We start from the raw sequence: 56,675 nt of genomic DNA, 5'->3' as shown, positions 1-56,675 counted from the left end.
TCGGTCGAAGCGGAGCAGGTCGTCGGCGCCGCCCGCCGTCCGTTCCTCGCGGTGCCTGCGCCGGAGCGTCAGCCACACGCCCGCGGCCGAGCTGCCCCCGACCCGGACCAGGGTGCCGAGCACCGAGTGGCCGGGGTAGAGGGTGAGCACCATCGCCGCTGCCACCAGCCATCCGGTCGCGAACTGCAGCCACAGGTGGCGCGAATAGAATTCTCCGAACCGTTCCATGACGTCGACTCCCGTTCGGCGAGGCGTAGTTGGTACCCGCCTGCCCCGCAGGTGGCGGCCCGCACGCCGCAAGAGGGCCGGATCACCCCAGCTACTCGGCGGACCACGGGGTAGACGGCCCCCGGGGCCGCGACAGGTGGCCGGCTGAGGGGGGCACCGACATGCAGAAGTGGACTGGTCGCGCGTATCCGCTGGGGGCGACCTATGACGGCGCGGGCACGAACTTCGCGCTGTTCTCCGAGGCGGCCGACAGGGTCGAGCTGTGCCTGATCGACCACGGGCGGCGCGAGCGGCGGGTGCCGCTGACGGAGGTCGACGGCTTCATCTGGCACGCCTACCTGCCCGGGGTCGGCCCGGGCCAGCGGTACGGCTTCCGGGTGTACGGCCCTTACGAACCGTGGCACGGGCACCGCTGCAACCCCGCCAAGCTGCTGCTCGACCCCTACGCGAAGGCCATCGACGGCCAGGCCGACGGCCATGAGTCGCTGTTCGGCTACCCCTTCGGCGACCCGCAGGGCCTGAACACCGCGGACAGCCTGCACCACACGATGCTGTCCGTGGTCACCGACCCTGCCTTCGACTGGGGCGACGACCGGCCGCCGGGGCACTCGTACCACGACTCGGTGATCTACGAGGCCCACGTCCGGGGTCTGACGCGGCTGCACCCGCAGCTGCCGCGGGAGTTGCGCGGCAGCTACGCGGGCCTGGCGCACCCGGCGGTGCTCGACCACCTGACCGGGCTGGGCGTGACCACGGTGGAACTGATGCCGGTGCACCAGTTCGTGCAGGACGGCCACCTGCTGGACCGCGGGCTGCGCAACTACTGGGGCTACAACACCATCGGTTTCTTCGCCCCGCACAACGGCTACGCCTCGGCCGGCGGCCGGGGCGGGCAGGTCACCGAGTTCAAGTCGATGGTCAAGGCCCTGCACGCGGCCGGCGTGGAGGTGATACTCGACGTGGTCTACAACCACACCGCGGAGGGCAACCACTTCGGGCCGACGCTGTCGATGCGCGGCATCGACAACGCCTCCTACTACCGGCTGGTGGACGACGACCCGGCGCACTACTTCGACACCACCGGCACCGGCAACTCGCTGCTGATGCGCAGCCCGCACGTGCTGCAGCTGATCATGGACTCGCTGCGCTACTGGGTCACCGAGATGCACGTGGACGGCTTCCGCTTCGACCTGGCCGCGACGCTGGCGCGGCAGTTCCACGAGGTGGACCGGCTGTCGGCCTTCTTCGACCTGGTCCAGCAGGACCCGGTGGTCAGCCGGGTCAAGCTGATCGCGGAGCCGTGGGACGTCGGCGAGGGCGGTTACCAGGTGGGCAACTTCCCGCCGCTGTGGAGCGAGTGGAACGGCCGCTACCGGGACACCGTGCGCGACTTCTGGCGCGGTGAGAACTCCACGCTGCCCGACCTCGCCTCCCGGCTGACCGGTTCCTCCGACCTCTACCAGGACGACAGCCGCCGGCCGCGGGCCGGCGTCAACTTCGTCACCTGTCACGACGGTTTCACGCTGCGCGACCTGGTGTCGTACAACGACAAGCACAACGAGGCCAACGGCGAGGACAACCGCGACGGCGAGAACCACAACCGCTCGTGGAACTGCGGCGCCGAGGGCGACACCGACGACCAGGACGTGCTGGACCTGCGGGCCCGCCAGCAGCGCAACCTGCTGACCACCCTGCTGATCTCGCAGGGCGTCCCCATGATCAGCCACGGCGACGAGTTCGGCCGCACCCAGCAGGGCAACAACAACGCCTACTGCCAGGACGGCGAACTGTCGTGGATCCACTGGGACCTGGACGGCGGCCAGCGCGACCTGCTCGACTTCACCCGGCGGTTGATCACGCTGCGCGCCGAGCACCCGGTCTTCCGGCGGCGCCGCTTCCTGCGTGGTGACACCCCGGGCCCGGGTCTGGGGGACGCGGTGTGGCTCACACCGGGCGGCCGCACCATGGCGGAGAACGACTGGCACCGCGACGACGCCCACGCGGTCGCGCTGTTCCTCAACGGCGACGCCATCACAGAACCCGACCCGCGCGGCGGGCGGATCGTGGACGACTCCTTCCTGATCCTGCTCAACAGTCACCACGAGCCGGTCGAGTTCGTCCTGCCGGGGCGCGCCTACGGGGAGGCGTGGCAGGTCGCCGTGGACACCGCCGCCGGCGCGGAGACCGCCGACGAGACGGAGGTCAAGGCGGGCGGCACGCTGTCCGTCGCGCCGCGCGCCACCCTGATCCTCATCCGCCCGCGCCGCCAGACGCGCGGCCGGGTGCGCCGCGCCCTGGAGGCGGCCCGCCGCCCGCGGACGGCCCGCTGACCGGCCGCCGCCCGCGCCCGCGGGCGCGGGCGGCCCAGTCGTGGTCGGCCGGCCGTGGTCAGCCCAGCCACCAGATGGCACCGCCGCCGAGGAAGAAGAGCAGGCAGAAGGCGAGGTTGGTGCGCCGGTACGCCAGGAAGATCGCGGCGAACTCGCGGATCATCGCGCTGGGCCAGAAGTAGGCGGCGGTGGGGGAACCGACGACGTGTCCCCTGATGCCCACCCGGCGGGCGGTCAACGCGGCCCGGAAGGCGTGGTAGTTGTTCGTCACGACCACGCAGCGGTACTCCGGGTTGGCCTTCTCCATGATCGACTTGCTGAACCGCAGGTTCTCCTCGGTGGTCGTCGAGCGGTCCTCGCACTCGATGAGTTCGGCCGGGAAGCCGCGGGCGACCAGGTAGCCGGCCATCGCGTGCGACTCCGGCAGTTTCTCGTCGGGACCCTGGCCGCCGGAGGCGAGCAGCACCGGATTCCTGCCGCGCCGCGACAGCCTGCGGTGGACGGCGCGGGCCCGCTCCAGCCGGCTGGCCAGCAGCGGGGACACGGTCGATCCGCCGACCAGGCCGGAGCCGAGCACGACGACGTAGTCCGCCTTGCGTCGGCGGAGGTTCAGCCGCCCGTAGAGGAACGCGTAGACGACGAAGCAGAGGAAGAGGAAGGCCACGTAGCCGGCCAGCGCGACGGCGGTCCCCGTCACCGCCGCCAGGGTGCGGTTGTGCAGCACCAGGGTGGTGATCAGCAGGACGAGCAGGGACACCAGCGCGATCCCCGCCAGCAGGGACAGCAGGTTGGCGGGCCGGGTGCCTTCCTTGCGCACCATGATCACGCCGTTGGAGATCAGGAACCACGACAGGGTGACGATGCCCAGTCCCGCGAGGACGACCAGCGCTATGCCGAGGTCCCTGCCCAACGTCGGGTGGTCCTCGTGGAGTTCGAAGAGCCAGGCACCCAGGGTGAAGACTGCGGTGAGTCCCAGCAGGACGGCGTTGCCGAACCGGCGGCGTTCACGCGCCACACCGGCACTGAACAGGAGGAAGCACAGGAGTGCCGGAGCATAGGCCAACATGCGCACATGGTAGGCAGAACCGCGGGCCGCACTTTCCGCCCGCGGCCGCGGACCGCTCCGCGGGGCTCTCTCACCGGTCGCCCGGCGCCTGCCGGGTGTCGACCAGGACGCCGATCTTGTCGATGCGGTGCTCGGGGTTGCCCTCGGCGTCGCGCCAGTGGTTCCCGGCCGCGTCGTCCTCCGGTGTGGCGCAGGTGGACACCGTGATCATCGCCTGGGTGGGGCGCTTGCCCGGGAAACCGGGGACCGCCGCCCGCTGTTCGGCCAGCGAGTGCTCGGACCGGAACGAGGTCACCCGGGTCCCGGTGATCTTGTACGTGTAGACGGTCCCGGCGGCCGTGACGGTGACGCGGTCGCCGACCTTGAGTTCGGGGACCCGGTTCAGCGGTCCGCCGGCCGCGATCCGGTGCCCGGTGACGAGGTAGTTGCCCACCTGGCCGGGGCCGACGCCGCCGTGCGGTCCGTACGGCGTCGCGGCGATACCGCGGTCCTGGATGCGGGTGCCGGGCGCGTCGTCGGTGGTGCCCTTGTACGGCACGATGCGCAGGGACGTGATCCCGATCGAGGGAATGGTCATCGAGGCGGTGACGATCCGGGTCGCCGCCGGCCGGACCGCCGGCTCGGCCACCGCGGCCGCCGGTGCTCCGCCGGCGGGACTGTCGGCGGCCGCCGCCGCGGAACCGGCGAGCACGGCGGCGACGGTGGCGGCGACTGCGGTGGCGGCGGTTCGGGACCGGTGCATGGGGACTCCTGGCGGGTGGGGGAGGGGCGCGCGGTGACTGCACGGCAGTCGCGGTACGCGGGCGGTCCGGCCAGACGGTCTGCGGTGTATCTGCCGCTTCAGTGTATTTGCGCGCCCCCCGAACGGGCCAGTCCACCGGGCGGGCGGTCGTCGTCCGCCCGCCGGCGGGGCTGCCCGCCCGCCCCGGCCGCCGGGTTCGCGGTGGCGTACGCCGGGGCGGCGTTTTAGCGTGGGAGACGGGGCTTTGCCAGGTTTTCCTGCGCCGTTCGGTCGACACCGGGATGTGAGCCCCCGGGCCGGCAGCTGGCCGGCACAGAGAGGGGTGCCTCCATGGCAGAACCGTCCGCAGAGCCGGTTCCCCAGTCGGTGCTGTCCCCGCTGACGACCGCGGCGATCTTCCTGGTGGTCACGGTCGACGAGGGCGGCGAGCCGGCGGTGCGGGAATCGCTGGACGAGCTGGCCGGCCTGCAGCGGTCGGTCGGCTTCCGCGCGCCGAACGGGCGGCTGTCCTGCGTGGTCGGCATCGGGTCGCAGGTCTGGGGGCGGCTCTTCGCCGGGCCGCGCCCGCCGGAGCTGCACCCCTTCCGGGAGCTGGCCGGCCCCCGCCACCGCGCGGTGTCGACGCCGGGCGACCTCCTCTTCCACATCAGGGCCGCGCGCCTCGACCTGTGCTTCGCGCTGGCCGGCCTGATCATGGACCGGCTGCGCGGCTTCGTCACGGTCCGCGACGAGGTGCACGGGTTCAAGTACTTCGACGTACGCGACCTGCTCGGTTTCGTGGACGGCACGGAGAACCCGGTGGGCCCGCTGGCGGACACGTCGGTGCTGATCGCCGACGGTGACCTGCGGTTCGCCGGCGGCAGCTACGTGATCGTGCAGAAGTACCTGCACGATCTGCAGATGTGGAACAGCCTCCCGGTGGAGGCGCAGGAAATGGTCATCGGGCGCCGCAAGCTGTCCGACGTCGAACTGGACGACGAGGTGAAGCCGGCCGACTCGCACGTCGCGATGACCACGATCACCGATCCTGACGGGACGGAGCGGAAGATCCTGCGCGACAACATGCCCTTCGGCAGCGCCGGGCAGGGCGAGTTCGGGACGTACTTCATCGGATACGCGCGGTCGCCGTCGGTCACCGAGCGCATGCTGGAGCGGATGTTCCTCGGCGCTCCCGGGGCGGCCCACGACCGGATCCTGGACTTCTCCACCGCCGTCACCGGATCGCTGTTCTACGTGCCCTCCAGCGATTTCCTCGCGGACCTGCCCGACCCGCCGAGCGCGGAGACACAGGAAGAGCCCGGCAGTTCCGGACCCGGGTCGGCATCCGGCGCGTCCGATGACTCCGACGCCGCCGACGACCCGGATCCCGACACCTCGGCGCCTGCCACGCCGGCGCCCGACACGCCCAGCCGCACCCCCGACGTCTCGCTGGGGATCGGCGCAATGAAGCGGAGCACCGCTGATGAACAACCTGAGCCGTGATCTCGCGCCCATCTCCGCCGCCGCCTGGCAGGACCTGGAGGAGGAGGCGCGGCGCACCTTCCGGCGCCATATCGCCTCCCGCCGCACCGTCGACGTCCCCGAGCCCGGCGGCCTCGACCTGTCGGGTATCGGCACCGGGCACGTGGCGCCGGTGCAGGCGCCGGCCGACGGGGTCATCGCCCGCGCCAGGAGCTACCAGCCGGTCGTGGAGCTGCGGGTACCGTTCACCGTCGACCGCGAGCAGGTCGACGATGTGGCCCGGGGGGCCAAGGACGCCGACTGGCAGCCGGTCAAGGACGCCGCCCGGCAGACCGCGTTCGCCGAGGACCGCGCCGTCTTCGAGGGATACCGGGCCGCGGGCATCGACGGCCTGCGGCAGAGCTCGTCCAACCCGGTGCTGAGGCTGCCGGCCGACGTCCGCGAGTATCCGAACACCGTCAGCCAGGCCGTCAGCGTGCTGCGGCTGGCGGGCGTCGGCGGCGCGTACACGCTGGTGCTGGGCGCCGAGGCGTACACCGCGGTCAGCGAGACCTCCGACCACGGCTACCCGATCATCAAGCACATCGCCCGGCTGCTGGACGGCGACATCGTCTGGGCGCCGGCCATCGAAGGCGCCTTCCTGCTGTCGGCCCGCGGCGGCGACTACGAACTGCGGCTCGGCGAGGACGTCTCCATCGGCTACCTGTCGCACGACGCGACCAGCGTTCGGCTGTACTTCGAGGAGACCTTGACCTTCCTCGTCTACACCTCGGAGGCCGTGGTCGCCTTCGAGCCCGCGGCAGCCGCGTCCACCGGGGAGGCCTGAGCCCGCCGCACCGGCCGCCGGCTCACCGCCGCGACGCGGGGAGGCGGAGCTCGAAGGACGCGCCGCCTTCGGGGGCGGCGCCGGCGGTTAGCTGCCCGCCGTGGCGTTCCGCCAGGTCGCGGGCGATCGCGAGGCCCAGTCCGGCTCCGCCGTCGTCGCTGCTGCGGGCCTCGTCGAGCCGGATGAACCGCTCGAAGATCCGCTGCCGGTCGGCCTCCGGCACGCCCGGGCCGTCGTCCCGTACGGCCAGTACCACCTCGCCGCGCGCCGCGTCGCGGGCCGCCCGTACGGTGACCCGGGTCCGTGCGTGGCGCTGCGCGTTGTCCACCAGATTCCCCAGCACCCGGGTCAGCTGGCGGCGGGAGCCGAGCACCTCGGTGGCGCCGCCCGCCGTCTCGAACGCCACCGGCAGCCGGTCGCCCACCCGTTGGGCCAGTTCCTCGCGGGCCAGTGCCTCCAGCGCGACCGGTACGGCCTCCGGCTGCTCGCCGGCGTCCAGCCGGGCGAGCAGCAGCAGATCCGCGGCGAGCCGCTGGAGGCGCACCGCGTCCTCGACCACGCCGGGGACGTCCAGCAGGTGCGGGTGGGCGGAGGCGACTTCGAGCTGGGTCCGCAGCGAGGCGATGGGGTTGCGCAGCTCGTGGGAGGCGTCGGCGACGAATCGCCGCTGCCGGTCCACGGCCGCCTCCAGCGCGGTGAGCGTCTCGTTGGTGGTCCGCGCGAGCCGGGCGACCTCGTCGCTGCTGACCGGCTGCGGGACCCGCCGGGACAGGTCGCCGGAGGTGGTGATCGCGGCCATCTCCCGCCGGATGTCCTCCACCGGGGTGAGCGCCCGCCGCGTCACCAGCCAGGTGACGCCGCCGACGACCAGCAGCAGCAGCGGAAGTCCGGCCAGCATGACGTCGGTTGCCGTGCCCACCGCGCTCTGCCGGGCGGCCAGCGACGCGCCGGCGACGATCACCACCTTCTGCTGCGCGGTGTCGGTGACCTCGATGGCCACCACGCGGTAGTCGCCGGTCCTGCCGTGCGAGGTGACCTCGGCGTTGGTGTGCAGCAGGACGTCGCCGACGCTGCCGAGCGGGGGAGAGGCGTCGTCGCGGCCGTGGCCGCCGCCGCTGTCATCGCTGTCGTCGGTGCCCGGGGTGGCGGCCGTGCTGTCGTCGGACCCACGCCCCTTGCCGCCGCTGCCGCCGTTTTCGCTCCGGCCCTTCCCGCTGCCGCTGCTGCCGCCGTCGTCCTCGGCGAAGGCGGCCGGGGACGCCTGCGGCCGGGCGGCCGGCGCGGGTGTGCCGGGGGTGGCGGGGGCGGGTGCGGCGACCCGGCGGACGGCGGGCAGCCCGTCGCCGGACACCCGGGTGATCCCCTCCCCGGCGGCCAGCAGCGTGCCGTCGGAGGCGATCACCTGCACCGGGTGGTCGTCGGCCGCCGGCAGCCGCAGCCGGGCGTACGGCGTCGTGCCGGGTACACCGGAGAGGACCCGCAGAGCCACGTCGCGGGCTGTCGAGTCCGCTTCGCGGTCCGCCTGCCCCGTGAGGTCGGACCGCAGCGACAGCAGCACCGCGACCGCCGCCGCGGCCAGCGCCACTGCGACCACCGCGGTCGCCGCGAGGGTGGTCCGGGCACGGACAGAACCGATAAGCCCGCGGACCCGGCGGCTCATGACGTGGCCAGCCGGTAACCGGCGCCGCGGACGGTGTGGATCGAGGCCGCGCCCATTTTCCGGCGCAGCGAGCTGATGTAGACCTCGATGATGTTCGGGTCGCCGTCGAAGGCGAAGTCCCAGACATGCTCCAGGATATGGGCCTTCGAGACGATCTCGCCCGGGCGGACCGCGAGTTGTTCCAGGACCGCGAACTCCTTGGCGGTCAGGGCTATCTCGTCCTCACCGCGGAACACCCGCCGCGAGCCGGTGTCGATCGTCAGGCCGCCCGCCCGGATCACCGCGGACGCACCCGCCGTGCTGCGCCGCCGTAGCAGGGCCTTGATCCGTGCGACGAGGACGACATAGGAGAAGGGCTTGGTCAGATAGTCGTCCGCCCCCGTGTCCAGACCCTCCGCCTCGTCGTACTCGCCGTCCTTCGCGGTCAGCATCAAGATGGGCACGTCGTTTCCCGCCGCCCGCACCGCGGCGCACACCCGGTAGCCGTTCATGCCCGGCAGCATGATGTCGAGCACGACCAGGTCGTAGCCGAACTCCGTTGCCATGTGCAGCCCTTCGGCGCCGTCGTGGACCACGTCCACCGCGAAGCCCTCCGCAGCCAGCCCCTTGGCGAGGGAGACGGCGAGACGTTTCTCGTCCTCCACGATCAGCAAGCGCATCCGGCCAGCATTACAGAACCGACCTGAAGCTTTCTTCAGGTCGCTTCAGCCGGCGTTCAGCCGGCCCGGGCGACGGTGGGGGCACGTGATTGACCGCTGGAGGGAGAACGACATGAAACACACGATCGCCGTCGCCGCAGCCGCAGGTGTGCTGGTGCTCGGCGCCGGTACGTACGGCGCCATGGCGGCGGGCACCGACGACCGGCCGGCCCCGGCCGCCACCTCGACCGCGACGCCGCACCGCAGCACCCCGGCCCCCGCCTCCCCGACCGCGTCCCACGCACCCACCCCGGCCCCTTCCACCAGTCGCCCGGACCGGCACGGGAACGCCGCCGCCCCGGACGACCACCCGGGCGCCCATGACCGGCGCGGCGCGACGGACGACCACCCCGGGGCCGGCGACCAGGCCGGCCGGGCACCCGGCACGGACGACCACCCCGGGGCGCACGACCAGCGCGGGCGTGGCGGCTCCGGCGGCCGGGGCGCGGACGACCGGGGAGCCGACGACCACGGCCGCGGCGGCGCGGAGGACGGGCCTCATCACGGCGGCCGTGACAGCTGAGCACCCGGCCTCCCGTCCGCCCACCCGGGCGGCCGGGAGCCGGCCCCGGCCTGTCGGTGCCGTCCCCGGGGCGGAGCCGGCGCCCGGGCAGCACAATGGCGGGGCGGCCCCGATCCGGACCGGGACATCGGGAAGGGGACAGGGTGGCCACATTCGTGCTGATCCACGGCGCCGGCGATGTCGGCTGGTACTGGCATCTGGTGGAGGCGGAACTGCGCGCGCGCGGCCATGAGTCCCTCGCGCCCGACCTGCCGTGCGAGGACGACGCCGCCGGCCTGCCCGAATACGCCGCCACCGTGGCCGAGGCGATCGGCGACCGGCCACGTCCGGTCCTCGTCGCGCAGTCCTTCGGCGGCTTCACCGCCCCGCTGGTCTGCGAACGGGTGCCGGCGGCCCTGATCGTCCTGGTCGCCCCGATGATCCCCGCACCCGCCGAGGCCCCCGCCGACTACTGGGCCCACACCGGATACGCGGCGGAGCCGCGGGAGCACTACGACGGCACCGTCGAGGTGTTCTACCCCGACGTGCCCCCTGAGCTGGCCGCCGAGGCGGTGAAGCGGGGACGCTCCCAGTCGGAGGCCCGGATGGGGGAGCCCTCGCCGCTGCGGGCCTGGCCCGATGTCCCGACGCGGGTCCTGCTCTGCCGCGACGACCGGCTGTTCCCGGCCGGCTACCTCCGCCGGGTCGCCCGGGAGCGCCTCGGACTCACCCCCGACGAGATCCCGGGCGGGCACACCCCGGCGCTCAGCCGCCCGTCCGAGCTGGCGGACCGTCTGGCGGCCTACGCCGCCGAGCAGCGGCTGCCCGGCGACCGGTGACCTCGCGGGCGACGGCACCCGCCCGCCGGGTGCGGCGGCGGGCGGCTAACCGTGGCTCTGGTCGGCCGCGGTGCCGAGGTGACCGCGTCCGGCGAGCCGGAAGAGGATGACCAGCGAGGGCAGGATCAGCACCCCCGCCGCGATGGCCACGCCCACCTGCACCCACAACGTCGCGTTCGGCGCCGCCGCGTCGTCGATGGAGAGGTGGGTGCCCAGCAGGAAGGGGTATTGGGCGATGCCCCAGCCCAGGATCACCAGGGCGACCGCCGCCCCCGCGCTCTCCCGCAGGCCGATCCTGACGCCCCTGCGCAGCGCCAGCAGGACGATGCCGGCCACGCCGCAGAGGCCCGCGAGGATCACGAGGGGCAGCGCCCGGTGGCTGAGATGGTTGAACAGGCGGCGGGCGTCGGCGTGGAGGACGAAGATGCCGGCGATGCTGACGGCGCCGGTCACCAGGGCCGCGGCCATCGCCCGGTCCCGGAAGTACCGTTCGAGGCCGGTGTCCGCCAGCCGGCCGGCCGCGGTGCACAGGTAGGCGGCCGCGAGGTAGGCGCAGGCCAGTACGGCGAGCGCGCCGCCGAGGGCGGAGGTGGGGTTGAGCCAGCTGGTCACCGCGTTCCCGCTGCCGGCCGACGGCACCCGGCCGGACGCGATGCCGCCGGCGATCGAACCGAAGCAGTACGGCGTCAGCAGCGACGACGCGGCGAACGCCGCCCCGAAGACCCGCTGTTCCGGCGTGCGCATCGAGGCGTGGCGGAAGGCGAAGCCCGCCCCGCGCAGCACGATGCCCAGAGCCGCGATCCCCAGCGGGACGTAGAGGGTGGTGGTGATCGCGGCGAAGGCGCTGGGGAAGCCGGTCCACAGCATCACCAGGCAGTAGATGAGCCAGGTGTGGTTGGCCTCCCACACCGGGCTGAGCGAGGCGTCGATGAGACCGCGCGGCGCCCGGCCCCTGGCCGCGCCGCCCGCGGTCAGGTCCCAGAAGCCCGCTCCGAAGTCGGCCCCACCGAGCAGGCTGTAGGCGACGATCCCGACGAAGAGCAGTACGGCGACCAGAGCGGGCATCAGATCCCCACCTTCCGCTGCCGGTCCGGCCGGTCGCCCTCGGGCCCGTAGGGGACGTCCACGCTGTCGTCGCCCTCGTCCTTCCAGCGCCGCTTCATGGAGGTCAGCACCGCTCCCGCGGTCAGGCCCACCGCCAGGTAGATCGCCAGGACGGCGGCGAAGAAGGCCCAGAGGTTGCCGTGCATGGCCACCGCGTCCCGGGTGAGGAGGTGTCCCACCACGATCCACGGCTGCCGGCCGACCTCGGTGACGACCCAGCCGGCCTCCAGGCAGGCGATCGCGGCCAGCCCGCCGAAGGCGCTCGCGCGCAGGAACCAGCGCTGCCGCTCGATCGCCTTGCGGCGCCACAGCAGCCAGGCGTACCACAGCCCCAGCGCCAGCAGCGCGAAGGACAGGCCCACCATGACGTCGAAGCACAGGTGGACGATGCTGACCTCGCGCTCGCTGGGCCGCACCTGCGCGGGGATCTCCTCCAGACCCTTGATCCGGGTGTTGATGCTGAAGCCGGCCAGCAGCGACGCCGCGTCCGGGATCTGCAGGCCGTAACGGGCCCTCCCGTCGATGAACACGCCGAGCAGCGTTTCCGGCGCGTGCGTGCGGGTGGTGGGCAGCATCTCGATCGCGGCGAACTTGCGCGGCTCGGAGTCGTAGACGTACCGCGCGATCGTGTCGCCCACCACGATCTGGCAGGGCACGGCGACAGCGGCGGGGACGAACCCGATGAGGAAGCCGGTGCGGTGGTAGCGGGAGGTCCGCCCGCGCAGCATCCCGACGGCGTAGACGCTGGCCACGGTGAAGCCGGCCACGATGTAGGCGGCCAGCAGCATGTGGAGGAACTCGTACCAGAACGCCCCGTTGAAGAAGACGTCCGCCGGCTGCACGGAGGCGACCCGGCCGCCGCGCAGCGTGAAGCCGCCTGGCTGGTTCATCCAGCTGTTCGCGGCGATCACCGCGGCGGCGCCGCCGATGCTCGACAGCGAGACCACGATGCCGACCGCGAAGTGCGTCCACGGGCGGAGGCGGGACCACCCGTAGATGTAGATCGACACGAAGATCGCTTCGAGGAAGAAGAACAGACCCTCGATGGCGAAGGGGAAGCCGAACGCGGCTCCGTAGCGGCCCATCAGGCCGGGCCACAGGATGCCGAGCTCGAAGGACAGCACGGTGCCGGTGATCGCCCCCACGGCGAAGAGCACGGCCGCGACCTTGGACCAGCGCCGGGCGAGCAGCATCGCCTCGGCGTCCCCGTGCCGCAGGCCGCGGTAGTTCGCCACCAGCATCAGCGTGGTCAGCGCGACGCCGAACGGCACCAGGATGATGTGGAAGCCGAGGGTGAAGGCCATCTGCTCCCGGGCCGGCAGCAGCTGGGAGGGGTCGCCGGCGGCTGCGAGCGGCAACGGGAACGCGGCCAGGACCGATGTCACCGCCGGCAGCGCCGCTCGGCCGCGGCGCGCGCCGGAGGGGGCCCGGCCGGGCCTCGCCTGGACAGGAACATCTGCGGTACCACCCTTGCGTGAATGCACTGTGTCATCGGACGCAGACTCTAGGTCATCGGCGCGGGTGTCCTCGGCATTGCGCGGGCGCGGATTCGGCTCGACGCGCCGCGGGGGTGGTTCGTGGGTACCGTGGAAAACGATCGGCCGCGCGGGTGCATGCCTGCGGACTGTCCGGCTGAATCCTCCGGCGTCTTGGATGTTCCGGACCGTCGCGGTCGGCTCAGGACCAGAGACAGGAGCACGCCCATGCCTTTCACCACCGCGAAAGACGGCACGAAGATCTTCTACAAGGACTGGGGCTCGGGCCAGCCGGTCGTGTTCAGCCACGGCTGGCCGCTGACCGCCGACGCATGGGACCCGCAGCTGCAGCTCATGGCGGACAACGGGTTCCGTGCCATCGCCCATGACCGGCGTGGCGGCGGGCGGTCGGGGCAGACCTGGGAGGGCAACGACCTCGACACCTACGCGGACGATCTGGCGGCCCTCTTCGAGGCACTTGACCTGCACGACGCGATCCTGGTCGGGCACTCGACCGGCGGCGGCGAGGTGGCCCGCTACATCGGCCGCCACGGCACCGGCCGGGTGGCGAAGGCGTTGCTGCTCAGCGCGATCCCGCCGCTGATGCTCAAGACCGAGGCGAATCCGGAAGGTACGCCGATAGAGGTCTTCGACCAGATCCGGCAGGGCGTCGCGACGGACCGCTCGCAGTTCTACCGGGATCTCAGCGCGAGCTTCTACGGTGCGAACCGTGACGGGTCGACCGTGAGCCAGGGGACGCTCGACGAGTTCTGGCTGTGGTCGATGCAGGTCGGCATCAAGGGCGCCTACGACTGCGTCAAGGCCTTCTCGGAGTCCGACACGACCGAGGACCTGAAGCGCTTCGACGTCCCGACGCTGATCATCCACGGTGACGACGACCAGATCGTGCCGATCGTGTCGGCGGGCGCGAAGTCGTCGAAGATCGTCAAGGACGCCACGTACAAGGTCTATCCCGGGGCGCCGCACGGCATGGCGATGGTCCCCAAATACGCCGAGAAGTTCAACGCGGACCTGCTGGAGTTCGCCCGCTCCTAGCCCTGTGCCGGACCAACGGCCCGCCGCGGCATCCGCCCCCGTCCCCGCTCGCCCGGCACCGCCGGATCGGCGCGGGCACGCTCCGCCGGCGCCTGCCACCTGCGGCGGGCGGGGGGCGCGGCCCGCGGCGAAGTCCGGCGCCGCGGAGGGCAGTTTGCCGGGTGGCCGCAGGGGCACACGGCAGCCATGACGAACGAGACTTCAGACGCAGCGGCCGAAGACCACCTGCTCCTCAGCGCCGACACCAACGGTGACGGCAAACCCGACATCTGGATGACCGACACCACCGGTGACGGCACCGCGGACCTCTACCAGTTCGACACCACCGGCGACGGCACGGTGGACGTCACCATCGTCGAGGAGGTCAGCGGCGGCGAAGCCGAGCGCACGGTGGTGGAGGGCGACGGCGGCCACCCGCTGCCCGCCTAGGGCCGGCCCGGCGCGTCCCCCCCCGACGGCAGTTGACCGCGAATCCTGCTTGTGTGCCGGATGATCACGGGCTACGTTCCCCTGTCACATACTGCGGGATGACTGCAAGTGGGGGACATGGCAGACGAGGTTCCGGCGCCCGCCGAGGCGCCGGAGAAGGAAACGGGCGCGTGGGGGCAGGCCATCACCGCCCTGGTGCTGGTGGGGGCGCTCGCCGGCGGCCTGTGGGTCGTCGGCAGGACGCAGTCCTCGGCCGGCGCGCCGGCGGCGGCCACCTGTCCTGACGGGGACTCGGACGCGGCGTCAGGCCACGCCTCCGGGGCGCAGCTCTGCGAGGCGCTGAACCGTGCGGACCTCGCCGAACTGCTGGGCACGCCGGGGGAGATCGCGAAGTCCGCCAGTGCCACCGGCAGCGACGACTCTCTCAGGCTCGCGGGCGGAGCCACGATCGCCACCCCCTCGACCCAGGTCGAGTTCGCGACCTACACGGTGAATCTGGCGGCCAGTTACGATCGCCTCCCGGTGGCCGGGTCCGCGGGGGTACTCGGGGACGACGCCCGTCAGCGTACGGTGCTTGGCCGCCCGGCGGTCATCTACTCCGACCGCACCATCCGCCTCAGCGTCCAGCTGGGCGGTGGCGGTTCGCACAGCGATCCCGGCGTCCTGGCCCGCGCGCTGTCGGTGGCCAGGGACGCGAAGGACAGCGGCGGCTCCTTCGAGGTGACCCTGTGGCGCGCGGACGGCGGGGTGCCCGACGACACGGTGCTGCTCCGTGTCGCCCAGCGGGTGCTCCCCACGATCCCGGGGTGGTATCCGGACGTGTGACCGCGGGCGGCCGGCGGCTCCGCGGCCGGCCGCCCGCGGCTCAGGAGGCGGGCAGTTCCGCGCGCACGGTGCGGGCGGCGGCCACCAGGTTCCGCAGCGACGCCTCGGTCTCGGGCCAGGCCCGGGTCTTCAGGCCGCAGTCGGGGTTGACCCACAGCCGCTCGGCGGGAATGGCCTTCAGCCCTTCGCGGAGCAGCGCCGCGGCCTCCTCCGCACCGGGTACCCGCGGCGAGTGGATGTCGTAGACGCCGGGGCCGGCCCCGCGCGGGTAGCCGTGGCCGGCGAGTTCGCGGGCGACCTGCATGTGCGAGCGGGCGGCCTCCAGGCTGATGACGTCGGCGTCCAGGTCGTCGATGGCCTCGACGATGTCGCCGAACTCGGCGTAGCACATGTGCGTGTGGATCTGGGTGCCCGCCGCCACACCGGCGGTGGTGAGCCGGAAGGCCTCGGTGGCCCAGGCCAGATACGCGGGCCGGTCGGCGGCCCGCAGCGGCAGGGTCTCGCGCAGCGCCGGCTCGTCGACCTGGATGACCGGGGTGCCGGCGGCCTCCAGGTCGCGCACCTCGTCGCGCAGGGCGAGGGCGACCTGCCGGGCGGTGTCGCCCGGCGGCTGGTCGTCGCGGACGAAGGACCAGGCCAGCATGGTGACCGGCCCGGTGAGCATGCCCTTGACCGGGCGGTCGGTCAGGGACTGCGCGTAGGAGGTCCAGCGCACGCTCATCGGGTGCGGGCGGGAGATGTCGCCGGCCAGGATCGGCGGGCGCACGTACCGGGTGCCGTAGGACTGCACCCAGCCGTCCTGAGTGGCCAGGTAGCCGGTCAGCTGCTCGGCGAAGAACTGCACCATGTCGTTGCGTTCCGGCTCGCCGTGGACGAGGACGTCGAGGCCGGCCCGCTCCTGGAAGGCGATCACCTCGGCGATCTCGGTCGCGATCCGCTCCTCGTACGCGCCGGTGTCGATGCGGCCGGCGCGCAGGTCGGCTCGGGCGGTGCGCAGCTCGCCGGTCTGCGGGAAGGAGCCGATGGTGGTGGTCGGCAGCATCGGCAGTCGCAGCCGGCCGCGCTGGGCGGCGGCGCGCTCGGTGTACGGCTGCGGGCGGTGGCCGTCGGCGTCGGTGACGGCGCCGGCCCTGGCGCGTACGGCGGGGTCCCGGGTCAGCGGCGAGTCCGCGCGGGACGCGAGGTCGGCGCGGTTCGCGGCGATCTCGGCGGCGATGGCGCCGGTGCCGCGGGTGAGTCCGGCGGCCAGGGTGGCGATCTCGGCGGTCTTCTGCCGGGCGAAGGCCAGCCAGCGCAGCACCTGCGGGTCGATGCCGCGTTCCGCGGCCGCGTCGAGGGGGACGTGCAGCAGCGAGCAGGAGGCGGCGACGTCGACGTGGTCGGCCAGGCCGAGCAGGATGGCCAGGGTCGCCAGCGACGTCTCGTAGTCGTTGATCCAGATGTTGCGGCCGTCGACGACGCCGGCCACCAGCCGCTTGCCTGGCAGGCCGCCGACGGCCGCCAGGTCGTCCAGGTTGGCGGCGGCGGAGCCGGTGAAGTCCATGGCCAGGCCCTCGACGGGGGTCCTGGCAAGGGCGGGCAGGGCGTCGCCGAGCCGGTCGAAGTAGGAGGCGACCAGCAGTTTCGGCCGGTCGGTGAGGGCGGCCAGGTCGTGGTAGGCGCCTTCGGCGGCGTCGAGTTCGGCCGGGGTGCGGTCCTGGACCAGGGCGGGCTCGTCGAGCTGGACCCACTCGGCGCCGGCAGCGCGCAGGTCGGCCAGCACCTCGGCGTAGACCGGCAGCAGCCGGTCGAGCAGCGCCAGCGGGGAGTAGCCGCCGGCCACGCCGGGTGCGGGTTTGGCGAGCAGCAGGTAGCTGACCGGGCCGACCAGCACCGGCCGGGCGGCGAGCCCCAGGGCGAGGGCCTGCCGCAGCTCGGCGACCTGCTGGGACGAGTCGGCCGAGAACACGGTGTCGGGTCCCAGTTCGGGCACCAGGTAGTGGTAGTTGGTGTCGAACCACTTCGTCATCTCCAGTGGCGCCACGTCCTGCGTGCCGCGGGCCATGGCGAAGTAGCCGTCCAGGGCGTCGGCCCGGACGGCCGCCCGGTGCCGCGCGGGGACGGCGCCGACCATGACGCTGGTGTCGAGCACGTGGTCGTAGAGCGAGAAGTCGCCGGTAGGCACCTCGTCGATGCCGGCCTCGGCGAGCTGCCGCCAGTTCGCGGCGCGCAGCTCGGTGGCGGTGGCCCGGAGCGCGTCAGCGCTGACGCGGCCCTTCCAGTACCCCTCGACGGCCTTCTTCAGTTCCCGGTGCTGTCCCTGGCGGGGGTAGCCGTACACGGTGGCCCGTGCTGGCGCGGCTGCGGGCTTCGCTGTCACGGAGATCTCCTTCGCGAGACGTCTCGTCGGATCCCGGAGACGGGTGCGGGCGCGAAGGGATGACGAACCGGGCGGACGGTCTTGGCACATAGTGCGTGCCGTCCGCCGGACATGTACGCCGACCCGCCCGCGAGGTCACCGGGATGTCCGCACCCGGAGGGTCGGGTACGGCCAACCGGCAGGTGCTCGGACGCGCGGGCGCGTCCGCCGCGGCCGACTCCACCGGCCCGGCCGGGTGACGGCGGCCGGCCGGGGTAGGCGGCAGGGGGAGCCGACCAGATCGGAGGCAGGCGACATGGGGCCTGAGGACTGGCTGCTCACACCGGAGGAGCGGGGCAATCCGGCGACCGCGCTGGACGAGCGCAGGATTGATCGGTGTGCCTGGTCGCGGGGAAACGAGGTGCGCCCGCTGGTGCACGGCGCCGCCTACTTCGCCGAGCTGCTGGCCGCGATCCGCAGCCAGCGCGCGGGTGACCTGCTGTTCTTCACCGACTGGCGCGGCGACCCGGACGAACTGCTCGACGGCCCCGGCAGCGCGATCGGCGAGGTGCTGTGCGACGCGGCCCGCCGGGGCGTGGTCGTCAAGGGACTGGTGTGGCGCTCGCATCTGGACCGGCTGCAGTTCAGCGAGCAGGAGAACCGGCACCTCGGCGACGAGATCGAGGCGGCCGGCGGCGAGTGCCTGCTGGACATGCGGGTACGCCCCGGCGGCGCGCACCACCAGAAGTTCGTGGTCCTGCGCCACCCGGACCGCCCGGAACGCGACGTGGCCTTCGTCGGCGGCATCGACCTCTGCCACAGCCGCCGCGACGACGCCCGGCACGGCGGCGACCCCAAGGCACTCCCGCTGGCCGCGGCCTACGGCCCCCGCCCGCCCTGGCACGACGTCCAACTCGCCGTCAGAGGGCCCGCGGTGGGCGACGTCGAGGCGACCTTCAGGGAACGCTGGGAGGACCCGTCGCCGCTCAGCCGCAGCCCGCTGAGCCGGCTGCGGCAACTGATCCACCACGAGGACACCGTCGCCGACCCGCTGCCGCCGCAGCCGCCCGACCCGCAGCCGTGCGGCTCGCAGACCGTCCAGCTGCTGCGCACGTATCCGGCCCGCCGCCGCGGCTACCCGTTCGCGCCGGACGGCGAGCGCAGCATCGCCCGCGGCTACCACAAGGCCCTGGACCGGGCCCGGTCGATGATCTACCTGGAGGACCAGTACCTGTGGTCGGCCGAGGTGGTGGCCGCCTTCGCCCGGGCGCTCAGCAGCCACCCCGGCCTGCTGATGACCGCGGTCGTCCCCGCCCACCCGGACCAGGACGGGCGGCTGACAGCGCCGATGAACCTGCTCGGCCGGATCGAGGCGCTACGGGAGCTGCGCCGCGCGGGAGGTGACCGGTTCGCCGTCTACAGCGTCGAGAACCACGCGGGCACACCCGTCTACGTGCACGCCAAGGTGTGCGTCATCGACGACGTATGGGCCGCGGTGGGCTCCGACAACGTCAACCGCCGCTCCTGGACCCACGACTCCGAGCTCGCCTGCTCGGTCCTCGACGGGACGGCCGACCCGCGCCTGCCCCGCGACCCCGGCGGGCTCGGCGACGGCGCCCGCGCCTTCGCCCGCGACCTGCGGCTCGAACTGGGCACGGAACACCTCGACCTCGACGCCCCGGACACCCTCCTGCACCCGGCCGACGCCTTCCGTGCCTTCGCCCGGTCGGCCGCGGCACTCGAAGCCTGGCACCGCGGCGGCCGCTCCGGCCCCCGGCCGCCCGGCCGGCTGCGCCCCTATCCCGCCCCGGAGCTGTCCCGCACGGCGACGCTGGCCAGTCGCCCTCTGCAACGCCTCATCGCCGACCCCGACGGCCGCCCCCGCTCCCTGCGCCGCCGGGCCGGATACTGACCGGCCGCCCCTCGCGCTGACCTCCCTTTAGCATGCCGCGCTGACCGCCCGGAGACGGTGACGAGGACGGGTCCGGCGGACCGGCGGAACACCCGTGCGGCACTCCGCTAGCATGTTCGAACTCATGAAGATCTAATAAAGCGGCCAGACAATTGATACCTATAACAACGCGAATATTCTCCCGAAAAGACCGCGATACCGCGTTCGTCGGGTGGCTCCGGTCACCGGCGGCGCCGTGGACCGCGGCTGGTGCGGCTGCCCTCGGGTTCCTGGTCGCCCTGGAGATCGCCGCACGCCACTACGGCTTCCCCGGGCCGATCACCGAGCAGGCACGGGAGGTGGCGCTACCGCCCAAATCGGGCTTTCTGCTGTACGCCGGCATGGCGTTGACGATGGTGGTGCTCACCTGGCGCGAGCGGCGCATCGCGTTGTGCACGGCGATCGGCATCGACGCCGTCTACCTGCTGGTGCGGTGGTCGGTCGGCGCCGACCTGACCGAGGGCCATCCCTTCGGCACCGGCGCGCTGTGGGTGATCCTGGGCTGCGCGGTCATCGCCGTCACCCGCCGCACCGGCCGGGAACGCGCCTTGCTGCTCAAGGGCGTCGGGCTGGGCCTGCTGCTGGTGGCCGGGCGCAAGGCCGGTGACACCTGGCTGCTGATCACCTCGGCGACCCGCCCCGCGGTGTACGACCAGTACGTGGCGACCGCCGACCATGCCCTGGGCAACCCGTCGTGGGTGGTCGGCCGGATCGTCCGGGCCACAGGACCGGCCGGCGACTTCTTCCTCAACTCCGTCTACACCCAGCTCGCGGTCGCCGCGGTCGCGGTGGCGATGTACCAGCTGCGGAACGTCGCGGCCGAACGCGCCTTCCCGCACCACCATCTGGTGCGCACCTTCCTGGTCATCGGCCTGCTGGGCCCGGCCGTCTACATGATCTTCCCGGTGGTCGGACCGATCTTCGCGTACGGCACCGACGGCGGCCACTGGGCGGTGGCCAACCTGTGGCCCGACACGCCGTCGCCGCTCGGCGCACCGCACCCGATACCGTTCGACGAGATCACCCCGCGCAACTGCATGCCCAGCCTGCACACGGCGTGGGCGACCGCGATCTTCATCCATTCCCGCAGGGGCCCGCGGCTGCTGCGCTTCGCCGGCGCCTTCTGGCTGGTCGCCACCCTCACCGCGACGCTGGGATTCGGCCTGCACTACGGGGTCGACCTGGTCGCCGGCGGGGTCTTCGCCGTCACCGTCGAGGCGGCGCTGCGCGCGTTCGACCACGGCTGGGACCTGTCGGGAGTGCGGCTGGTCGCCCACGGCGCGGCGGTCTTCACCGCGCTGCTGCTGTCCTACCGCTACCTGCCGCGGGAGATGGCCGGCCACCCGTGGGTGGCGGGACCGCTGCTCCTCCTGGCGCTGGCCTCGGTGATCCACGCCTACGTACGGACCACCGCCCTGTGGGAACCGCGGGCCGCCCCGGCGCAGCCACTGGGGCCGGTGCCGCAGGTCGAACTGGTCTGAGCCGGCGGGAGCGTGCCACCGGCTGGGCGATGCCGGTCGTCTTCCGCGGGCGACCGGCGAGGTGACGTGCCGTGGCCGCCGGGCCCGGCTAGTTTGCCGCCGAGGGCGCGGCCCCGCCCCGGCGGCGGCCGCCCGCGGCCTTCGGCGCCGGCTACGAGAGCAGCTTCCGACGACAGCAGGAGCGACATGTCCCAGCAGACCAACATCGCCGCCCAGACCGCGTTCGGCGAGGCCGTCACCAGCGGGAGGCTCGACGCCCTGGACGAGGTCGTCACCGCCGACTCGGTCGACCACGACCCCGCTCCGGGGCAGGGCCCGGGCGCCGAGGGCTACAAGGCGATGTTCGCGGAGATCCGCGCCGCCTTCCCGGACCTGAAGGTCGAGGTCGAGCACCTGGTCGCGACCGACGACGAGCTGGCCTTCGCGTACACCATCAGCGGCACGCACCTCGGCACCCTGAAGGGCCACGCCCCGACCGGCCGGCCGGTGAGCTACCGCGGTATGCAGATCAGCCGCTTCGAGGACGGCAAGCTGGTCGAGCGCTGGGGCAGCAGCGACGAGCTGGGGATGATGCAGCAGCTCGGGCTGGCCGACTGACCCCGGTCCGTCCGCGGGGGGCACGCCACGGGCCCCCACCCCGGAGGGTGAGGGCCCGCGCGCCGGGTCACCTCTTGGTGTCGTCGCGGTTGATCGACTCCATCGGACCGTTGTCCACCGGCTCTTCCGCCTGCTTCGTCTTCCGCTGCCTGGCGGCCTCGGTCTTCTCGGCCTCGGCCTGCTTGCGGCGGTCGTCCATGCCCAGGGCTTCCTTCGCCCTGTCCTTGGCCTTGCCCGTCTTCTTGTCGTCGCCCATGACCACTCCTCGGTATCGCCGGACCCCCCAGCCAACGTAAGACCGCTTACGGCCGGGCGCGCGGTGAGCGGCAGGCGGGTGCCGGGCCGTCCCCGGACGTTCGTGTCACCGGGCCGCGGGTGAGCGGGAGTTCATCGATGCGGGCGGCGGGTGGCGTACGGTGTTCCCGTCGCCGGAACTACGCCACCGGAGGATGCCGTGGACAGCCCCCAGCAGGTGCGTCCGGCGGCACCGGGCACGGCCGGGAGCCCTCCGCGCGCAGACCGCCGCTTCGGCACCTTCTGGCTCGGCCAGACCGTCTCCCAGTTCGGCGACCGGATCAGCGAACTGGCGCTGCCGCTCATCGCGGTGGCCCTGTTGCACGTGGGCGCGCGGCAGGCCGCCCTGCTGACGGCGCTGATATGGCTGCCGAACACGATGGCCCCGGTCGTCGGCGCCTGGGTCGACTCGCTCACCCACAAGAGGCGGCTGCTGGTCGCGGCCGACGTCCTGCGGGCAGCCGCGCTGGCGAGCCTGCCGGTCGCCTACGCGCTGGACGGGATCGGCCTCACTCAGCTGTACGTCGTCGGCGCGGTGACCGGCGTGGGGCAGACGGTGTTCGACGTCGCCTATCCGACGTTCTTCGTGACGCTCATACCCCGGTCCGGCTACGTGGCCGCCAACAGCAAGCTGAGCACGAGCCGTTCGGCCTCCTTCGTGGTCGGGCCGGCGGTCGGCGGCGCGCTCATCCAGACGGTCACGGCGCCCGTCGCGGTGGCCGTGGACGCGGTCTCCTTCCTGTTCTCCGCGACGATGATCGGCCGCATCAGGACCAGGGAGACACCGCCCGCGGCCGACGCGCACCTGCCGCTGCGCACCAGGATGGCCACCGGCGCCCGGTTCATCGCCCGGCACCCGGTCCTGCGCGCCAGCCTGGCCTGCTCGACGACGATGAACTTCTTCGTCTTCGCCGCGCAGGCCCTCGTCATCCTCTTCGCCAACCGGGTGCTCGGCCTGTCGGCGGGCACGATCGGACTGTCCCTCGGCGCGGGCGCGGCCGGCGGCCTGCTCGGCGCGGTCCTGGCGCGCAAGCTCGTCGACCTCGTCGGCCTGGGCCGGACGATCCTGCTGGGAGCCGTGCTCTACCCCAGCCCAATGGTGCTGCTGACGGTGGTCGGCGGCCCGCACTGGAAGAGCGCCCTGCTGCTCGGCGCGATGGAGTTCCTGTCGGGTCTCGGCGTGATGTTCTTCGACATCGCCAACAACAGCCTGTGGCTGCTGCCGTCCCCGATTCCCGGGATGGAGGTCGTACCGGAGCCGGTCGACGCGAGCTGAGCACACCCTGCGGCCCGGCCGCGTACGCCGGTGCGGCACCCCGCAGGACGCACCTCGCAGATTGGGCCCGCCGAACCGTCAATATCCGGGCAAAGCAGTCATAAACTGGGGTGAACGCCGTACAGCTCCGCAAGCGTGCGAGGGAGGCGGCGGATGACCGACATCTACGGCTTCATGAAGTACCCCCGCCGTGCGGTCCCGCCGCGCCCCGTCGAGGAGCGGCTGGGGGACTGGGACGAGGTCTACGCCGGGCAGCAGCTGCTCCCGGTCGTCTCCGAGCAGGCCTCCCGCTGCATGGACTGCGGCATACCGTTCTGCCACAACGGCTGCCCGCTGGGGAACCTCATCCCGGAGTGGAACGTGTACGCGGCCCACGGCGACTGGCAGGCCGCCGCCGAGCGGCTGCACGCCACGAACAACTTCCCCGAGTTCACCGGGCGGCTGTGCCCGGCCCCGTGCGAGGACGCGTGCGTGCTGGCCATCAACGCCGATCCGGTGACGATCAAGAACGTCGAGCAGGGCATCGCCGACCAGATCTGGGAGCGGGGATACGCCGAGCCGCAGCCCCCGGACCGGCTCAGCGAGAAGACCGTCGCCGTCGTCGGCTCGGGGCCCGCCGGTCTCGCGGCGGCCCAGCAGCTCACCCGCGGCGGCCACACCGTCGTCGTCTACGAGCGGGCCGACCGGATCGGCGGGCTGCTCCGCTACGGCATCCCCGCGTTCAAGATGGAGAAGAGGCAGATCGACCGCAGGATCGACCAGATGCGGGCGGAGGGCACCACCTTCCGCACCGGTGTGGACGTCGGCGGCGATCTCGACGCCGGCGAGCTCGCGAGGCGGCACGACGCGATGGTCGTCGCGGTGGGCGCCAGGGAGCAGCGGGACCTGCCGGTCCCCGGCCGGCGGCTGTCCGGCGTCCACCAGGCGATGGAGTACCTGACGCTGTCCAACCAGGCCGGGGAGGGCGACTACGCCGACTCGCCGATCACCGCCCAGGGCAGGCACGTGGTGATCGTCGGCGGCGGGGACACCGGCTCCGACTGCCTCGGCACGGTGCTCCGCCAGGGCGCGGCCTCCGTGCTCCAGCTCGACATCAACCCGGAACCGGAGACGGTCCGGCCGCAGGCCGAGCCCTGGCCGACGTATCCGCGCGTCTACCGGATCTCGCACGCCCACGAGGAGGCCAGGGGCCGGGCCGGCACCGATCCGCGGGTGTTCTCCGCCGCCACCCTCCGCTTCGAGGGGGACCAGGACGGCCAGGTGAAGGCGCTGCACCTGACGGAGGTGGAAGCCGCGGCGAGGCGCCCCAGGCCCGGGACGGAACGGGTGGTCCCGGCGGACCTGGTGCTGCTCGCACTGGGGTTCTCCGGACCCGAACGTGGCACCGGCCTGGCCGAGCAGCTCGGGCTGACGCTGGACGGCCGCGGGAACTTCGCCCGCGACGTCGGCTACGCGGCGCAGACCACCCACCCGGCGGGCCGCGACGGCTCTGAGGGGTCGGACGGGATCTTCGTCGCCGGCGACGCGGGCCGCGGTCAGTCCCTCGTGGTGTGGGCCATCGCGGAGGGCCGCTCCGCCGCGGCCGCCGCCGACCGCTACCTGACCGGCACCACCACCCTGCACGCCCCGGTCACCCCCGAGGACACCCCCTTCACCGTGTGACGCCGCCACCACTGCGCCCGAACCCCTCGCAACAGCGACATTCGGTACGTCTACCGCCTCTCCCCAGCGGCGGAACGACAGGTTACGATCTGGCGGGACAGGGCCGGAGGTGCGCGTGGATGGTTGGCAGGGCAGGCGTCGCCGGTGCACGCCCCCCGTCTGGAGGTCCAGGAGTTCCCGGGCCGGCACGCGCTGCGGATCGCCGGAGAAATCAGTGTGATCACCCGCCCTGCGTGGGAAGACGCTCTGAGACGCCTGAGTGACTACGGCGGGACGGTTCGGCTGGACCTGTCCGGCCTTGCCTTCTCCGACGTCGCCGGAGCCGGTGCGCTGGCCGTCGCGGCGCTGGACCTGGCCGCCGGGCGGCGTGTCGTTCTCGACCGCCCGCCGGCTTCGCTGCGGCGGGCGCTGGAGATCTTCCGGCCTGATGTGACCGCACTAGAGGTGGTGAAGTGACGAGCATGGGGACGCCGACCGAATCGTTCCTCCACCCGGCCCTGTTCTACCGGGACAGCGACTCCTATCTGGCCGGCACAGTGCCGTTCGTCGAGGCAGGGCTCGACGCGGGCGAAGCGGTGGCCGTGGCCGTACCCGGCAGCCGGCTGGCCCTGCTGGAAAGCGCGCTCGGCGCCGCCGCCGGGCGGGTCCGGCTGATCGACATGGAGCAGGCCGGCCGCAATCCGGGACGGATCATCCCCCGCATCCTGCGTGCCTTCGTCGACGCCCACGCCGGCACCCGGGTGCGGATCGTCGGCGAGCCGATCTGGGCCGGCCGCAGCGCGGCCGAATACGCGGCCTGCGCCCAGCACGAGGCGCTGGTCAACCACGCCTTCACCGGCCGCGAGGCCACCGTCCTGTGCCCCTTCGACATCTCCCGGCTCGACCGGCAGGTCCTCGACGACGCCCTGGCCACCCATCCGATGATCATCGAGGACGACGTCCCGCGCAGCAGCCCCGGCTACGCGCCCGACACCGTGGTCGACGCCTACAACCAGCCGTTCTCCCGCCCGTCCGGCAGCCCGGCCCGCGGCTTCGACGCGATGCTGCTGCCCGACACCCGCGCCTTCGCGGTACGCGAGGCGGTGGCTCTCGGCCTGCCGGCCGACCGGTGCGAGGACCTGGCGCTGGTCGTCGCCGAGCTCACCACCAACAGCGTGATCCACGGCGGCGGCACGGGCACCCTGCACATCTGGGCCGAGGGCGGCGACATCGTGTGCGAGGTCGAGGACGCCGGCCACATCGCCGACCCGCTGGCCGGCCGCCACATCCCGCCCCCCGGCCGCCCGGGCGGCCGCGGCCTCCTCCTGGTCAACTACCTCACCGACCTGGTCCGGATCCACACGACTCCCACCGGCACGGCCGTCCGCTGCCACCTCCGCCTGAGCCCGCCCCCGCCCTCCCCGGCGCCCGACGCCGACGCCACCGCCGGCCGTCTCCGCTGAGCGGTCCGGCGCGCGGTCCGGCGAGGGGACACCCCCCCCGGAGCGGATGCTCCCGGGCCGCCTCCAACAGTCGCCCGCTATCCGGCGCAGGTCGGGGTGAGCCGCCGATTCCGGGGCACGCGGACAGTCCAGGCGGACCGAGGAGAGGGTGCTTCGAATGAGGAGTGAGCGCGGGGCCGGAGCCCGGGGATGCCCGGGTCGGACGGAACTGGCGCAGGGGCGCCGGGGCGGAGTGCGGGGATGAAGGGCGCGGCGCTTGCGTACAAGCCCGTCGGGCTGATCCTCGGGGCCGTCAGCGGGGCCGTGGCCGGTGCGGTGTTCCGGCAGTCGTGGAAGCTGGTGACCCACGAGGACGAGGCCCCGGACGCCACCGACAAGGATCGCGGATGGCAGGAGATCCTGCTCGCGGCGGCCGTGCAGGGCGCCATCTTCGCGGTGGTCAAGGCCACCGTCGAGCGGGGCGGCGCCCACGTGGTGCAGCGTATGACCGGCAGCTGGCCCGAATGACGCTGCCAGGTCGGTCCGGGTCCGGCCGAGCGGAACCGTTCGGCCGGACCGGAGCTGCGCCATCCCCGGGACACCGAGAGGATGAGGCATGACCACGCCCGAGACACCCGGCGAGGACGCCGATGGAGCGGTGCTGTTCGACATCGACGGCACCCTGATGGACACCGTCTACCTGCACACGATCGCCTGGTGGGAGGCCCTGCGGCAGCAGGGGGCCCAGGTGCCCATGGCCCGGATCCACCGCAGCATCGGCATGGGCAGCGACCACCTGCTTGACGCCCTGCTCGGCACCGAGCGGGACCACGACGGGGACGAGGCGCTCAGCGCGGCCCACGACACCCTCTACGCGCAGTTCTGGTCCCGGCTGACCCCGCTGCCCGGCGCGCACGATCTGCTGCGGGCGTGTGCCGTACGCGGCTGGCGGGTGGTGCTGGCCTCGTCGGCCAAGGAGAAGGAGGCCGAGGTGATGATCGGTGCCCTCGACGCGGGCGACGCGATCGCGGCGGTCACCACCTCCTCCGACGTCTCGTCCAGCAAGCCGGCCCCGGACCTCGTCCAGCAGGCACTGGAGAAGGCCGGCGTGCCGGCCGAACGGGCGGTCTTCGTCGGGGACGCGACCTGGGACGGCGAGGCGGCCCGCAAGGCAGGCGTGCGCTGCCTCGGGGTGCTGACCGGCGGCTGGACCCGCGAGGAGCTGCGCGAGACCGGAATGGCGGCCGTCTACGACTCACCCGCCGACCTGCTCGCCCACCTGGACGACAGCCTGCTCGCCGCCCCGCCCGGCTGGGCCTGACCGGCACGCCCGGGGCTGCGGCCCCGGGCACTGCGTTACCCCCCCCGGTGGAGCCACGGCCGGCGTGCGTCGTCCGCGCAGGTGGGGGTAGACGCCCGCCGGGGTCGTGCCGTCGGCGGCAGGGTCCCGGGCCGCGCGTCGCGAGACGTGGGCCCAGGACCATCGCCACGAAGGGGGATGACGCAGTGTCCGACATACCGGCCCGAGCGATACCGAGGCCCGGTTCCGCAGCCCAGGAGCCGCACCGGCCCGACACCGCACCGGCCCCGGCAGAGCGGGAGGCCCGGCGGGCGGCCGGTGTCGCGGCGGCCGACCGGGACCGCGCCGGGGAGGACCGGACCGCGGAGGCGCCCGGCGAGGGCGCGGACGTCCAGGCCGTCGTCCAGGCCGCCGCTCCGGCCGCCGGAGGGAGGCTGCGCCGGCCGGTGCGGACGGCCGCCGTCCAGCGGTCCTGGTTCCAGATCGGCTTCGGGCTGGCACTCGGGGCGATCCTGGCGTGGCTGCTGGTCCAGACGGTGCTCAAGCTGAGCGAGCTGCTGACACTCCTGCTGCTCGCGGTCTTCATCGCGGTCAGCCTGGAGCCCGTCGTGGCCTGGCTGGGACGGCTCGGCCTGCGCCGGGGCTGGTCGGTGGCAGCGGTGCTCGCCGGGTTCGCCGGTGTGCTTGCCGGGTTCCTGGCCCTGATCATCCCGCCGGTCACCGACGCGGTGAACGCGCTGAGCGACGGCGTACCGCGCTGGCGGCAGCAGCTGCACGACCACCACTCCACCCTGGGGAGGCTGGAGGACCACTACCACATCATCGAGAAGGCGCAGTCGAAGCTCAGCTCCGGCGGCGCCTCCCAGGTGGCCGGCGGTGTGCTGGGGGCCGGTCAGCTGGTGATCAGCCTCATCACCTCGACGGTCATCGTGATCACCGTGACCCTCTACGTGATGGCGGCGCTGCCCACCATCAAGCAGTTCTGCTACCGCTTCGTCCCCGGCACCCGGCGTCCCCGCGTGCAGGCCGTCACCGAGGAGATCCTCCGGCGGGTCGGCCGCTACATGCTCGGCAACATCGTGACCTCGGCGATCGCCGGCCTTGCCACCTTCGTGTGGTGCGAGGTCATCGGCGTCCCCTACGCGGCCGCGCTGGGCATCTTCGTGGCGCTGATGGACATGGTGCCGGTGATCGGCTCGACCGTCGGCGGCATCGTGGTCAGCGTGGTGGCGCTGACCGTGTCCCTGCCGGTGGCCCTGGCCACGGCGGCCTTCTACGTCGGGTTCCGGGTCGCCGAGGACTACCTGATCATGCCCCGGGCCATGAAGTTCGCGGTGGACGTGCACCCCGTGGTGACCGTGGTCGCGGTGCTGGCCGGCGGGTCACTGCTGGGGATCATCGGCGGCCTGGTGGCGATCCCGGCCGCCGTGGCGCTCGGGATCGTGCTCGACGAGTACGTCTTCCCCCGCACCGACGCCTCCTAGCGGCGCCGGTCGTGCCTCCAGGGCTCATGTGGGCTGCCTCAGGCACGGCGGTCCTCGACGCCGAGGCCCATGGCGCGCATGACGTCCTGCACGTTCGTGTAGCGCTCGCCGGTGGGCAGGTCCTCGACGAGGTTCACCACGGAGTCCGGCGCCTGGTTGCGGCGCAGGGCGTCCAGCAGACCGTCCCGTTGCGCGGGGAAGACGCCCCGCTCCAGATGGCGGGCGAGTTCACTGCGGACGGACACGTCCAGCGGCGTCATGCCGGGCGGCGCGCCCCCGCCCTGGTCGGCGGGACGCAGCTCCGCGAGGGGCGGGTCCTCGCCGGACGGCTCCGGGTCGAAGGAGTCGTCCGACCGCTGCGTCCGGTTGCCCTGCAGCTCGCCCTGCATCTCCCGCTTGAGCTCGTCGTCGCGGACGAAGCCGGTCTTGTTGGTGCCCTGATCCGCCATGGCGTTCGCCTTCCTGCCGCTCAGCTGTACGTGCGGACGTCCACGGCAGTGCGCGTACCCGGGTAATACCGGCGAAAACCGACATGTACCGGAATCCGCCCTCGCGGGTGCGGGAGCCGGGCCGCTGCGCCCGGCCGCCCGGCCCGCGTGTCAGCGGGTGAAGAGCACCAGCCCCGCGCCCACCCCGACGGCCACCGCTACGGCGCCGAGCACCGCCGCCACACACCGCCGCTTCAGGTCCTCGTAGCGGGTGCTGTACTCGCCGCGCAGTTCGACCGCCCGGTCGCGGTTCCGCTCGAGTATGGCGCGGGAGGCGGCCACCCGGTCCGCCACGTAGACGCGCTCGACGTCGTCGCGCTGCGAGGTGGTCAGCCACGGCAGGTTCGCCGCGAAGGAGGAGGCCTTCCTGCGGGCCTCCTCGACCTCGGCGTTCCACAGCAGGTAGCCGGCCATCTCTTCGAGCCCGCGCTTGCCCTCGTCGGGTGCCCTCATCGGTCGTCCTCGGTTCGGCCGGGTGCTCACTTCTGCTTGTCGCCGGGAGCGATGGTGATCGACTTGTCCGGACGGTTCGTGGCGTCGTCCACGGCGGAGATCGAGGGGTGGTGCAGGTCGAACGCCGGGGATTCGGAACGGATACGCGGCAGCGAGGTGAAGTTGTGCCGCGGCGGCGGGCAGGACGTCGCCCACTCCAGGGAACGGCCGTAGCCCCAGGGGTCGTCCACCTCGACCTTCTTGCCGTACTTCGCGGTCTTCCACACGTTGTAGAAGAACGGCAGCATCGACAGGCCGAGCAGGAACGAGCTGATCGTGGAGACCGTGTTCAGCGTGGTGAATCCGTCCTGGGCCAGATAGTCGGCGTAGCGCCGCGGCATTCCCTCGGCGCCCAGCCAGTGCTGGACCAGGAAGGTGCCGTGGAAGCCGAGGAAGAGCGACCAGAAGGTCATCTTCCCCAGCCGCTCGTCGAGCATCTTGCCGGTCATCTTCGGCCACCAGAAGTGGAATCCGGCGAACATCGCGAAGACCACCGTGCCGAAGACCACGTAGTGGAAATGGGCCACCACGAAGTACGAGTCGGACACGTGGAAGTCCAGCGGCGGCGCGGCCAGGATGACACCGGTCAGACCGCCGAAGAGGAAGGTCACCAGGAATCCCACCGACCAGAGCATCGGCGTCTCGAAACTCAGTGACCCCTTCCACATCGTGCCGATCCAGTTGAAGAACTTCACACCGGTGGGCACCGCGATCAGGAAGGTCACGAAGGAGAAGAACGGCAGCAGCACACCGCCGGTGACGTACATGTGGTGCGCCCACACCGTCACCGACAGGCCCGCGATGGAGATGGTGGCCGCCACCAGCCCGATGTAGCCGAACATCGGCTTGCGGGCGAAGACCGGCAGGATCTCCGAGACGATGCCGAAGAACGGCAACGCGATGATGTACACCTCGGGATGGCCGAAGAACCAGAACAGGTGCTGCCAGAGCAGGGCGCCGCCATTGGCGGAGTCGAAGATGTGCGCGCCGAATTTTCGGTCCGCTTCGAGTGCCAGCAGCGCGCCGGCCAGGACCGGGAACGCGAGGATCACGAGCACCGAGGTGAGCAGCACGTTCCACACGAAGATCGGCATGCGGAACATCGTCATACCGGGCGCGCGCATGCAGATGATCGTGGTGATGAAGTTGACCGCACCGAGGATGGTGCCGAAACCGGAGAAGGCCAGCCCCATGGTCCACATGTCCCCGCCTACGCCGGGGGTGTGGACCGCGCTGGACAGCGGCGAGTACGCGAACCAGCCGAAGTCGGCCGCGCCCTGCGGGGTGACGAAGCCGCCCATCGCGATGAGCGAGCCGAACAGGTAGAGCCAGTAGGCGAACATGTTCAGCCGCGGGAACGCCACGTCGGGCGCGCCGATCTGCAGCGGCATGATCCAGTTGGTGAAACCGGCGAAGAGCGGCGTCGCGAACATCAGGAGCATCGCGGTGCCGTGCATCGTGAAGGCCTGGTTGTACTGCTCGTTGGACAGGAACTGGGTTCCGGGCCTTGCGAGTTCGGCCCGCATCAGCAGCGCCATGACCCCGGCGACGATGAAGAAGGCGAAGGACGTGGTCAGGTACAGGGTGCCGATCGTCTTGTGATCGGTGCTGGAGGCCCAGTTCACGATCAGGCTGCCGGGGCGCTTGCGTTTGGCGGGTACTTCGTCCGCGTAGGACTCGTCGAGGTCGGCGGTCTCCGGGGTGTCGCTAGTGGTCACGTTCCACTCCGCCCGGGCGCAAAGGTATTCGGCATGGAAGCAGACTCTCCTCACCGCGGTACGCCTCCGCACCAGCCACGCCGCTGATTCCTCCGATGGAGGGAGCGCGGGTGGCCGGTGCTGACGGCCCGGGGCGCGGGGGAGCCATCCCGCGCCGGGACCTCGGCGGGGGAGGCCGTATCGCTCGCCGGGGCGGGCGGCGGTGCGGGCCGCATGCCCCCGAACGGGTTGTGTCCTGTGGGCCGACCGGGGGATATCCGGTGCGAAGGTGATGGCCCGCCGCGCGGACGGGAGGACGCTCGGCGGGCGGGGCTGTCCCCGCGCAGCGACTCACCACCGGCCATCCGGTGGGCTCGACCAGGAAGGCACGCACTCATGCAGCTGTTCGGCACGTCGAAGTTGATCGCCACCGTCGCGTTGACCGCGGGGGCGGCCGCCCTGAGCGTACTGGGAGCCGCGCCGGCAGGCGCCAGCCCCACCGGCCTCGTGCCCGCGTCCGTACGGGCCGCCGCACCGGTCGACGGCAGGGTCGTCTCGAATCTGCCCCTGACCATCCGCAGCGCGGCCACCACGAACTCCACAGCCCTGGGCAGTTACGCGCCGGGGACCATCGTCCACCTCACCTGCAAGAAGAACGGGCAGGTCGTCGACGGCAACCCGCGCTGGTACAAGCTGTCCGACCGGACCGGCTGGCTGGCGGCGCGCTACGTCCTCAACCTCGGCACCGTGCCGTGGTGCTGACCGGCCGATCGGCGGGCTGAGCCCGCTTCCCCCGGCCCGACCCGGCCTCGCCGGCGGTGGCGCCCCGCGAACGGCGCGTCACCGTCAGCGGCCGACCTCCAGCCAGACGACCTTGCCCGTGGGGCCTTCCGTGACGCCCCAGGCGTGCGCGAGCCTGACCACCAGGCGTATGCCGAAACCGCCCGGGACCGTGGGCCGGTCGGGCGCCAGCGTGGGCAGCTCAGAGCCGGAGTCGGCCATCTCCACCCGCACGCCGGCCTCGGTGCCGCGCAGCACCAGGTGATACGGAGCCTTCCCGTGCCGGCAGGCGTTCGTCACCAGTTCCGACACCAGCAGCAGAACGTCGTCCGCCGCCGTCTGCGCGCGCGTGTCGGCCGCCGGCAGCCAGCCGAGCTCGGTGAGGGCCTGCCGGGCGAACTCGCGTCCCGCCACCACTGCGCCGCCGTCCGCCTCCAGATCCAGGCGGAACACGCCGTCCATCCCGGCGGCCGACGTCGACTCGCTCATGTGCTCCCGTCCTGGCGTCGGCAGCGCCGCGCGTGATCTCTGGGCGGGCACCCGCGGGTGCCCGCACTGGCAGTGACGTCGAACCGTCCCGTGCGGTTCATCCGGACTCCCCGGGGCCGGCCGGAGGCACCCGGTCCAGTGCTTCACGACGGGTGGCGCGCACGGCCACGATCGTGTCCACACCCGACATCTCCAGCACGCGCTCCACCGACGGCTGCACCGCCGCGAGGGTGAGCGCGGCGCCCCGGTCCACCGCGATGCTCCGCGCGCCGACCAGGACGTTCAGCCCGGCCGAGTCGCAGAACGTCAGACCGGCGCAGTCGACCACCACGTGGACGCCGTCGGCGTCCAGGGCACGGCCCATCCACTCCCGCAGAACCGAGGCGCTACCGTAGTCCAGCTCTCCGCTCAGCACCAGGACCCTGGTTCTGCCGTCGGCCTCCAGTTCCACCGACAGGCTGCCCGGCACCTGCCCGGTGCCGGCGCCGTGCGGTGCTGTCGTGTTCTCGTTCCGGCCGGTCATCCGGTCACCTCTTTCCCGTCCACATGGGCGACGAAGACGACGATGTCGTCCTCCTGTTGTCCGCTGAAGGTGTTCACGAGGGTGTCACACAGCCGGTCGGGGGCGTCGGGCGCGCCGACCGCCACGCCGCGCAGTTCGGCCATCCGCTCGCGCAGGTCGGTGCCACGGGTCTCGACGAGCCCGTCGGTGAACAGCAGGATCCGGTCGCCCGGGGCGAGCTTGTGCACGGTGCCGCAGGGCTGGGGGAGTTTCAGGCCGAGCATCGGGCCGTGCTCGTGGATGTACGAGGCCTCCCCGTCGGCCGGCATCAGCAGCGGCGGGATGTGTCCGGCGTTGGCGACGGTGAAGCGGTCGTTGCCGGGCTCGATCAGGATGATGCACACCGTGGCGGTCCAGCCTGGCTGGTGGCGGTCCATCAGGCCGTCGAGCCGTTCCAGCAGGACGTGCGGCGGGTGGCCCTCCGCGGTGTAGGCCCGCAGCGCGTGCCGGAGCTCGCCCATGACGATGGCGGCCTGCAGCGAGTGGCCCACCACGTCGCCGACCGCCAGCAGCAGCCCGGTGGGCGTGTCGACGGCTTCGTAGAAGTCCCCGCCGATCTCGGTCTGGCTGGCCGCGGGCAGGTAGCGCACCGCCAGGTTCACCCCGGCCGCGGTCGGCAGCGTGTCGGGCAGGAAGGTGCGCTGCAGGGTCAGGGCGAGCTGGTGCTCCTCGCTGTAGAGCGCCACGACACCGCGGTTGGTCTCGTCCAGCTCCTGGGAGAGTTCGGCGTACAGCGCCATCACGCCCTGGTTGGTCTCCTGGAGCTCCTGGTTGAGCTGTTCGAGCTCGTCACGCTGGGCGCGGGACTCCTCCAGGGCGGCGAGCAGGTCCTGCGTCTGCGCGCGCAGGTCGTCGATCGCGCTGGTCGGCCCGTCGGCCCGCAGCCTGGCCCGGATGCCCTCGGCCTGCCGGGCCGGCTCGACCCCGTCGACCGACCTCGGCAGCGGGCACGCGACGACGACCCGCCCGCCGGGGCCGCCGCCCGCCGTACCGTCGGCGCCGGAGCCCGGTTCGTACGTGGTGCGCGGCAGCAGCCGGGTCACCGCGTCCAGCGACTCACGGCCCGGGGCCCGCGAGTCCGTCCAGCGGAACTCCACCCGCAGCACGGACCAGGGGCGCGGGTCCAGCAGGAAGGTGGCCGTCATCGGGGCCGGGCGCAGCAGGTCGCGGCCGAGCTCGCTCAGCGCGGTGGCCAGCCGGACCTGGTCGTGCCGTTCGAGACCCGCGGCCACCGCGGCGGTCTTGGCCTGCCTGCGCAGGGTGAAGACGTCCTGCTCGCTGCCGACGGTCATCGCCAGCAGGACGATCTCGTCACGTTCGTGCCTGCCCCCGGCGGGGCCCGGTTGGCGTTCCCAGGTCACCACAACCCCTTGGCGACCACGACGCTGGCGTCGTCCCTGCGCGTGCCCGCCTGGCGCAGCAGATGGGCCGCGATCAGCGTCGCCGGGCGGGACAGGACCGGGGCGAGATCTGCGGGACGCCAGCGCTCGCTCAGGCCGTCGGAGTGCATCACGAGCGTGCCGTCCTCGGGCAGCGCGTGCCGGTAGGTCCGCAGCCGGTGCATCTGGTGGCCCACGATGCCCGGCTGGGACAGCAGGTTGGTGCGGCTGTCCGGGGTGACCAGGGCGGCGGCGATGTTGCCCACCCCGCAGAACGTCAGCTCCCCGCCGGCCCGTTCGATCCGCACGACCGCCAGCGCCGCCCCGCGGGTCCTGGCCAGCGCCCGGTGGATCTCCTGGACCGCCTGCTCGGGGGTGCGCGACCGCCCGGCGCGGAAGGCGTTGACGGCTTCCCGCCCCGCGGTCGCCGCCAGCGGGCCGTGGCCGAGACCGTCGCAGAGCATCACCAGCACCGCGTCGCCGGGCCCCGGCGCCACTGCGGACACCGACCCCTCGAAGCGGGTGGCCGGCGCGGCAGGCGCGGGGGAGTCGGCCGAGCGGGCCCGCCGGCCGGTCAGCACGGACCAGTCCATCAGGGACCCGGGGGCGTTGGCCTGCGCCCGTGGCTGCGGTTGCGGCTCGGGGGCGGCGGCGGGAGCCGCACCGGTGTCGGCACGCGTCGCCCAGGCGTCGCCGCACTCCTGCTCCCCGCTCATCGGGCGCGTGATGCCCGCCACGGCGGGTTCGTTCCCGGTCAGGCGCGGCGGGGTGCCGCGCGGCCAGAACCTGGCCAGCAGGACCGTGCCCCGGCCGGGAACCGAATGCAGCTCGAAGGCGTCGGACAGCCGGCGCACCGCTCCCAGACCGATGCCGAGGGTGCCGGTGCTGGACTCGCCGTCGCGCAGCGCCAGGGCGACATCGGCGATGCCGGGCCCGCTGTCGATGGCGAGCAGCTCCACCCCGGCCACGTCCGCGGTGCGCAGCACCCGCAGCAGCAGGGTGCCCTCCTCCGCGTGCTTGCGGAGGTTGGTCCCGATCTCGGCGACGGCCAGCACGAGCTCACCGGTGCGCTGCTCGCTCAGTCCGATCCGGCGGCCCAGTGCCGCCGCGGCGCCGCGGGCTGCCTCCGGCTCGTCGCGGAACGCGTTCACGTCCTCGCTCTCCAGCAGCAGGGCGGCGCTCACCGGGCCCACTTGGCGATGGTCACCGTGGTGCCCTGTCCCGGCGCCGTCTCGATGGTGAAGTCGTCGACCAGGCGGCGCGACCCGGACAGGCCGAGTCCCATGCCGCTGCCCGACGTCCAGCCGTCGGTGAGGGCCAGTTCCAGGTCCAGGATGCCGGGGCCCTGGTCGGTGAAGACCGCCCGTACCCCTCGCCGGCCGTGGACCTCGACGACAGCCGCGATCATCATCCCGCCGCCGCCGTAGGTCAGCGTGTTGCGCGCCAGTTCGCTCGCCGCGGTGACGAGCTTGGTCTGTTCGACCAGCGACAGGCGGCACTCCTGCGCGAGGGTACGGACGAGCTGGCGGGCTCGCACCACGCCGTCGTTCGACTCGATCGGCAGTTCGTGCCCCCCGTCGGCCGGCGTCACCGTACAGCCGGGTCGGTCTGTGCGGAGTCCCCGCCCTCGGCGGGAAGGTCCTCCGCCCGGTCGGCCAGGGCACGTGAACGGCTGCGTTCCAGCATGCCGAGGCCCTTCTCCAAGGTGAGCGCCGTCTTCACGCCGCCGAGCGAGAGGCCCAGCTCCACCAGCGTGATGGCGACCGCGGGGCGCATGCCCGCCACCACCGTCTCCGCGTCGAGCATGCGGGAGATCGAGGCGATGGTCGCCAGCATGCGGCCGACGAAGGAGTCCACGATCTCGACGGCGGTGATGTCGATGACCACCCCGTGCGCCCCGGTCTCCACCACCTGGGCCGCGAGGTCGTCCTGCAGGTTCATCACCGCCTCGTCGTCCAGGTCGGTCTGGATGGAGACCAGCAGGACCTGTCCGATCCGCAGGACGGGTACCCGTTCGCTCATCGGGCGGGGCTCGTTCCGCTGGCCGGGAGCGTCGCGGCGCCGGAGCGCCTGATCGCGTGGCGCAGGGCGTCGGCGAGGGTGGCCTTGGTGACGATGTCCCCGAAGTCGATACCCAGCGCGACGATGGTCTGCGCGATCTGCGGGCGGATGCCGGATATCGCGCACTCGGCACCCATCAGCCGCGCGGCGACGACCGTCTTGAGGAGGTGCTGTGCCACCTGGGTGTCCACCGCCGGTACCCCGGTGATGTCGATGATGGCCTGGTCGGAACCGGTGTCGATGAGCGCCTGGAGCATCTTCTCCATGACGACCATCGTCCGCGCCGAGTCCAGCGTGCCGACCAGCGGCACCCCGATCACGCCGTCCCAGAGCTTGACCACGGGGGTGGACAGTTCGAGCAGCTGCTCGGCCTGGGCGCTGATCAGCTCCTCGCGCGTCCTGGCGTACACCTCCACGGTGAACAGGCCCAGCGCGTCCAGCAGCCGGGAGAGCTCGAGATACGCCGGGACGTCCGCCTCGCGGTCGGCCAGTACCGGCTCCAGCACCGACTTCAGCGCGAAAACGCCGGTCGCGGTCTCGGTGGGGGTGAACCCCTGCCGGGCCCGGCTGCGCGAAAGCTCCGACAGCAGCGCCCGCACCTCGGCGAACTCCTCGCCGTGCGGGTCGGAGCCGCCCTTGCGCAGGGTGCCGAGCAGCGCCGCGTACAGCTCCCGCAGCTCGCGGTCGACCTCGGCCCGGCTGACCCGGCCCGCCAGCGAGGTCGCGACCACGGACACCCACTCCGCGGCCAGATCCCGGTCCGGAACGGACATCAGGTCTGCCAACCGGCCGTTTATGTCCCCATCAGTCACAACACACTTCCCAGCTTCGTGGCGGACGCAAGTTCTGGGAATACTAGGTCACCCCCGCCCGCTCCCGTGCGGTCGGGCGATACCGGTCAGATCACACTGCCGCTCCTGGTGGGCGGGCCCGGACGCCCGGCGGGGTCAGCCGGGCCGGGGCCGCGGAGCCCGCCGGTGACCGGCAACGGGCGGGAAGCGCCATAGGCTTGGCCGATGGCACGATACTTCGACGTACACCCGGAAAACCCCCAGCCGCGCATCATCAGCGCGGTGGCCGACAGCCTCCGCTCCGGCGCCCTCGTCGCGTACCCGACGGACTCCTGCTACGCCCTGGGCTGCCAGCTGGGCAACCGGGACGGCATCGACCGCATCCGGTCGATCAGGAACCTCGACGAGCGGCACCACTTCACCCTGGTCTGCCAGAACTTCGCGCAGCTCGGCCAGTTCGTGCAGATCGACAACGACGTCTTCCGGGCCATCAAGGCGGCGACCCCGGGCAGCTACACCTTCATCCTGCCGGCGACCAGGGAGGTGCCGCGCCAGCTGCTGCACCCCAAGAAGAAGACCGTCGGCGTCCGGATCCCCGACCATGTCGTGACCCAGGCGCTGCTCGCCGAGCTCGGCGAGCCGCTGGTCTCCAGCACCCTGCTGCTGCCCGACGAGGCCGAGCCGATGACGCAGGGCTGGGAGATCAAGGAACGCCTCGACCACGTGGTGGACGCCGTGGTCGACTCGGGCGACTGCGGCACCGAACCCACCACGGTGGTCGACTTCTCCAGCGGCGAGGCCGAGATCCTCCGGCGCGGCGCCGGCGACCACGCACGCTTCGAGTGACCGGCCGCGGTCGCCGGTGCGGCCGGACGCGGGGCCGCCGCGGGGGATGACGCGGCGGATCGCGGACAGGAGCACATCGACGGGGTGTCCCCGGGACGCAGCGGTTTCACCTCCACCGGGGACGCCCCGCCGCCCCGGGGTGCGAAAGGCGCGCTCCGGACATCGCGGACGGTGCGGCTGTTTGCCGCGTCGGCCCGCGGGCAGCCGCACCAGTGGACGTGACGGGCCCGTGGCCGCGGGCCGCGCGTCGGATGCGACGGCCCCGGCGGCGGGACGACGCCGCCACGGCCCGACGAACCCGACCGGCGAGGTGAGCCTGATGCGTGCGACCGTCTGGCACGGCAAGCGGGACGTCCGTGTGGAGAACGTCCCCGACCCCTCGATCCAGGAGGACACCGACGCGCTCATCCGCGTCACCTCCTCCGGCCTGTGCGGATCCGACCTGCACCTCTACGAGGTGCTCGCACCGTTGATGACCCCCGGCGACATCCTCGGCCACGAACCGATCGGCATCGTGGAGGAGACCGGCTCCGCGGTGCCGAACCTCGCGCCGGGCGACCGGGTCGTGGTGCCCTTCCAGATTGCCTGCGGGACCTGCTGGATGTGCCGGCGGGGCCTGCCCACCCAGTGCGAGACCACCCAGGTCACCAAGCACGGCACGGGTGCCGCGCTGTTCGGCTACACCAAGTTCTACGGCTCGGTGCCCGGCGCGCAGGCGGAGTACCTGCGGGTGCCGCAGGCGCAGTACGGCCCGATCAAGGTGCCGCAGGGCCCGCCGGACGACCGCTTCGTGCTGCTGTCCGACGTGCTGCCCACCGCCTGGCAGGCCGTGCAGTACGCGGACGTGCCGGCCGGCGGCACCCTGGTGGTGCTCGGGCTGGGGCCGATCGGCGCGATGGCCTGCCGGGTCGCCCGCCACCTCGGGGTGGAACTGGTCGTCGGCGTCGACCTCGTCCCCGAGCGGCTGGAGCGGGCAAGGCTCGACGGCACCGTGGCGGTGGATCTGAGTGCCTACGACTCCTCCGACGACCTGGCCGAGGCGATCAGGGAACTCACCGGCGGCCGGGGTGCCGACAGCGTCATCGACGCGGTCGGCACCGAGGCCCACGGCAGCCCCGTCACCAAGCTCGCCCAGGCCGCCGTCGACCTGCTGCCGCGCTCGTGGGCGGAGAAGGTCAATGAGACCGCGGGCATCGACCGGCTCGGCGCCTTCGATCTTGCCGTCTCCCTGGTCCGCCGCGGCGGGACGATCTCGGTCAGCGGGCTGTACGGCGGGGCCGCCGACCCGCTGCCGATGATGCGGATGTTCGACAAGCAGATCCAGCTGCGGATGGGCCAGGCCAACGTGCGGCGCTGGAGCGACGACATCCTGCCGCTGCTCATCGACGACGACCCGCTGGGCGTGGACACCTTCGCCACCCACCATCTGCCGCTGGGCCAGGCCCCCGACGCGTACGCGATGTTCCAGAAGAAGGAGGACGGTGCCATCAAGGTGATCTTCCAGCCCTGAACGGGTGACGCCCAGGTGACCGCACGTCGCGGAAAGTCATGGAACTTTCCGTGTGTGCGGTGAATGAGTGCGGGTAGACGGCCGCTGACTCATTCGACAACGTTGGGCGACTCCATGACGGTATCCACGCACGGCACGGGAACAACGACAGGATCGGCTCAGGCCCTCCGCGGCGTTCCGGCCACGGGCGGACTGCCGTTCGTCGAGGAGGCGGGCAAGGTCGCGCCGAAGGACGCCCGGGAACTGTCGAAGCTGTTCTTCGACGGGCTGCAGTCGCTCGAAGAGGGCACGGCGGCGTACTCGTACGCACGCAGCACGCTTATCGAGATGAACATGTCGCTGGTGCGGTTCTGCTCGCGCCGCTTCCGGGGGCGCGGCCCGGAGGAGATGGAGGACATCCTCCAGGTCGGCACCATCGGCCTGATCAAGGCCATCGACCGGTTCGACCTGAGCCGCGAGGTGGAGTTCACCACCTTCGCCGTCCCCTACATCGTCGGCGAGATGAAGCGGTTCTTCCGTGACACCTCCTGGGCCGTCCACGTGCCGCGCCGGCTCCAGGAGCTGCGTGTCGAGCTGGCCAAGGCCCGCGACCACCTCACCGCCGTACTGGACACCCCGCCCAGCGTCCCCGAGCTGGCCGCCTACCTCGAACTCACCGAGGACGAGGTCATCGAGGGCCTGGTCGCCTCCAACGGCTACACCGCCGGCTCCATCGACCTGCCCAGCGGTGACGAGGGGGAGGACGCCGGCCGCTCCTACGCGGACACCTTCGGTGCCCTGGACCCGGCCATGGAACTGGTCGAGGACTTCCATGCGCTGGCACCCATGCTCGGCCGGCTGGACGACCGGCAGCGTCTGATCCTGCAGATGCGCTTCGGGCAGGAGATGACGCAGGCGGAGATCGGTGCCGAACTGGGCTACTCCCAGATGCACGTCTCCCGGCTGATCTCCCGCACGCTGGCCACGCTGCGCGCCGGGATGCTCACCGAGAAGTAAGGCCCCCTGACGAGCGGCCGCCCGGCGTGCAGTGCCGCGGGCGGCCGCTCGTCGCTGCGTGCGGACCGCCCGTCGCGGCGGCGCCTTTCAGGCGGCAGGCCGCAGGGCCAGCTGCGCGCTGATCCGCTTCCCCTCGGGTGTCACCGTCACTTCGAACCCGCCGCAGAGTGCCGTGACGATCTCCATGCCGTGCCGGCCGACCCGGGCCGGATCGGGGGCCAGCGCCGCCACCATCTGCTCCGAGGTGTCCGACACGGTGATCTCCACCACGCCGTCGGCCACCCGCAGGTCCAGGCGGCACGGTCCCGCGGTGAACTTCACCGCGTTGGTCACCATCTCGCTGACCACCAGCTGGACCTCCGCGAGGGCCTGCGCGGCCACCGTGATCCCCGCTCTGGTCGAGCGTCTGAACAGTTCCGACGCGAGGTGTCTGGCGGCGGCGATGTCCCCCGGCTCACCGGTGTAGACCTCGCCCAGATGCACCACGGCATCCTGTGACCGACCGTCGTCCTGCTGCCGGCCGCGACCGTGACACGTCGAACCCACCGAACCGTCCATTCCTGCCGCCTACCCCCGGCCACGCGGACACGCGCAAAAACCACGCCGGGTCTCGCGCCGGGCACGTCGCGCCCCTCCGCGCCCCGGCTCAGCTCTCGCTGAGCATGTCCCGCACCAGCGGGGCGACCTTGGCGCCGTACAGCTCCACGCTGGTGAGGACGGTGGAGTGCCGCATGCCGGGCATCCCGTACTTCAGGTCGAAGCGGGTCGCGCCGAGGGTCCTGAGGGTGCCGGCGATCTTGCGGGCCACCGTCTCGGGCGACCCCACGTGCAGCGCACCGCCCGGCGCCACGTCCCGCATCAGGTCGGCCCGGCCGGGGGCGCGGAAGCCGCGCTCGGCGGACACCCTGCGCATCGCCCGCTCCAGGTGCGGCAGGAACTCCTCCCACGCCTGCTCGTCGGTGCCCGCCACGTGCCCGGGCGCGTGGACGCCCACCGGCCGTGCCGGTCGGCCGAACTCCTCCAGAGCCCGGCCGTACAGCTCGGAGAACGGCGCGAAACGCGCCACGTCGCCGCCGATGATCGCGAGCATCAGGCCGAAGCCGTGGCGGGCGGTGCGCACCACCGACTGCGGGCTGCCGCCGACGCCGACCCAGGTCGGGATCGTGCCCGACTCGGTGTGCGGGTAGACGGACAGGCCGTCGAGCGGCGCGCGCGTGCTGCCCGACCAGGTGACCGGCTCCTCCTTGAGCAGCTCGGCGAACAGGGCGATCTTCTCCTCGAAGAGCTGCTCGTAGTCGCGCAGCTCGTATCCGAAGAGCGGGAAGGACTCGGTACTCGACCCCCGGCCGAGGATCACCTCGGCGCGGCCGCCGGAGACGGCGTCGAGGGTGGCGTAGCGCTGGAAGACGCGCACCGGGTCGTCCGAGCTGATCACGGTCACCGCGGAGCCCAGCCGGATGCGCGAGGTGCGGGCGGCGATCGCGCCGAGGACGACGTCGGCCGCCGACAGCGGCATCCAGTCGGTGTGGTGCTCGCCGATGCCGAAGTGGTCGAGGCCGGTCCGGTCGGCCAGTACGCCCTCCTCCACGAGCCCGCGGATGGCCGCGCCGTGGGTGAGCGGCTGCCCCTGATCGTCGTGCGGGACGTCGCCGAAGGTGTCCAGGCCGAGGGTCACGGACTCGGGGAAGGGCGGGACGGGTGTGCTCATGGTGGTTCTCGATTCGTGCGCGGACCCGGCGGGGCCGGGTTCAGGGACTGGTCGCCAGGCGCTGCAGTACGCGGGTGAGCGCGGCCACGTCCTCGCCTTCGACATGGTCGAGCACGTGCCGGCGGATGCTCGCCAGATGCGCCGGCCAGGACTCCTTGAGCTTGTCAAGACCGGCGTCGGTGAGCATGGCGTTCGCGCCCCGGCCGTCGGTTTCGCAGCGGACCCGCTTGACCAGGCCGCGCTGCTCCAGCCGGGCGACGATACGGGTCATCCCGCTGACCGACAGGTCGCAGGCGGCGGCCAGCTCGCTCATCCGCATCAGCCGGTCCGGCGCCTCGGAGAGGTACATCAGCGCCGAATACTCCGAAAGCGGGAGCTGTCCGGCGCGCATCATGTCCTGATCCACCACGCGCGGCAGTACATGGAGCACCCTGCCCAGTGCCCTGACCAGGGCTTCCTCTGCCGCGTTCATCGGCTGCAGACCTTCTTGAGTGTCCATGCCCACATTCTACTCGCTTGACGCAGCAAATATCTGGTTGTTTGCTTGCCGTGTCAAGTACCACTCCGGCCTTCGACCGGATCGATCGTGAAGGACCCGTCGTGACCAAGATCGGCATCATCCTCGGCAGCACCCGTCCCGGCCGCAACGGCGAAGCCGTCGCCCGCTGGGTGTACGACATCGCCGCTCAGCGCAGCGACGCGGAGTTCGAGCTCGTCGACCTGCTGGACTACAAGCTGCCGCACCTCGACGAGATCGTCCCGCCGTCGATGGGGCAGTACGCGCAGCCGCACACGCTGGCATGGGCGAGCAAGATCGCCTCCTTCGACGGCTTCATCATGGTGACCCCGGAGTACAACCACTCCACCTCGGGCGCCCTGAAGAACGCCATCGACTTCCTCTACGCCGAGTGGAACAACAAGGCCGTCGGCTTCGTCAGCTACGGCTCGGTCGGCGGCGCCCGCGCCGTCGAGCACCTGCGCCTGATCGCGGGGGAGCTGCAGCTGGCCGACGTGCGCTCGCAGGTCGCCCTGTCGCTGTTCACCGACTTCGAGAACTTCAGCCAGTTCAAGCCCGGCCCGCACCAGGCCGACGTCCTCGGCACCACGATCGACCAGGTCGTGGCCTGGAGCGAGGCGCTGGCCCCGCTCCGCGCGAAGTGACCCGCGCCCCGGCGCCGGCCCGCTGACGCGGATCCCGGTGGATCCGCGCCCGCTGCCGGCCGGGGACGTGGCCACAGCGCCGCCCGCACACCGCGCCGCCGCCCGCCCGGGCGGCGGCGCAGCGTGCGTCAGGCGGCGACCAGCCGGGCAGCCCGGTGGCCGCCCGGCGTGGGCAGCCCCCGTGACGTGCGCACCGGAGTGGCGAAGGCAACTGTGCGCGGCGTTGACGGCACACCTGGCGGCGTGATGCCATGAAGCCCATCCACGATTCAGCAGCCAGGGGAAGCCGGTCGAAGTCCGGCGCTGACCCGCAACCGTAGGCCCCCGTGAGGCGGGCGAGCCGGACCACCTGCGCTGAACAGCACGTCACGATCGCCGTCGAGGACTACGGCGCGGACACCGGACGGCCGCTCACCCCCAGGCCGCCCCACCTCCGCGGCCCGCACTCCCCGCCGGCCGACACGGGGGGCCATCTGTGCTTCGTCTCGTCCCGCGCCGCCGTCCCGGACGGCCGCGTACCGCCGTGCTGCTCGCCGCCGCCGCGCTGACCTTCGGCAGCGTCGCCGCCGGGCTGGTGTCGGCGGCGGTGCCCGCGCACGCGGACCCGATCGGCGACTGCACGCCGACCGACGGGGCGATCGTCGCGGTGGACTTCGGGCCCTGGGACGGGCCGGTACTGCGCGGCTGCGACGCGCACCCCACCACCGGCATGGACCTGCTGCACAACGCCGGGTTCACCACCACCGGCACCGTGCACGACGGACCGGGCTTTATCTGCCGTATCGGCAACGACGGTTTCGACGGCGCGACGCAGTATCCGACGCCCGCAGACGACGACTGCGTGCTGACCCCGCCGGCGGACGCCTACTGGTCGTTCTGGACCGCGCGGGCCGGACAGGACACCTGGACCTACAGCCCGCTCGGCGCGCTCGGCGACCACCCGGCGGACGGCGAGGTCGAGGCCTGGGTCTTCGGTCCCACCGACATCGGCGGCAGTACCGGCGGCCCGGCCTTCACCCCTGCCTCCGTACGCGCCGGCGGCGCCACGCCGCCGACCACCACGCCGCCGAGCACGGCCCCGACGACCCCGCCCACGACCGGCGGCGGGACCGCCGACGTGGCCGCGGCCGCGCAGTGGCTGACCGGGCAACTCACCGACGGCGACCACGTCTTCGACGGTTCCGGCACGGACTACGCCGCCACCGCGAACACCGCGATCGCCCTGGCAGCGGCCGGCGGCCCGGACACCACGATCCGGGCGATCGACAGCTTCCTGACCGCGCACGCGGACGACTACCTGCTCCCCGACGCCACGGTGAGCGTGCCGAGCCCGGCCGCGGCGGCGAATCTCGCGCTGCTCACCGAGGTCCTCGGCGGTGACCCCACCGGCGTCGGCGGCCACGACCTGCTGGCCGATCTCAGCGACCACGTCTGCACGGCCGCCGGGAGCGTCGGCAACTGCACCGCCGCCGGCGACTTCTACGGCGCCTTCTCGCCCGGCACCCAGGCGCGGGCACTGCTCGCCCTGGCCCGCGGCGGGGTCACGCCCCCCGCCGCCGCTGTCGGCCGGCTCACCGGTATGCAGTGTTCCGACGGCGGCTTCTCCGGTTCGATGCTCTCGCCCGGCGAGCAGTGCGCCTCCGACCCCGGCACGACGGCCGACGCCGTCGTCGCCCTGAAGCAGCTGACCGGCACCGGCGACGCGCTGGACAAGGCGCAGGCGTATCTGCTCAAGCAGCAGTCCGCGGACGGCGGTTACCTCCCCTACGAGGGCGCGGGCTCCGCTGACACCGGTACCACCTCGGCCGCAGCGCAGGCCCTGAAGATGCTCGGCCGGTCCGACGAGGCCGCCGGCGCCCGCAGCTGGGTGGCCGCGCGGCAGACCGGTGCCGGCGGGTTCGCGCCCGACGCCTCGGGCGGCACCGACCCGGACCTCCACGCCTCGGCCACCGCCCTCCTCGCCGTCACCGGCAGCGACCTGGGCAGCCTCACCCACACCGTGCCGCCGCCCACCACCCCGCCGACGACGGCGCCGCCGACCACCCCGCCCACCACCGCGTCGACCACCCCGGCCGGCGGCCCCACGACACCGGCCGCCACGGCTCCCGACCTGGCCAAGGCGGTCTCGTATCTGATCAACCGGGGCAACCTGGTGGACGGCCACTACTACGAGTCCAGCGCGGGCCAGAACACCGGCTTCGCCGACTTCGGCCTGACCGTCGACGGCGTCCTCGCACTGGCGGCCACCGGCGGCGCCGACGACACCCTGACCGGCGTCACCGACTTCCTCCAGCACGGCAAGGACGGCAGCGGCCGCACGATCGACGCGTGGACGCTGATCGGCACCCCCTACGCCCAGGGCGGCTCGCTCGCCAAGGAGGCCCTGGCCGCGGAGGTCACCGGCGGCGACCCCCGCTCCTACGGCGGCCACGACCTGATCGCCGCGCTCGATAGCACCGTCTGCGCCGCGGCCGACGCCTCGGCGGGCTGCTCGGCCAAGGGCGACTACGCCTACGCCACCTCGGTCTTCTCCCAGTCCCTGGGCGTCATCGCCCAGCTGCGGGCGGGCGGGACGGCCGCGGCGGCCGGTCCGGTGGCCTATCTGGAGAGCCTCCAGGCCCCTGGCGGCTCCTGGCCCAGCCTGATCCCGGCCACCGGTGACCAGGACGTGGACAGCACCGCGATGGCGATGATGGCCCTCGACCTGGTGCCCGGCCAGGCGGCGGCCGACGCGGTCGCCAAGGGCGCCGCCTGGATGGCCGGCCGGCAACTGGCCGACGGCGGCTTCCACGGCGCGGCCGGCGACTCGGTCAACTCCGCCGCCCTCGCCGTGCAGGGCCTGAGCCTTGAGGGGGCGGTCTACGCCCCGCAGATCGCCGAGGCCCGCGCCTTCCTGGCCCGCGAGCAGAACGCGGACGGCGGCTTCCGGGTCGCGTCCGACTCCGACCAGCACGGCTCCGACGTGCGCGCCTCCGCCCAGGCGGTCGGCGGCAGCGCCGGTGCCTCCTTCGGCACGCTGCTGCGCGACCTCGGCGACCAGAAGGCCGCCGCGGCGGGAGCGGCGTATCTGGTGAAGCAGCTGGGCGGCGCTGACCACCTCGCCAGCGACTACGGCCCCGACTACGGACTGACCGCCGACCTGGCGCTCGCGCTGGCCGGCACCGGCGGGCAGGACAAGGCCCTGACGAAGGTGACCGGCTACCTGGCGGGTCACGTCGCCGACTACGCCGACCCGGCGGGCACCTCCGACTTCCCCGGCCCCTACAGCGGCGCCGCCGGCAAACTCGCCCTGCTGGCCGAGGTCATGGGCCAGGACCCGCGGCACTTCGGCGGCTTCGACCTGCTGACCACCCTCACCGGCCACGTCTGCACGGCTGCGACCACCGACGGCGCCTGCACCGCGCCCGGTGACTTCGGCCAGGCCTACTCGACCGTCTCGCAGGCGCTCGGCGTCCTGGCCCTGACCCGCGGCGGCCAGCAGCCGCCGGCCGCCACGGTCGACCGGCTGCTGCAACTCCAGTGCGCCGACGGCGGCTTCTCCTCGCCGCTGATCGCCCCCGGCGCGGACTGCGTCTCCGACGTGGACACCACCGGCTACGCCCTGCAGGCGCTCGCCGCGCTGCCCGGCCACCCGGACCAGGCCGCCGCGGCCCGCGGCTATCTGGTCAAGGCCCAGCAGAAGAACGGCGGTTACCAGGGCGCGGCCGGCGTCAGCAGCAACTCCACCGCCCTGGCCGTGCAGGCGCTGCTCGCGACGGACAAGATCCGCCCGCAACAGGCCCGCAGCGGCCAGGACTTCCTGCGGTCCGCGCAGAACGGGGACGGCGGCTTCCGTATCACCGCGGCCGCCGGGGACTCCGACACCCGCTCCTCCACCCAGGCCGTACCGGCCCTGGCGGGCACCCCGTTGACCACCCTCATCCACGCGCTGGCCCCCATCGCGCCCACCGGCGACAGCGGTTCGTCCTCCGGTGGCGCGGGCGGTGGCGCCGGCGGAGGTGCCGGCGCCGACGGTGCGCACGGCGGCGGCATGCTGGCCGCCACCGGCACCGACGTCCTGGCCGCGGCCGGCGCCGCCGCGCTGCTGGTGGCCGCGGGCGGCACGCTGACCGCGGTGCGGCGGCGCGGCGCCGCACACCGCATCGGGAGGCACCAGTGAGACGCGTCCGGTCCGCGGCCCTCCGCCGCCGCACCCGCGGGGCGCGAGGCGGCCGCACGGCGGCCGTGTTCGTGCGAGCCGTCGCCGTACTCGCCGTGCTGGCCGCACCGGTGGGCGGGGGACTGACCGTGGGAGCGGCCCCCGCCGCCGCCTCGGCGCAGCCGATGTCGGCGTGCACGACAACCACGGGGGTGGTGCTGGCCGTGGACTTCAGCCGCTGGGGCGGCCCGCTGCTGCGCTCCTGCGGCACCACCCCGACCACCGGCTACGCGCTGCTGAACCAGGGCGGTTGGGCCACCACCGGCACCCAGCACGACGGCCCCGCCTTCATCTGCCGTATCGGCTATGCCGGTTACCAGGGCGGCAAGCAGTATCCGACGGCCAAGGACGAGGCCTGCGTGCTGACACCGCCCGCCACCAGGTACTGGTCGTACTGGCACGCCGGCCCGGGGAAGAACACCTGGACCTACAGCCTGCTTGGCGCGATGAGCTACCACCCCGAGCCCGGCAGCGTGGACCTGTGGATCTTCGGCGCCACCGACATCGCCGGCACGCACGGCGGGCCGACGTTCTCCCCGGACTCCGTGCGGGCGCACACCACCGCCCCAGGCGGCGGCAAGCCGTCACCGCCGGCCCGGCCGAAGCCCCCCGCCACCACGGCCAAGCGACCCGCGGCCACCGTGCCCCCCGCGCGGAAGCCGTCACCCGAGGCGACCGGGACGACGACCGAAGCCACGCCGTCCGCGTCCCCGTCCGCGTCCCCGTCAGCGACTGCCACCGCGGCCACGACCACCGCGCCGGCCGGCACCTCGGCGCCCGGCGTGCCGCAGATGCAGGACGCCGCCCCGACCGCGCAGGCCGGCCACTCCACGGGTTCCGTGCTTCCCGCCGCGATCACCGCGGCGGTGCTCGCCGTGATCGCCGCCCTGGTCGTGCTGCGGGTCCGGCAGCGGCGGAACGCGAGGTGACGGCTGCCGCCACCGCCCCGTCCGGCGAGCCCGCGCCGGGCGGCCGGCGGCTGCCGCGCACCCTGCACCCGGTGGCCTGGTGGATCTGGGGCATCGGCCTGGCCACCGCGGTGAGCCGCACCACCAATCCGCTGCTGCTCCTGCTGGTCCTCGCCGTCCTCGGCTTCGTGGTCAACGAGCGCCGCAGCGACGCGCCCTGGGCCAGGGGCTTCAAGTACTACCTGTGGCTGGCGCTGACCGTCGTGGCCATCCGGGTCGTCTTCCGCTGCGTGTTCGCCTCCGGCATCACCCCGGCCGACCACATCCTCTTCTCGGCGCCGCGCATCCCGACCCCCCACTGGTACGCGGGCATCCAGCTCGGCGGCCCGGTCTCGCTGGAGGCGACGCTGTCCGCCGCCACCGACGGGCTGCGGCTGGCCTGCCTGCTGTGCTGCATCGGCGCCGCCAACACCCTGGCCAACCCCAAGCGCGCGCTGCGGGTGCTGCCCGGCGCGCTGTACGAACTCGGCGTCGCCGTCACGGTGTCCATGAGCGTCGCCCCCCAGCTGGTCGAGAGTGTCCAGCGGGTCGCCCGCGCGCGCCGGCTCCGCGCCGACCGGGCCAGGGGCGTACGCGCGCTGCGCAGCATCCTCATCCCCGTCCTCGAAGACGCCCTGGAACGCTCCCTGCACCTGGCCGCCGCGATGGACAGCCGCGGATACGGCCGCGCGGGCACCGCCACCCGCGCCTCCCGCCGTACCACCGCCGCCCTCATGCTGGCCGGCATGCTCGGCCTGTGCGCCGGTGTCTACGGCCTGCTCGACGGGAGCACCCCGCGCGCGCTGGGACTGCCCGCGCTCCTCGGCGGATCGCTGCTGTGCTGCGGCGGCCTCGCCCTGGGCGGCCGCCGGATCCGCCGCACCAGCTACCGCCCCGACCCGTGGCGCGCGCCGGAGTGGGCGGTCGCCCTGTGCGGCTGCGCCACCGCCGCCGTGCTCTTCCTGACCGTCGGCTACAGCGCCGCCGACCTCAACCCGGGCCTGTACCCGCTGCGCTGGCCCTCGCTGCCCTGGCTGCCCGCCGCCGCGATCCTGCTCGCCGGCCTCGCCGCCTTCGCCGCGCCGCCCCCCGCCCGCACCCCGGCCGCCGTGCCGGCGGCCGCCCGGCAGCCCCGCAAAGGCGCCGACACACCCAGCGAGGCCCTGCTGTGATCCGATTCGACCAGGTCAGCGTCATCTACGACGGGGCCGACCGACCCGTGCTGCGGGACGTGGACCTGACCGTGGAGGAAGGCGAGCTGTGCCTGGTCGTCGGCCGTACCGGCGCCGGCAAGTCCACGCTGCTCGGCACGATCAACGGCCTGGTGCCGCACTTCACCGGCGGCACGCTGGCCGGCCGCGTCACCGTCGAGGGCCGGGACACCGCCCACCACCCGCCGCGCGAGCTCGCCGACGTCGTGGGCGTCGTCGGCCAGGACCCGCTGGCCGGCTTCGTCACCGACACCGTCGAGGAGGAACTCGCCTACGCCATGGAGCAGCTGGCGATCCCCGCGGACGTGATGCGCAAGCGCGTCGAGGAGACCCTCGACCTGCTCGGCCTGGCCGACCTGCGGCACCGCGCGCTCAGCGAGCTGTCCGGCGGCCAGCAGCAGCGCGCCGCCATCGGCTCCGTCCTCACCGCGCACCCGCGGATCCTGGTCCTGGACGAGCCGACCTCCGCGCTGGACCCCACCGCCGCGGAGGAGGTGCTGGCCGCGGTCACCCGCCTGGTGCACGACCTCGGCGTCACCGTCGTGCTCGCCGAACACCGCCTGGAGCGCGTCGTGCAGTACGCCGACCGGGTCATCCACCTCGCCGGCGACGGCACCGCCACCGCGGACCTGCCCGCGAAGGCCTTCCGTACCTCCACCGTCGCGCCGCCCGTGGTCGACCTCGGCCGGCTGGCCGGCTGGGACCCGCTGCCGCTGTCGGTACGCGACGCCCGCCGCGCGGCCGTCCCGCTGCGGGAGCAGCTGGCAGCGCTACCGGCGCCGGCCCCCCGCCGCTCCGGCGGCGCCCCCGGCGGTGAACCGCTGCTGGCCGCGCGCGGGATCGTCGTACGCTACGGCCACGTGGTCGCCGTACGGGACGTCGACCTGGACCTGCGGGCCGGTGAGGTCACCGCGCTGATGGGCCGCAACGGCTCGGGCAAGTCCTCGCTGCTGTGGGCCCTGCACGGGGCCGGCCCGCGCCAGGCAGGGACCGTACGCTTCGCCGGCGGCGGCGGCGGCGCCGGCGCCGCCGAACCGCCCGCCGCGGCACGCCGCTTCGGCGGGCGGCGCCCCAGACCGGCGCCGGAGGCCCGCCGGGTGGGCCTCGTCCCGCAGACCCCGACCGACCTGCTCTACCTGGAGACCGTGGGCGCCGAACTGGCGCAGGCCGACCGCGAGTCGGGCGGCCGCACCCCGGACGGTGCGCGCGGCATCCTGGACCGGCTCGCGCCCGGCATCCCCGACGACAGCCACCCCCGCGACCTGTCGGAGGGCCAGAAGCTCTCCCTGGTGCTGGCCATCCAGCTGGCCTCGGCCCCCGACGTCGTGCTGCTCGACGAGCCCACCCGCGGCCTTGACTACCAGGCCAAGCAGGCCCTCACCGGCATCGTCGACGCCCTGGCCGCCGAGGGGCGCAGCGTGGTGATCTCCACCCACGACGTGGAGTTCGTGGCCGCCGCGGCCGACCGGGTGGCCGTCATGGCCGAGGGCGAGATCGTCGCCGACGGCGCCACCGCCGACGTCATCGTCGCCTCACCCGCCTTCGCCCCGCAGGCCGCCAAGATCCTCGCCCCGCTGTCCTACCTCACCGTCGACCAGGTCGCGGACGCCCTCGCCACCGGGACGGGGGCCGGCCTATGAGCGCGGCAGCGGCCGGACGCCGGCCCCGGCGCGGCACCGCGATCCGGCTGCACGCGGCGGCCGCCGTCACCATCGCGCTCGCCGCCTTCATCGGCCTGGTCGCCTTCTTCTGGCCGTTCGTCGTCGCGCCCGGCCACTTCGGCAGCTCCTACGCGCCCCCGCTGATCTTCGGCGTGCTGCTCGTCCTGGTCCTCGCGGTCGTCTTCGCCCAGATCGCCGACGGCGGCATCGACGCGAAGGCGCTGGCCATGCTCGGCGTGCTCTCCGCCGTCAACGCCGCCCTCCGCCCGCTCGGCGCCGGCACCGCCGGCATCGAGACCGTCTTCTTCGTCCTGGTCCTCGCCGGGCGCGTCTTCGGCCCCGGCTTCGGCTTCACCCTCGGCTGCACCTCGTTGTTCGCCTCCGCGCTGCTGACCGGCGGCGTGGGCCCCTGGATGCCCTACCAGATGTTCGGCTGCGCCTTCGTCGGCATGCTCGGCGGGCTGCTGCCCCGCGCCCGCGGCAAGGCCGAGATCCTGCTGCTCGCGCTCTACGGCTCGGCGTCCGGCTACCTCTTCGGCTTCCTGCTCAACCTGTCCTTCTGGCCCTTCTCCACCGACCCCGGCAGCTCCCTGGCGTATCTGCCGGGCCTGCCCTTCACTGAGCAGTGGCACCGCTACCTGGCGTTCGACGCGGCCACCTCGCTCGGCTGGGACACCGGCCGCGCGGTCACCAACTTCGTCGCCATCGTGGTGGCCGGGCCCGCCGCGCTGACCACCTTCCGCCGCGCGGCCCGCCGCGCCAACTTCACGGCGCCGATCCGCTTCGCACCGGCTCCGCCGGAGACCGGGACCGCCGCCGAGGACACGGCGCCCTGACCCGCGTGCCGCATAGCGTCAGGGGCGGATGAGGACCTTCAGCGCCTCACGGTCGTCCATCGCGCGATAGCCCTCGGCGACGTCCTCCAGGCCGAGGGTGCGGTCGAAGACCCGGCCGGGGTGGATCGAGCCGTCGAGGACGTGCGGCAGCAGCTCCTCGATGTAGGCGCGCGCCGGGGCCATGCCGCCGGTCAGGGTGATGTTGCGCCTGAAGTCACCGAAGTCGAAGGGGAACTCGGAGAACTGGGGCGCGCCCACCCGGCTGATCGTGCCGCCGTCCCGCACCACCCCGATGGCCTGCACGGTCGCGTCCCTCAGGCCCACGCATTCGAGCACCCTGCGGCTGCCCTCGCCGCCGGTCAGCTCGCGCACCCGTGCGACGCCCTCGTCGCCGCGCTCGGCGACCACGTCGGTGGCGCCGAAGTCGCGGCCCAGGTCGGTGCGGGTCGGGTGGCGCCCCATCAGGATGACCCGTTCGGCGCCCAGCAGCCGCGAGGCGATGACCGAGGACAGGCCCACTGCGCCGTCGCCGATGACGACGACGGTGTCGCCGCGCGCGACGCCGGCGGTGCGGGCCGCGTGGTAGCCGGTGCACAGGACGTCGGAGAGGCTCAGCAGGTCAGGCAGCAGCTCGGAGTCCTCGCCCACCGGCAGCTTGACCAGGGTGCCGTCGGCGTACGGGGTACGCGCGACCTGTCCCTGGCCGCCGTCGACACCCTCAACCCCCCACGCCCCGCCGCGCACGCACGACGTCTGCAGCCCCTCGCGGCAGTACACGCAGGTGTTGTCGCTGTACCGGAACGGGGCCACGACCAGGTCCCCGGACCGCAGGCTGCGCACCTGGGAGCCGACGTCCTCGACGACGCCGATGAATTCGTGCCCCATGTGGCGGGGGTTGTCGGTGTACGGCTGCGACTTGTAGGGCCACAGGTCGCTGCCGCAGACGCAGGACAGCACGATCCGTACGACGGCGTCGGTGGGGTTCTGAATCCTGGGCTCTGCGACGTCCTCGACGCGTACGTCCTTCGCCGCGTACAGCAGGGTGGCGCGCATGGGCGGTGGCTCCTCGATCAAGAATCCAGGTTGCGGGCTTCGAGCGGCCGCACGGCGGGTCCTTGCAGGACAGCGCCGTCCACGTCGAAGCGCGAGCCGTGGCAGGGGCACTCCCAGGTGGTCTCGGCGGCGTTGAAGGCCACCAGGCAGCCCAGGTGGGAGCACCGGGCCGACACCGCGTGCAGGACGCCGTCGTCATCGCGGTAGACGGCGCACCGGCTGCCGTGCACCCGGACGACGGCGCCCTCGCCGGGCGCGACCTCGTCGACGGTGTCGGCGTGGGCGGGGCGGAGCCGGTCCCCGACGAAGTGCATCGCCACGTCCGCCTGCTGGCGCAGCAGCGCGGGTGCCTCCTTGAGCACCGGTGCGATCCGCCGCGGGTCGTAGAGTCCGGCCCACGGCGGCCGCTCCCCGTTGATCAGCGCGGACAGCAGCCGCCCGGCCATCACCCCGCCGCTCATGCCCCAGCCGCCGAACCCGGTGGCGACGAAGGTGTGCCGCGCCCCGGGGTGCAGCGGCCCGACCAGCGCTACGGTGTCCGTGGGGTCGTTGTCCTGCGCCGCCCACCGGTAGGCGGTCTCCGCCACCGGGAACCGCTCGTGCATCCAGGCGTCCAGCCGCCGGAAGCGCTCCCCCACGTGGCCGGAGCCGGGGGTGAAGCTCTCCCCGGTGACGATGAGCAGCCGCCGTCCGTCGGGGAGCGGCGCCGTGCGCACCGAGCGCTTGCCTTCTTCCTCGGTGATGTACATCCCCTGCGGCGCCGCGGCGGCGTCCAGCGGGGCGGCCACCACGAGTTCCCGGCGCGGGGAGAGCCGGGCGAAGAGCAGGGCGCGGTCGAAGACGGGAAAGCCGGTGGCCACGACGACGTCCCTGGCGGTCACGGTGGCGCCGGACTCGGTGGTCACCCGGCAGGGCTCGCCCTCGGTGAGCCCGGTGACCCTGGACCGCTCGTAGATGACGCCGCCACGGGCGGTCAGGGCGGCGGCCAGCCCGAGCAGGTAGGCGCGCGGATGGAACTGCGCCTGGCCGTCGATCCGCACCGCTCCCGCGACCTCGAAGGGCAGATCGCACCGCTCGACGCAGTCCGCCGCCAGGCCCGCCTCGCGTGCCGCGTCCGCTTCCGCCCTGAGGTGCTTGAGAGCGCCGCGGTCCAGCGTGTAGGCGTAGGCGGACGTCCGCTCCAGCGAGCAGTCGATCGCCAGCGCCCCGGCCAGCTCGGCGACCCGCTCGACCGCGTCCTGCTGCGAGCGCGCGTACAGCCGCGCCCCCTCGCTTCCGCGGGTGCGGCGCAGCCGCTCGTAGACCAGGCCGTGCTGGGCGGTCAGCTTCGCGGTGGTGTGGCCGCTGACCCCGGCGGCGATCCGGCCGGCCTCGACGACGGCGACCGAGTGCCCCGACTCGGCCAGCTCCCAGGCCGCGCTCAACCCCGCGATGCCGCCGCCGACCACCGCGACGTCCACGGTGACGTCGTCGGCCAGCGGCGCGAAGCGCGTGGAGTCGGTGCTGCTCATCCAGTACGACTCGGGGGAGCCGGGCAGCGCGTCGTTGTTCGGCATGCCCTGCGGGTTCCCTTTCCCTGCGGCGGCACGCCCGCGCACCGGCGGATTCCCCCGGCCGGCCGCACGGCAGGGGCCCGTGCGGCGGTATCCGCCGCCGGGCGCTAACCCGCCGCCGGGCGGCGGGCCAGGGCGCGTTCCGCGGAGCTGATCACGGAGCGGGCGAGCGGGGGCCGAAGGGCGGCGCGGGCGGCGTTGGCGCCCGGTGCGCCGTGGACGCCGCCGCCGGGGTGCGCCGATGACGAGGCGAGATACAGACCACGCACCGGGGTCTCCGGGCGGCCGGCGGCGGGCGTGGGGCGGAAGACGAGCTGCTGGTGCATCGCGGTGGTACCGCCGTTGATCGCGCCGCCCCGAAGGTTGGCGTCCATGGACTGGAGCGTCGTCGGCGCCAGGATCCGGCGGTTGCGGATCAGGTCGCGGAAACCGGGCGCGTACCGCTCGACCCGGGCCTCCACCCGGTCGGCCATCGCCTCCTGCTCGCGGCGGTCCCAGCTCCCGGTGATGCCGTCGTCGCCGGCGTCGCCCCTGACGTCCTGCGGTACGTGGGTGTACGCCCACGCCGACTCGGTGCCCCGCGGGGAGCGGGTCGGGTCCGAGGTGGTCATCTGCCCGAACAGCGCGAAGGGCTGGTCGGGCACGTGCTTTGTCGCGATCTGCGCGGCGAACCGCGTCAGGTCGTCCACGCTGTCCGCCAGGTGCACGGTGCCCGCACCGGCGGCTCCCTCGGCCGCCCAGGGGACCGGCCCGTCGAGCGCCCAGTCCACCTTGAAGGTGGAGAAGTCCCACTGGAAGCCGCGCCGCAGGTCGTCGAGAAGCCGGGCGGGCAGATGCTCGGCCGCCACCAGCCGGGTGAACAGCGCGGGCGCCGAGACGTCGGCGAGCACCGCCCGCCGGGCCCGTACCGCGTCGCCGCCGGCGGTCCTGACGCCCAGCGCCCGGCCGCCGCGCACCACGACCTCCGTCACCCGCTCCCCGCACCGCACCCGGCCGCCCAGCCGCTCCAGCCGGCTGACCAGGGCGTCGGTCAGCGCCGAGGAGCCGCCGACCGGGACGGGGAAGCCGCGGCTCTGGCCGAGCATCGACATCAGCCAGCCGAAGCCGCCGCCGATCGCGGACTCGGGGGACAGGTCGGCGTGCAGGGCGTTGCCGGCCAGCAGCAGCCGGCCGCCCTCCCCGGCGAAGTGCTCCTCGCCGAGGCGCCGCAC

The 56,675-nt window shown here is 73.2% G+C and carries 53 protein-coding genes (2 of these 53 running past the window's edge); 28 read left to right on the top strand and 25 right to left on the bottom strand.

Annotation, left to right across the window (positions count from 1 at the left end; translation table 11 throughout):
* Positions 1-228, bottom strand: partial view of a hypothetical protein gene (locus OG702_RS03075; protein WP_327287314.1) — the 5' end (the start) only. Its footprint begins 336 nt before the window's first position; the window shows 228 of its 564 coding nt (coding positions 1-228); the start codon lies at positions 226-228; its stop codon lies beyond the left edge, outside the window.
* Between the two features lie 161 nt (positions 229-389).
* Between OG702_RS03075 and glgX the strand changes: the two genes are divergently transcribed.
* Complete coding sequence (gene glgX, locus OG702_RS03070; protein WP_327287313.1) at positions 390-2,558, top strand: glycogen debranching protein GlgX; 2,169 nt, start codon at positions 390-392, stop codon at positions 2,556-2,558.
* A gap of 58 nt (positions 2,559-2,616) precedes the next feature.
* Here glgX and OG702_RS03065 read toward each other — a convergent pair whose 3' ends face one another.
* Both OG702_RS03065 and OG702_RS03060 read right to left on the bottom strand, forming a co-directional pair.
* Positions 2,617-3,624, bottom strand: coding sequence for a YdcF family protein (locus tag OG702_RS03065; RefSeq protein ID WP_327287312.1), 1,008 nt, complete (start codon positions 3,622-3,624; stop codon positions 2,617-2,619).
* 70 nt (positions 3,625-3,694) lie between these two features.
* Positions 3,695-4,366 (bottom strand): class E sortase, encoded by a 672-nt coding sequence (locus tag OG702_RS03060; protein ID WP_327287311.1) that lies wholly within the window; start codon positions 4,364-4,366, stop codon positions 3,695-3,697.
* 330 nt (positions 4,367-4,696) lie between these two features.
* On the opposite strand from OG702_RS03060, the gene OG702_RS03055 reads away from it, so the two are divergent.
* Positions 4,697-5,848, top strand: a complete 1,152-nt coding sequence (locus OG702_RS03055) for a Dyp-type peroxidase (RefSeq protein ID WP_327287310.1) — start codon at positions 4,697-4,699, stop codon at positions 5,846-5,848.
* On the top strand, positions 5,829-6,653 hold the full coding sequence (locus OG702_RS03050) for a family 1 encapsulin nanocompartment shell protein (RefSeq protein WP_327287309.1): 825 nt from the start codon (positions 5,829-5,831) through the stop codon (positions 6,651-6,653). Before OG702_RS03055 ends, OG702_RS03050 begins: the two co-directional genes overlap by 20 nt.
* 22 nt (positions 6,654-6,675) lie before the next feature.
* Here the strand turns inward: OG702_RS03050 and OG702_RS03045 are convergent, their stop codons facing one another.
* The gene (locus OG702_RS03045; RefSeq protein ID WP_327287308.1) at positions 6,676-8,313 is read right to left on the bottom strand and encodes a sensor histidine kinase; all 1,638 of its coding nucleotides are present in this window, start codon (positions 8,311-8,313) and stop codon (positions 6,676-6,678) included.
* Complete coding sequence (locus OG702_RS03040; protein WP_327287307.1) at positions 8,310-8,972, bottom strand: response regulator transcription factor; 663 nt, start codon at positions 8,970-8,972, stop codon at positions 8,310-8,312. Before OG702_RS03040 ends, OG702_RS03045 begins: the two co-directional genes overlap by 4 nt.
* Positions 8,973-9,084: 112 nt before the next feature.
* Here OG702_RS03040 and OG702_RS03035 point away from each other — a divergent pair, with 112 nt between their 5' ends.
* Complete coding sequence (locus tag OG702_RS03035; protein ID WP_327287306.1) at positions 9,085-9,534, top strand: hypothetical protein; 450 nt, start codon at positions 9,085-9,087, stop codon at positions 9,532-9,534.
* 143 nt (positions 9,535-9,677) lie between these two features.
* Positions 9,678-10,352, top strand: coding sequence for an alpha/beta fold hydrolase (locus OG702_RS03030; protein WP_327287305.1), 675 nt, complete (start codon positions 9,678-9,680; stop codon positions 10,350-10,352).
* A 45-nt stretch (positions 10,353-10,397) separates the two neighbouring features.
* Here the strand turns inward: OG702_RS03030 and OG702_RS03025 are convergent, their stop codons facing one another.
* A complete protein-coding gene (locus OG702_RS03025) occupies positions 10,398-11,417 on the bottom strand; it encodes a cytochrome d ubiquinol oxidase subunit II (protein WP_327287304.1) in 1,020 nt (339 codons plus the stop codon).
* Positions 11,417-12,841 carry a cytochrome ubiquinol oxidase subunit I gene (locus tag OG702_RS03020; protein ID WP_327287303.1) on the bottom strand — a complete coding sequence of 475 codons (1,425 nt, stop codon included), beginning with the start codon at positions 12,839-12,841 and terminating at the stop codon, positions 11,417-11,419. Before OG702_RS03020 ends, OG702_RS03025 begins: the two co-directional genes overlap by 1 nt.
* 318 nt (positions 12,842-13,159) lie before the next feature.
* Between OG702_RS03020 and OG702_RS03015 the strand changes: the two genes are divergently transcribed.
* The 3 genes from OG702_RS03015 to OG702_RS03005 all read left to right on the top strand — a co-directional run bounded on the left by OG702_RS03015 (position 13,160) and on the right by OG702_RS03005 (position 15,241).
* Positions 13,160-13,987: an alpha/beta fold hydrolase gene (locus tag OG702_RS03015; RefSeq protein ID WP_327287302.1), complete on the top strand. Its 828-nt coding sequence runs from the start codon at positions 13,160-13,162 to the stop codon at positions 13,985-13,987.
* 186 nt (positions 13,988-14,173) lie between these two features.
* Positions 14,174-14,416, top strand: coding sequence for a hypothetical protein (locus OG702_RS03010; protein WP_327287301.1), 243 nt, complete (start codon positions 14,174-14,176; stop codon positions 14,414-14,416).
* Positions 14,417-14,533: 117 nt separating this feature from the next.
* Positions 14,534-15,241: a DUF6215 domain-containing protein gene (locus tag OG702_RS03005; protein ID WP_327287300.1), complete on the top strand. Its 708-nt coding sequence runs from the start codon at positions 14,534-14,536 to the stop codon at positions 15,239-15,241.
* Positions 15,242-15,281: 40 nt separating this feature from the next.
* Here the strand turns inward: OG702_RS03005 and metE are convergent, their stop codons facing one another.
* Positions 15,282-17,600: a 5-methyltetrahydropteroyltriglutamate--homocysteine S-methyltransferase gene (gene metE / locus OG702_RS03000; protein WP_327287299.1), complete on the bottom strand. Its 2,319-nt coding sequence runs from the start codon at positions 17,598-17,600 to the stop codon at positions 15,282-15,284.
* A gap of 295 nt (positions 17,601-17,895) precedes the next feature.
* Here metE and OG702_RS02995 point away from each other — a divergent pair, with 295 nt between their 5' ends.
* The 3 genes from OG702_RS02995 to OG702_RS02985 all read left to right on the top strand — a co-directional run bounded on the left by OG702_RS02995 (position 17,896) and on the right by OG702_RS02985 (position 21,608).
* Positions 17,896-19,491 (top strand): phospholipase D family protein, encoded by a 1,596-nt coding sequence (locus OG702_RS02995; protein WP_327287298.1) that lies wholly within the window; start codon positions 17,896-17,898, stop codon positions 19,489-19,491.
* A gap of 269 nt (positions 19,492-19,760) precedes the next feature.
* Complete coding sequence (locus OG702_RS02990) at positions 19,761-21,011, top strand: phosphatase PAP2 family protein (RefSeq protein WP_327293065.1); 1,251 nt, start codon at positions 19,761-19,763, stop codon at positions 21,009-21,011.
* A gap of 186 nt (positions 21,012-21,197) precedes the next feature.
* Complete coding sequence (locus tag OG702_RS02985) at positions 21,198-21,608, top strand: ester cyclase (protein WP_327287297.1); 411 nt, start codon at positions 21,198-21,200, stop codon at positions 21,606-21,608.
* Positions 21,609-21,675: 67 nt separating this feature from the next.
* Here the strand turns inward: OG702_RS02985 and OG702_RS02980 are convergent, their stop codons facing one another.
* On the bottom strand, positions 21,676-21,864 hold the full coding sequence (locus OG702_RS02980) for a hypothetical protein (protein WP_327287296.1): 189 nt from the start codon (positions 21,862-21,864) through the stop codon (positions 21,676-21,678).
* Positions 21,865-22,062: 198 nt separating this feature from the next.
* Here OG702_RS02980 and OG702_RS02975 point away from each other — a divergent pair, with 198 nt between their 5' ends.
* From OG702_RS02975 to OG702_RS02945, 7 genes are all read left to right on the top strand, one after another.
* A complete protein-coding gene (locus tag OG702_RS02975; protein WP_327287295.1) occupies positions 22,063-23,178 on the top strand; it encodes an MFS transporter in 1,116 nt (371 codons plus the stop codon).
* A gap of 153 nt (positions 23,179-23,331) precedes the next feature.
* Positions 23,332-24,840, top strand: coding sequence for a glutamate synthase subunit beta (locus tag OG702_RS02970; RefSeq protein ID WP_327287294.1), 1,509 nt, complete (start codon positions 23,332-23,334; stop codon positions 24,838-24,840).
* Between the two features lie 144 nt (positions 24,841-24,984).
* Positions 24,985-25,296, top strand: a complete 312-nt coding sequence (locus OG702_RS02965) for an STAS domain-containing protein (protein WP_327287293.1) — start codon at positions 24,985-24,987, stop codon at positions 25,294-25,296.
* A 5-nt stretch (positions 25,297-25,301) separates the two neighbouring features.
* A complete protein-coding gene (locus OG702_RS02960; protein WP_327293064.1) occupies positions 25,302-26,282 on the top strand; it encodes a sensor histidine kinase in 981 nt (326 codons plus the stop codon).
* Between the two features lie 240 nt (positions 26,283-26,522).
* A complete protein-coding gene (locus OG702_RS02955) occupies positions 26,523-26,789 on the top strand; it encodes a DUF4235 domain-containing protein (RefSeq protein WP_327287292.1) in 267 nt (88 codons plus the stop codon).
* An 88-nt stretch (positions 26,790-26,877) separates the two neighbouring features.
* Positions 26,878-27,582, top strand: coding sequence for an HAD family hydrolase (locus tag OG702_RS02950; RefSeq protein ID WP_327287291.1), 705 nt, complete (start codon positions 26,878-26,880; stop codon positions 27,580-27,582).
* A gap of 185 nt (positions 27,583-27,767) precedes the next feature.
* Complete coding sequence (locus tag OG702_RS02945) at positions 27,768-29,045, top strand: AI-2E family transporter (RefSeq protein WP_327287290.1); 1,278 nt, start codon at positions 27,768-27,770, stop codon at positions 29,043-29,045.
* Positions 29,046-29,083: 38 nt separating this feature from the next.
* Here OG702_RS02945 and OG702_RS02940 read toward each other — a convergent pair whose 3' ends face one another.
* The 3 genes from OG702_RS02940 to ctaD all read right to left on the bottom strand — a co-directional run bounded on the left by OG702_RS02940 (position 29,084) and on the right by ctaD (position 31,743).
* A complete protein-coding gene (locus OG702_RS02940; protein WP_327287289.1) occupies positions 29,084-29,494 on the bottom strand; it encodes a DUF2795 domain-containing protein in 411 nt (136 codons plus the stop codon).
* A 150-nt stretch (positions 29,495-29,644) separates the two neighbouring features.
* Positions 29,645-29,986 (bottom strand): hypothetical protein, encoded by a 342-nt coding sequence (locus tag OG702_RS02935; RefSeq protein WP_327287288.1) that lies wholly within the window; start codon positions 29,984-29,986, stop codon positions 29,645-29,647.
* A 26-nt stretch (positions 29,987-30,012) separates the two neighbouring features.
* Positions 30,013-31,743: an aa3-type cytochrome oxidase subunit I gene (gene ctaD / locus OG702_RS02930; RefSeq protein ID WP_327287287.1), complete on the bottom strand. Its 1,731-nt coding sequence runs from the start codon at positions 31,741-31,743 to the stop codon at positions 30,013-30,015.
* Between the two features lie 375 nt (positions 31,744-32,118).
* Here ctaD and OG702_RS02925 point away from each other — a divergent pair, with 375 nt between their 5' ends.
* Complete coding sequence (locus tag OG702_RS02925) at positions 32,119-32,484, top strand: SH3 domain-containing protein (RefSeq protein ID WP_327287286.1); 366 nt, start codon at positions 32,119-32,121, stop codon at positions 32,482-32,484.
* An 84-nt stretch (positions 32,485-32,568) separates the two neighbouring features.
* Here OG702_RS02925 and OG702_RS02920 read toward each other — a convergent pair whose 3' ends face one another.
* The 7 genes from OG702_RS02920 to OG702_RS02890 form a co-directional block, all read right to left on the bottom strand.
* Positions 32,569-32,991: an ATP-binding protein gene (locus tag OG702_RS02920; protein ID WP_327287285.1), complete on the bottom strand. Its 423-nt coding sequence runs from the start codon at positions 32,989-32,991 to the stop codon at positions 32,569-32,571.
* A 97-nt stretch (positions 32,992-33,088) separates the two neighbouring features.
* Positions 33,089-33,514 carry an STAS domain-containing protein gene (locus OG702_RS02915; RefSeq protein WP_327287284.1) on the bottom strand — a complete coding sequence of 142 codons (426 nt, stop codon included), beginning with the start codon at positions 33,512-33,514 and terminating at the stop codon, positions 33,089-33,091.
* A complete protein-coding gene (locus OG702_RS02910) occupies positions 33,511-34,914 on the bottom strand; it encodes a PP2C family protein-serine/threonine phosphatase (protein WP_327287283.1) in 1,404 nt (467 codons plus the stop codon). Before OG702_RS02910 ends, OG702_RS02915 begins: the two co-directional genes overlap by 4 nt.
* Positions 34,911-36,125, bottom strand: a complete 1,215-nt coding sequence (locus OG702_RS02905) for an ATP-binding SpoIIE family protein phosphatase (protein ID WP_327287282.1) — start codon at positions 36,123-36,125, stop codon at positions 34,911-34,913. Before OG702_RS02905 ends, OG702_RS02910 begins: the two co-directional genes overlap by 4 nt.
* Positions 36,113-36,523, bottom strand: a complete 411-nt coding sequence (locus OG702_RS02900) for an ATP-binding protein (RefSeq protein ID WP_327287281.1) — start codon at positions 36,521-36,523, stop codon at positions 36,113-36,115. The genes OG702_RS02905 and OG702_RS02900 overlap by 13 nt, the downstream gene beginning before the upstream one ends.
* Positions 36,520-36,954, bottom strand: a complete 435-nt coding sequence (locus OG702_RS02895) for an STAS domain-containing protein (RefSeq protein ID WP_327287280.1) — start codon at positions 36,952-36,954, stop codon at positions 36,520-36,522. Before OG702_RS02895 ends, OG702_RS02900 begins: the two co-directional genes overlap by 4 nt.
* A complete protein-coding gene (locus OG702_RS02890) occupies positions 36,951-37,766 on the bottom strand; it encodes an STAS domain-containing protein (protein WP_327287279.1) in 816 nt (271 codons plus the stop codon). Before OG702_RS02890 ends, OG702_RS02895 begins: the two co-directional genes overlap by 4 nt.
* 243 nt (positions 37,767-38,009) lie before the next feature.
* On the opposite strand from OG702_RS02890, the gene OG702_RS02885 reads away from it, so the two are divergent.
* From OG702_RS02885 to OG702_RS02875, 3 genes are all read left to right on the top strand, one after another.
* Positions 38,010-38,630: an L-threonylcarbamoyladenylate synthase gene (locus OG702_RS02885; RefSeq protein ID WP_327287278.1), complete on the top strand. Its 621-nt coding sequence runs from the start codon at positions 38,010-38,012 to the stop codon at positions 38,628-38,630.
* 319 nt (positions 38,631-38,949) lie between these two features.
* On the top strand, positions 38,950-40,140 hold the full coding sequence (locus tag OG702_RS02880) for a zinc-dependent alcohol dehydrogenase (protein ID WP_327287277.1): 1,191 nt from the start codon (positions 38,950-38,952) through the stop codon (positions 40,138-40,140).
* Positions 40,141-40,254: 114 nt separating this feature from the next.
* The gene (locus OG702_RS02875; protein WP_327287276.1) at positions 40,255-41,136 is read left to right on the top strand and encodes a SigB/SigF/SigG family RNA polymerase sigma factor; all 882 of its coding nucleotides are present in this window, start codon (positions 40,255-40,257) and stop codon (positions 41,134-41,136) included.
* An 87-nt stretch (positions 41,137-41,223) separates the two neighbouring features.
* Here the strand turns inward: OG702_RS02875 and OG702_RS02870 are convergent, their stop codons facing one another.
* The 3 genes from OG702_RS02870 to OG702_RS02860 form a co-directional block, all read right to left on the bottom strand.
* Positions 41,224-41,619 (bottom strand): ATP-binding protein, encoded by a 396-nt coding sequence (locus tag OG702_RS02870; protein WP_327287275.1) that lies wholly within the window; start codon positions 41,617-41,619, stop codon positions 41,224-41,226.
* Between the two features lie 163 nt (positions 41,620-41,782).
* Complete coding sequence (locus OG702_RS02865) at positions 41,783-42,844, bottom strand: LLM class flavin-dependent oxidoreductase (RefSeq protein WP_327287274.1); 1,062 nt, start codon at positions 42,842-42,844, stop codon at positions 41,783-41,785.
* Positions 42,845-42,884: 40 nt separating this feature from the next.
* Positions 42,885-43,343 (bottom strand): MarR family winged helix-turn-helix transcriptional regulator, encoded by a 459-nt coding sequence (locus tag OG702_RS02860; RefSeq protein WP_327287273.1) that lies wholly within the window; start codon positions 43,341-43,343, stop codon positions 42,885-42,887.
* Positions 43,344-43,444: 101 nt separating this feature from the next.
* On the opposite strand from OG702_RS02860, the gene OG702_RS02855 reads away from it, so the two are divergent.
* From OG702_RS02855 to OG702_RS02830, 6 genes are all read left to right on the top strand, one after another.
* On the top strand, positions 43,445-44,005 hold the full coding sequence (locus tag OG702_RS02855; protein WP_327287272.1) for an NADPH-dependent FMN reductase: 561 nt from the start codon (positions 43,445-43,447) through the stop codon (positions 44,003-44,005).
* Positions 44,006-44,480: 475 nt separating this feature from the next.
* Entirely contained in the window at positions 44,481-48,164 is a 3,684-nt protein-coding gene (locus OG702_RS02850; protein WP_327287271.1) for a prenyltransferase/squalene oxidase repeat-containing protein, read from the top strand.
* Positions 48,161-49,132, top strand: a complete 972-nt coding sequence (locus OG702_RS02845; RefSeq protein WP_442814285.1) for a hypothetical protein — start codon at positions 48,161-48,163, stop codon at positions 49,130-49,132. The genes OG702_RS02850 and OG702_RS02845 overlap by 4 nt, the downstream gene beginning before the upstream one ends.
* Positions 49,129-50,322, top strand: a complete 1,194-nt coding sequence (locus tag OG702_RS02840) for a CbiQ family ECF transporter T component (RefSeq protein ID WP_327287270.1) — start codon at positions 49,129-49,131, stop codon at positions 50,320-50,322. Before OG702_RS02845 ends, OG702_RS02840 begins: the two co-directional genes overlap by 4 nt.
* Positions 50,319-52,001: an ABC transporter ATP-binding protein gene (locus OG702_RS02835; protein WP_327287269.1), complete on the top strand. Its 1,683-nt coding sequence runs from the start codon at positions 50,319-50,321 to the stop codon at positions 51,999-52,001. The genes OG702_RS02840 and OG702_RS02835 overlap by 4 nt, the downstream gene beginning before the upstream one ends.
* On the top strand, positions 51,998-52,858 hold the full coding sequence (locus OG702_RS02830) for an ECF transporter S component (protein WP_327287268.1): 861 nt from the start codon (positions 51,998-52,000) through the stop codon (positions 52,856-52,858). The genes OG702_RS02835 and OG702_RS02830 overlap by 4 nt, the downstream gene beginning before the upstream one ends.
* 18 nt (positions 52,859-52,876) lie before the next feature.
* On the opposite strand, the gene OG702_RS02825 is transcribed toward OG702_RS02830, so the two are convergent.
* The 3 genes from OG702_RS02825 to OG702_RS02815 form a co-directional block, all read right to left on the bottom strand.
* A complete protein-coding gene (locus tag OG702_RS02825; protein WP_327287267.1) occupies positions 52,877-53,911 on the bottom strand; it encodes an alcohol dehydrogenase catalytic domain-containing protein in 1,035 nt (344 codons plus the stop codon).
* 17 nt (positions 53,912-53,928) lie between these two features.
* Complete coding sequence (locus OG702_RS02820; RefSeq protein WP_327287266.1) at positions 53,929-55,467, bottom strand: FAD-dependent oxidoreductase; 1,539 nt, start codon at positions 55,465-55,467, stop codon at positions 53,929-53,931.
* 104 nt (positions 55,468-55,571) lie between these two features.
* Positions 55,572-56,675, bottom strand: partial view of a phytoene desaturase family protein gene (locus OG702_RS02815; protein ID WP_327287265.1) — the 3' portion only. The gene runs 513 nt beyond the window's last position; only the last 1,104 of its 1,617 coding nucleotides appear in the window; its start codon lies off the right edge, out of view; its stop codon occupies positions 55,572-55,574.

Origin of the sequence: Streptomyces sp. NBC_01198 (assembly GCF_036010485.1) — a bacterium.
Classification (GTDB): domain Bacteria; phylum Actinomycetota; class Actinomycetes; order Streptomycetales; family Streptomycetaceae; genus Actinacidiphila.
Note: the sequence above shows the minus strand (reverse complement) of the source record. Positions and strands in the feature narration are given on the sequence as shown.

What these genes read in the sequence shown, in the direction of transcription:
- OG702_RS02915 (WP_327287284.1), bottom strand. Translation starts at nt 33,514, where the DNA reads ATGACCGGCCGGAACGAGAACACGACAGCACCGCACGGCGCCGGCACC.
- OG702_RS03010 (WP_327287301.1), top strand. Translation starts at nt 14,174, where the DNA reads ATGACGAACGAGACTTCAGACGCAGCGGCCGAAGACCACCTGCTCCTC.
- OG702_RS03065 (WP_327287312.1), bottom strand. Translation starts at nt 3,624, where the DNA reads ATGTTGGCCTATGCTCCGGCACTCCTGTGCTTCCTCCTGTTCAGTGCC.
- OG702_RS02830 (WP_327287268.1), top strand. Translation starts at nt 51,998, where the DNA reads ATGAGCGCGGCAGCGGCCGGACGCCGGCCCCGGCGCGGCACCGCGATC.
- OG702_RS02960 (WP_327293064.1), top strand. Translation starts at nt 25,302, where the DNA reads ATGGGGACGCCGACCGAATCGTTCCTCCACCCGGCCCTGTTCTACCGG.
- OG702_RS03060 (WP_327287311.1), bottom strand. Translation starts at nt 4,366, where the DNA reads ATGCACCGGTCCCGAACCGCCGCCACCGCAGTCGCCGCCACCGTCGCC.
- OG702_RS02860 (WP_327287273.1), bottom strand. Translation starts at nt 43,343, where the DNA reads ATGGACACTCAAGAAGGTCTGCAGCCGATGAACGCGGCAGAGGAAGCC.
- OG702_RS02865 (WP_327287274.1), bottom strand. Translation starts at nt 42,844, where the DNA reads ATGAGCACACCCGTCCCGCCCTTCCCCGAGTCCGTGACCCTCGGCCTG.
- OG702_RS02825 (WP_327287267.1), bottom strand. Translation starts at nt 53,911, where the DNA reads ATGCGCGCCACCCTGCTGTACGCGGCGAAGGACGTACGCGTCGAGGAC.
- OG702_RS02940 (WP_327287289.1), bottom strand. Translation starts at nt 29,494, where the DNA reads ATGGCGGATCAGGGCACCAACAAGACCGGCTTCGTCCGCGACGACGAG.
- OG702_RS03040 (WP_327287307.1), bottom strand. Translation starts at nt 8,972, where the DNA reads ATGCGCTTGCTGATCGTGGAGGACGAGAAACGTCTCGCCGTCTCCCTC.
- OG702_RS02895 (WP_327287280.1), bottom strand. Translation starts at nt 36,954, where the DNA reads ATGAGCGAACGGGTACCCGTCCTGCGGATCGGACAGGTCCTGCTGGTC.
- OG702_RS02920 (WP_327287285.1), bottom strand. Translation starts at nt 32,991, where the DNA reads ATGAGCGAGTCGACGTCGGCCGCCGGGATGGACGGCGTGTTCCGCCTG.
- OG702_RS02925 (WP_327287286.1), top strand. Translation starts at nt 32,119, where the DNA reads ATGCAGCTGTTCGGCACGTCGAAGTTGATCGCCACCGTCGCGTTGACC.
- OG702_RS03055 (WP_327287310.1), top strand. Translation starts at nt 4,697, where the DNA reads ATGGCAGAACCGTCCGCAGAGCCGGTTCCCCAGTCGGTGCTGTCCCCG.
- OG702_RS03035 (WP_327287306.1), top strand. Translation starts at nt 9,085, where the DNA reads ATGAAACACACGATCGCCGTCGCCGCAGCCGCAGGTGTGCTGGTGCTC.
- OG702_RS02935 (WP_327287288.1), bottom strand. Translation starts at nt 29,986, where the DNA reads ATGAGGGCACCCGACGAGGGCAAGCGCGGGCTCGAAGAGATGGCCGGC.
- OG702_RS02885 (WP_327287278.1), top strand. Translation starts at nt 38,010, where the DNA reads ATGGCACGATACTTCGACGTACACCCGGAAAACCCCCAGCCGCGCATC.
- OG702_RS03005 (WP_327287300.1), top strand. Translation starts at nt 14,534, where the DNA reads ATGGCAGACGAGGTTCCGGCGCCCGCCGAGGCGCCGGAGAAGGAAACG.
- OG702_RS02955 (WP_327287292.1), top strand. Translation starts at nt 26,523, where the DNA reads ATGAAGGGCGCGGCGCTTGCGTACAAGCCCGTCGGGCTGATCCTCGGG.
- OG702_RS02820 (WP_327287266.1), bottom strand. Translation starts at nt 55,467, where the DNA reads ATGCCGAACAACGACGCGCTGCCCGGCTCCCCCGAGTCGTACTGGATG.
- glgX (WP_327287313.1), top strand. Translation starts at nt 390, where the DNA reads ATGCAGAAGTGGACTGGTCGCGCGTATCCGCTGGGGGCGACCTATGAC.
- OG702_RS02995 (WP_327287298.1), top strand. Translation starts at nt 17,896, where the DNA reads ATGGGGCCTGAGGACTGGCTGCTCACACCGGAGGAGCGGGGCAATCCG.
- OG702_RS02970 (WP_327287294.1), top strand. Translation starts at nt 23,332, where the DNA reads ATGACCGACATCTACGGCTTCATGAAGTACCCCCGCCGTGCGGTCCCG.
- OG702_RS02880 (WP_327287277.1), top strand. Translation starts at nt 38,950, where the DNA reads ATGCGTGCGACCGTCTGGCACGGCAAGCGGGACGTCCGTGTGGAGAAC.
- OG702_RS02875 (WP_327287276.1), top strand. Translation starts at nt 40,255, where the DNA reads ATGACGGTATCCACGCACGGCACGGGAACAACGACAGGATCGGCTCAG.
- OG702_RS03045 (WP_327287308.1), bottom strand. Translation starts at nt 8,313, where the DNA reads ATGAGCCGCCGGGTCCGCGGGCTTATCGGTTCTGTCCGTGCCCGGACC.
- OG702_RS03025 (WP_327287304.1), bottom strand. Translation starts at nt 11,417, where the DNA reads ATGCCCGCTCTGGTCGCCGTACTGCTCTTCGTCGGGATCGTCGCCTAC.
- OG702_RS03015 (WP_327287302.1), top strand. Translation starts at nt 13,160, where the DNA reads ATGCCTTTCACCACCGCGAAAGACGGCACGAAGATCTTCTACAAGGAC.
- OG702_RS03050 (WP_327287309.1), top strand. Translation starts at nt 5,829, where the DNA reads ATGAACAACCTGAGCCGTGATCTCGCGCCCATCTCCGCCGCCGCCTGG.
- OG702_RS02985 (WP_327287297.1), top strand. Translation starts at nt 21,198, where the DNA reads ATGTCCCAGCAGACCAACATCGCCGCCCAGACCGCGTTCGGCGAGGCC.
- OG702_RS02890 (WP_327287279.1), bottom strand. Translation starts at nt 37,766, where the DNA reads ATGTCCGTTCCGGACCGGGATCTGGCCGCGGAGTGGGTGTCCGTGGTC.
- OG702_RS02980 (WP_327287296.1), bottom strand. Translation starts at nt 21,864, where the DNA reads ATGGGCGACGACAAGAAGACGGGCAAGGCCAAGGACAGGGCGAAGGAA.
- OG702_RS02950 (WP_327287291.1), top strand. Translation starts at nt 26,878, where the DNA reads ATGACCACGCCCGAGACACCCGGCGAGGACGCCGATGGAGCGGTGCTG.